Raw genomic sequence first — 57,671 nt, forward strand, 5'->3', positions numbered from 1 at the left:
TGTTAAACCATGCCATCAAGAATGATGTGGGCAAAATGAAGCTGTTTACCGATAAAATTGCCGCTTACGCTGCCGACACCAACCAGCCTGAGCTGCTGCAGGACATCCGTGTGATTGAATCGGCGGCAGGGCATATCCAGGAGATGATCGCCCGGGTGAAGGGCCAAACCCAGGAGCTGGAGCTGCGGCGGTCGCCGCTTGACCTTGGGGATGTGCTGTTGGAGCTGTCCCGACAGGTGAGTGTGGGTTTGCCTCCGTCCGTAGAGGCGCAGTGGGAGCTGGACGGTCCGCTTCCGCTGACAGCAGACCGGACGCAGCTTGTGGAGACCGTGCAGAATCTGGTGAACAATGCTCTGGAGGCGATGCCGCAGGGTGGGCAGCTGGCGGTTCGCGCCTATGCAACACCCAAGTGGGTAGTCGTGGAGGTGCGGGATACCGGATGCGGTATCAGCCGGGCGGAGCTGAAGCGGGTGCTGGAGCCCTTTTATACCACGAAAGCAGCCTCCAACCGGAATTTCGGTCTGGGTTTATCTTATTGTTATCATGTGATGAAGCTGCATAAGGGAAACCTGCACGTGGAAAGCCTCTATGGCAAGGGCACAACGGTAACCATTCATTTTCCCAAATAGTATTGCAGGTGCTGTAGAAGCCTAGAGGAGGAGGACCGCATGAAACACATCCGGTTATTGCTGGTGGAGGATGACGGGGATTGGCTGCGCGGACTGGAGGCGTATCTGTCACGGGAGCCGGACCTTCAGGTGGCGGCAGCGGTGTCTACCCGGGAGGCGGCGGAGCAGGCGGTAGGAGAGGTCCCGTTCGATGTGGCGCTGGTGGATATTATGCTGCACGGCGCTGCTGACGGCATCGAACTGGCCCAACTGATTTGCCAAACCACAACGGCCCGGGTGGTGATGCTCACCTCTCTTCAGGAGAAGGAGATGATATTCGGCGCGTACCGGGTGGGAGCCATCGATTATTTGGTGAAATCCGAGTTTACGGACATTCCCGCCGCCGTCCGGGCGGCTTTTGCCAAGGAATCGCCGATGAATGCCTATGTGGCCGGACAAATGCGGGAGGAGTTCAGGCGGCTGCGCCAGCTGGAGCAGGAATACCGGGTCAAGGAGCTGCGGGACAAAATTACCCCCTCGGAGCTCCAGGTGCTGAGGATGATCGATGCCGGCCATACGCAAACGGATATTGCCGACAAGTTGTACCTGTCTTTGCGGACCATCAAGGTCCATGTGGGCAATGTCCTGAAAAAGCTGGGCGGCAGCACCAGCAAGGAAGCAGCCCGCCAGGCCCGTGATTTGGGTTTGTTCGATGAGGAGAAACGGGGCTAGCGGCCTGTTGCCGTTTGGTTGGGGTGTACTCAAGGTTCCCATACAAATCTGCAGTTATTGCTGCAGATTCTTTTTGGCGTTCTCCGGCGGCGGTAGCGGGGGTACTAGAGAAAGTTAGTACTTATGGCGTCGGCATTTTTGCTGCAATATAGGGGTAAGACCTGGTCCTAAAACCAAACCATGAAAGGGGCTTACCCCCATGCAGGAGCTGTTCAAAAAACACTGGACGTCATTATTGGGTGCGCTGTTCGTCATCTTCTCCATTCTGTATCTGTTCAAGTACACATTGGATCAAGGCTGGATTACCAACTCCATGAAAACAGTAGCCGGGCTCCTGAGCGGAGTGGGGCTGGGCCTTGTGGGCTTCAAGCTTATTCTGAAGCAGCGTTTCCTGATTGGTGAAATCATCAGCGGCTTGGGCGGCGCCATCCTGTACGCTACCTTCGCTTTCTCCGGCATCTACTTTGCCCTTTGGGACTCCATTACCGTTTTTATCGCGATGCTGGCGTTAACCATTGGCTTAACCGTGCTGTCCTACCTGTTTGACCTGCGGATATTGATGAATCTGGCTCTCCTCGGCTCTCTGGCGGCGCCGTTGTTCCTTCGCCCCGAGCAGGATCAGACCTTCTCCTTGTTTCTGTATCTTCTGGTCCTGAACAGCGGCTATTTCTGGCTCAGTATCCGCAAGCATTGGTCGGAATTCCGGCTACTGGCCTTTGTGGGCACATGGCTGACGTATGCGGTGTATGTGCTCCATTTTGACCCCGCTATGGATACCCTGTGGAGTATGCCAGTGCGTTATGCCTCCGCTACCTTCTTCTTCTACGTGCTGGGTTTTCTCATCTCCTCCTGGAAGGTGAATGCCCGCTTCGACGGATTGAATCTTTACCTGGGCTTCGTAAATGCGGTGCTGTTCGGAAGCTGGTGTGTGGTGCTTTTGGGCGGCATTCTGGAGATGGCCTATCCTTTGGCGGTAATGGGGCTGGTTTACCTGCTGCTAGCTTGGACGGCATATGGCATTTCCGGCAGGCAGGCTACGTTTGCGGTAAGCTTCAAAGCCATAGGAGGTGTGCTGCTTCTGCTGCTGGCTTTTTCCGAAATGGGAAAGGGGCTGGCGATTAAGCCGCTGATCAGCGTTTATGTGTGGGGCGGGCTGGCAGTCCTTCTGATGGCCGGGGCCAAACGCTTCCGGATGGAAGGGCTGCAGCTGGTATCCATGGTGATCTGGGTTGGCGTCACCTCGTATTGGTTCAACACTACCTGGGAGGTGCCGCGGGGAGAATGGTTCGGCGTCTATCTTCCGTTCCTGAACGGGGCGGCCTTTGCCTGGATACTACTGGCAGCTCTGGGCTTCTGGTACTCCCTCTCCGTTTCCTTCGCCGCTCTGAAGGAAGACGGACGCAGATTCCTGTCCTGTCTCTTCGCGGTAGCCGGACACCTGATCGTCGGAGGTCTTCTAACCCTGCAAATCGGCAATATGTTCACGGAATATGATTTGGGCAGTTTTTGGATTCTGAATCTGACTCTGTCGGTGACCTGGGGAGTGTATGCTCTGCTCCTGTTCCTCTGGGGGGCATACAGCAACCAACGGTTGTTCCGGTACTTCGGCTCTGTTGTGCTGATCCTGGTTTCCGTCAAGGTGCTGTTCTTCGATCTGTCCGGTGGCGACAGTATCTACAAGGTGCTGATGCTGCTGATTATGGCTGTCATCTCCTTCACGATCTCCTACATCAATTACCGGTGGAAAACAGTGCCTGCTGCACCGTCCTCCTCCAGCGGACCGGAATATCCGGACGATGATCCGTTTCCTCTGGCAGCAGAAAGAAGAGCAGCCGGCAAGGACGCCGCAGTGGAGTAGCCGGAAGAGTCTGGTTACAGCGGATAATATGCAGCCGTATTCGCCATAAAGGCGGCAGGCTTATCTCGAAGCAGTTGTGTCACCACATCTGCTGCTGAGGGGAGCCTGTTTTTATGCGGATTATGATTCAGAATAAAAAGTGGACACCGACTATGAAATGAACAGATCGGATCAGCTAAAATAGGAAATCCCCTCACACCAACTTTCTATTTTTCCCTAGACATTTCACCTTTATGATGGCAGTATAGCGCCAAAAAGGAATGGGAGAATAGAGATGAAGCGGACAATCCAAGGCATTTTGTTTGATTCAGGCCGGGTTCTGAATGGACCCAGCACCGGGAACTGGTGGATACCGCCCCGGTTTTTTTCCATTGTGAACAAAAAAAGATACCGCTCCCTCGACAAAGCCCTCATCGCTAAAGCTTTCCAGGAAGCCAGCGCCTATCTGTCCCGACAAAACCGGGTCCGGGATATGGAGGAGGAATTTGACCTTTTCCTGGAGTTCTACTGGATTTTTTCACAGGCCTTGCCGGAGCTGGAGTTATCCGAGGAGTCCATTTGGTTATTAGCCACCGACATGGTGTACAACGGGAAGAAATACCGTTTTTTCGACGATGCGCTGGAACTGATCCCTTCACTCAGCAGAAGATACCGGCTGGCTGTGGTTTCCGATGCTTGGCCGTCCCTGGACCATGTTTTCCGTGAGGCGGGCTTGCGGCAATATTTTTCGTCCTTTGTCCTCTCCTCCGAAATTGGGGTAACCAAACCGGATGGACTCATATTTACCAGAGCGTTGGAGGCCCTTGCCCTGCAGCCGGATCAGGCGGTTCTGGTGGACGACAATCCGGCCAATTGTGAGGGGGCCCGCAAAATGGGGATCCCCAGCATCCTTTTGTGCCGGGACTGGCGCCTCTATTGGTACCACACCTTCAAAACCCGGGATTACCCGGTGGTGCGCAATTTACAGGGAGTGATGCGGTGCATCCAAGCATTTTGAAGATGGGGAGGGGAATCGGATGAAACCTGTGGTCCAGCTGCTTTATTTTGGCTATCACCAGGCCATGAGCTGCATCTTCCCAGTTGCCATATTCGGGACACTGGCGCTCACCCGCATCTGGGAGGTGCCGTTTCTGCACCGGTATGACGCCATTCTGCTGATCCTGCTTGCTGTACAGTACCTGATGTACAGCAGCGGGCTGGAGACCTGGGACGAGATCAAGGTGATCTGCCTGTTTCACGTCATCGGGCTGGCGCTGGAATTGTATAAGGTGCATATGGGGTCCTGGTCTTATCCGGAGCCAGGGGTCTCCAAGCTATTCGGTGTACCGCTGTATAGCGGGTTTATGTACGCCAGTGTGGCCAGCTTTATGTGCCAGGTGTGGCGGAGGCTGCGGATGGATATGACGGGCTGGCCCGGCGGGATGGCTTCGTTTGCTCTGGGCGGGGCCATCTACTTTAACTTTTTCACCCACCACTTTATTCCGGATTTCCGCTGGTGGCTGACGGCGCTGGTGTTTGTGGTTTTCCGCAAAACGTGGATTATCTACCGTGTGCGGGCCACTACGTACCGGATGCCGCTCAGTGTAGCCTTTGTAATTGTCGGTTTCTTCATCTGGGCTGCGGAGAATATCGCCACCTTCCTGGGCGCCTGGACATATCCGGACCAGCGGGAGGCCTGGCGGATGGTGGGCGTGAGCAAAATCAGCTCATGGTTTCTTTTGGTTATCATCAGCGTCATCATCGTGGCCCAATTGAAGCATGTGAAGGCGGCAAGAAGGGCGGAGCCGGGGTAAGCGTTGGGGTGTGGTGGGGGATTCCAAGGCTGGACGTAAACACTGTTATCTGCCTGGACCACAGTTTGGGGCAGTAGAGGCTCAGCCTCCGCTACACGGATCCTTCTGTCTGGATAAACAAACACAAAAGCCCTCCGCAAAATTGACGGAGGGCTTCGCGTGCAGCGGCAGCCAAGGTCGGAGTAATCCGGTCCCAGGCTGCTGTTGAGTTTGGTAAGGCGGGGCGCGTGTCCCGTGGTGGTTGCTGGTTTTGCGCGGGTGGGTGGGCGCGTAACGGAACTATCCGACGCTTAGAGGCTGATTTTGGCATAACTCCAACTTTAACGGAACTCAGTGACCGTTAGCCGCGGATTTGTTGTGTTTTGGGCACTTGGTGGCGGGCTAAGAGCGTCTCAGTTCCGTTAGCGCGTGCAAAGCATGGATTTTGGCTTGTAACGGTCGCTGAGTTCCGTTAGCGCATGGTGGCATCCTGGCACCGCAGCATCTTGGACGATAAGAGGCGTAACGGAACTATCCGACGCTTAGAGGCTGATTTTGGCATAACTCCAACTTTAACGGAACTCAGGGACCGTTAGCCGCGGATTTGTTGTGTTTTGGGCTGTTTATGGGCGGCTAAGAGCGTCTCAGTTCCGTTAGCGCGTGCAAAGCATGGATTTTGGCTTGTAACGGTCGCTGAGTTCCGTTAGCGCATCAGGGCATCCTGGTTTGCGGTATCTCGGATCGCGGCATCACGGATCGGTCTCTCGCATCGCAGTATCTAGGATCGGTCTCTAGCATCGCGCCATCCGAATCGCGGCATCTCGCACCGCAGCATCCTGGCACAGCAGCATCTCGTATCGCAGCATCTCGGACGGACCACCACAAAGCAAGTTAGCTCCCCAATCACAAATCCTTCCGGCTGAACGCCCGGCAGCCCAGCAGCAGCAGTACCGCCGCGTACCCTACGGTATAGAGCAGATACATGTTGGAGGGGATGCTGGGTAGGGAGAAGGGGCCGAGATCGGACAGGGCCATTCCTGCCCAATCGGCGCCGCCCAATACCTCGTAGAGGCTTCGTTTGTATACCGAATCCGTGGGCAGGAGCAGGCTGGTCACGAGAAAGAACTTTTGCACGGCGGGATGGGTGTCCCCGTAGATGGAGATGCCCTCCACCAAGCCAGTGAACAGGGCGAAGCCGTACAGCAGCGCGGCACAGATGCCGTTGCCCAGCATGGGCAGGTAAACGGAGCCCAGCATGGTCAGGGAAAGCAGCAGCAGCGGCATCCAGACGAACAGCCCCAGCCCCCGCACCAGATCACCCGCAAAAAGGGGGATTCCTGCCAGGCTGTGGACAGTCCACGCGACAGACATATACAGGATGGCGCTGTACACCGCGATCCAGACGGCATGGCCCAGCCACTTGGACAGGTACAGCCTCCAGCGGGATACGGGCCTGGCGGCTACCGCCAGCAGCAGCCCGCTCTCCTGCTCGCCGGTGACCGTTCCCATAGCAGAGAAAAGAACAAAGAAGGCGGCCAGGAACTGGGCGAAAAACAGCCCCATCACCATAAGCACCATGCCGTTCAGCAGCCGTTCGGCAGAGGAGCTTTGGCCCAGTCCCCCTGCACCGACCAATTCCCGCACACCGAAGGCGAAGAGGATCAGGAAGAGGGCGGTCAGAATAAGGGTCACCAGGAACACCCGCTTGCGGGTCAGCTCCTTGAAGGTAGCCGAAATGTATGCCGTCATGAGCGGTCACCTCCTTGCCGGGACTGGGCCATCCGCAGGAACCAGGCCTCCAGGCTGCCCTTTTCGGGGCCGGATTCATAAAGCGTCAATCCGCTCCGGATGAACAGGGAGCACAGATAACCGGCCTGCTCCCGGTCGGTGACCCGGGCGGTGAGCACCGCATCGCCGTCCGGGCCGGACTCCTCCAGCCGCAGCATGGAGGAAAGCGCCCCGCCTGCGCTTTCGTTCAGCTCCGCCCAGCTCTCCGGCAGCCAGCCGCCCAGCCGGAAGCGCCAATTGGCGGCGTTGCCGTCCTCGGCGCTGCCAAGCAGCTTGTGCAGCGGACCTGCAGCCAGCAGCTCGCCGCCGTACAGGAAAGCGGCTTCGTCGCACAGATCCTCCACATCCTCCAGCAGATGGGTGTTCAAAAATACAGTGACGCCCTTCTCCCGCAGCCGCTTCAGCAAGCTGCGGATCTCATAACGCCCGATAGGGTCAAGGGCGGAGGCGGGTTCGTCCAGAATCACCAGCTCAGGGTCCAAGAGCAGAGCCGATGCCAGCCCCAGACGCTGCTGCATCCCCTTGGAGAAGCCGCCAACCCTCCGGTCCGCTGCCTCTGCCAGCCCCACCAGCTCCAGTGTATCCCGCATCCAGCTGCGGAAAGCGGCGCCGCGTATCTCACGCGGCTGGAGTCCGCCCAGCTGGGCATGAAACCGCAGCACCTCCACGGGGGTCAGCCAATCCTGAAAGCGGAACAGCTCGGGCAGATACCCGAGCTTGCGCCGTGCCTCCGGCCGGCCCAGCGGATGGCCGAGTACGGTCCCTCCGCCGGAATCGGGGCGGTGCAGACCGGCCAGCATTTTGACGAAGGTGCTTTTGCCCGCACCGTTAGGACCCAGGAGGCCGAAGATGCTACCCTCCGGCACCTGCAGGGTAATGCCGCGGCAGCCGCCGCGGCCATTGTAGGTTTTGGTCAGTTCAGCCGTGTCAATCATCATGGCCGGACAAGCTCCTCCGCAGCCTTGCGGAAAGCGGCTTCCGTCGGGAAGTCCTGGGCAGTCCCACTCAACAGCCCCATCCGGTCCCCTTCGAGCCAGAACACATAACGGGTATTGCCGTCCGCAACCAGCAGGGCGTCATGACCGCCGAGCTTCATTGTAGTTGTGACGCCTTCATAGGCAGGTACCGGCAGGGTGGTTTGCCAATCCCCGATAGCAGCGAGCTTGGTCCGCAGGCTGTCCGGCAGCACGGGCAGGCCCAGGATGGCCTCCCGGACAGTGGCCGGATCAATGCCGCCTTCCACCGTCAGTACAGGTTTGCCGAATTGGAGCAGACGTACCGGCTTGCCCGACAGGATGCCCTCGGAAGCAATGCCATCCGGAACATGCAGCATGATGGCTTTGCCATCGGCTTGGGTGGGCAGGAGGGTTGGGCTGCCCAGACGGGCCAGCATCCGGTTGACGGCCTGCACATTCAGTGTGAAGGTAAGGGAGGATTCCGGCTGGTACTCCGGATCGCCAGCCTTCTCCAGCCGGATCAAGGAGCCGCCCAGCCGCTCATTGGCTTCCTTCCAGGATACAGTCCGGGAGGCTCCCCCGCCGGATTGTGTCAGGCTGCCGAATTGGGCCAGATTAAAGCTTTGGTCACCCTCCGGGGAGCCCCGCTCCAGCAGATTGGAGATGGCGGTCAGATCATCCGCCGAAATGCCCACACCTACCATATGCTGCACCCGGAAGGTCTGCATCATGGCTGCCAAAGCCCGGTCGCCGAGCGGTGTCGCAAACAGGCTCACCGCCACCACAGCGGCAGCTGCTCCCGCAGCCCATCTCCGCAGCCGGCGCCTGGCCGGCTTTTCTGCCCGCCAGGAGCTGTTCCCCCGGTAAGCCTGTTGCACACTCGGAACTTTCGCCGTTTCCGCGGCCGTTGCGCTTTGTACCGCTTCTACTCTCCATGCCTCCGTCTTTTTCATATCCGTTGCACCTTCCGTTTCATATTGGTTTTGAAGCTTCTCCCACCGGGCCTGAGCTTCCGCCTCCAGCGACAACAGGCCATTATCCCCGTACTTCCGCTTCAGCTTTTCGTCGATCTGTGCAGCCCGCTTTTCAAATTCAGCCAGTCTGTCTTCCCCGGGTCCATACTTCCGCTTCAACTGCTCATCCGTCCCGGCAGCCAATTGCTCAAACCGCTTCCACGCCTGGTCCGTATCAAACGCCGGCTCACCGCCGGTTCGTTTCCGTCCGTCCGCCATGCTCTTCCTCCTCCTGCCCGTATTTTTTCTTCAGCCGCTCCTCCGCACGCGCCAGCAGGGAGCCGACGATTTTCGGATTTATGTCCAGCCTGCGGGCAATCTCTTCGTAGCTGTAGCCTTCCTCCCGCAGCAGCAGGGCGGTCCGGTCCCGGTCCGAGAGCTTCTGCAGCACCCGGCGGACAACGTCCTTTTCCCACTCGCGGATCACCTCCGTCTCTCCCGAAGGAGCGGAGCCGTCCGACCAAACCGCCACACGTGCGGTTTCCTTGGCCAATAAGGTTCTGCCGGAGGCCTGCTGCCGCAGGTAATCGTAGCCCACCCGGGTCAGCACCCGGTGGAGCCAGGCACCGACGGACTCCAGCCGGTCGGGGGGATTGCGGTAGAGCCGCAGGAACACCTCCTGGGCCAAATCCTCGGCTGCCGCATAATCCCCGGTCAATGCATAGAGCTTCCGGGCCACGCCGGGATAATGCTCCCGGAACAGGCGCTGGAATAGCTCAGGTATCCGTGCGTCTTCCTTCATGGTGCCGCCGTCCCCCTTTCGTTATTAAGACGGATGCCGGGCCGGGTTTGTAGCAGGTCTCCAGAAAAATCCCGTTCCCTTTATTGTTGCAAAATTTTACAAATTATTCATTGACAAAATAAACCAAAAGATTTATTTTAAAGTAGATTCATCCTTATATTAAGGTAATATTACAGAATTTCTTACACAGGGTGGAGGAGATGTATTGAAGTCGGTTGCAGATCATTTGGCCCAGGCCCTTCGGCGCCTGGAGGTTACCCATGCATTCGGCATTATCGGCAAGTCCATTTGTCCCGCAGCATTGAAAATGGTGGATTACGGCATAGAATTTATTCCCGGGAGACATGAGGCCAGCTCCGGTTTTGCCGCAGCAGGTTATGCGCTGCAGACCGGCCGCCTGGGAGTGGCCTTCGGAACCTCCGGCCCGGGGGGAACCAATCTCCTCACCGCAGCCGCCCATGCCAAAGCCAACAATCTCCCCGTCCTGTTCATCACCGGACATCAATCCATTAAGGAGCTGGGTCTGCCCCAATGCCAGGACTCCACCTCCTATCTGGCCGATCTGGCGGATATGTTCCGGCCTGCTACCCTGTTCAGCAAGCTGGTGGAGCGGGCGGACCACTTCCCGACCCTGTTTAACCATGCCATTGCGGCTGCCCTGGAGGGCAAAGGCGGTCCCGCACATCTCTGCATTCCCTTCGATGTCCAGTCCGAGCGTCTGGAGGAGTTCCGGCTTGTGATTCCCCAGCGGGAGCCGTTGGTTAGTCTGGGCAACCGGGAACGGGCCATTGAGGCCATCAACCGGGCGGAACGTCCCGTGATTATTGCCGGCAAGGGCGTCAACCGCTCCGGCGCCCATGAGGAGCTGGTCCATTTTGCCGAAACCTTCAACATTCCGGTCGTCACCACCCCCGGCGGCAAAGGCGCCATCGCCTGGGACCATCCGTTGTACCACGGACCTGTGGGCGTAGGCGGCTGCACACATGGGGACGGGCTGCTCAATAGCAGCGACCTGTTCATCGTGATGGGCTCCCGGCTGAGCGATATGACCATCTGCAACCTGAAGCCCCAGAACCATCCGGCCACGCTAGTGCAATTTGATATAGACCCTACCTTCGTCGGCAAAATCCTCACCTCCCGGACCATCCCGGTAACCGGGGATCTGCGGCATAACCTGATGCAATGTCTGGAGGCGGCGGAAACAGCGATTTTGCCCAAGCGAGATACGGAGACCCATGTGAACTATTCGGATGCCCTGCCGGTGCTGCCGGGGTTATCTCTTGCTTCGGTGATGCAGCGGATGGTGGATTTGGTGCCGGAGCGGTCCACTCTGTATGTGGATGACGGAAGCCACGGCTTCAACGCGGTCAAATGGTACAAGGTCAAACGCCCGGGCAGCTTTGTGTTTGACTCCTATTTTGCGTGTATGGGCAACGCCATCGGCATGTCCATCGGCGCCCAATGCGCTGCCCCGGATGAAACGGTATTCTGCATTACGGGAGACGGCTGCTTTATGATGCTGGGAGCGGAGATCAATACCGCGGTGTGCAAGGAGCTTCCGGTGATTTTCATCGTGGTGAACAACAAGCAACTGGATATGGCCCTGAAGGGGATGGAAAAAACCACCGGCCGCATCGACGGAACGATTTTCGAGGTGCCGATGGATGCCAGCCAATTTGCCCGGTCCTTGGGTGCTGCCGCCTTCCGCTGCGAAACCATGGAGCAATTCGAGCAAGCGGTGCAGGAGGCCGTTTCCCTGAAGCGCGCAGCCGTGATCGAGCTTCTCACCGACCGTTCGGAAATCCCGCCTACCGCCCACCGGGTGCTGGTGATGAACTAATTTTTACAACCATTATACTTTCATTTTCCAAGGAGGAATTTGCATATGAAAGAAACATCCGAGATCGGTTTGGAGCATTTTCTTGATTTGTCCGGGGATTACGGAGCCAAGGCCCTTGCCCCCATCCAGGAGCATTTTCCGGAGCTGGCCCAGTATATTCTGGGGGTGGCGTACGGGGATATCTTCCAAACCAAGTCCATCAGTCCGGAATGGCGGGAGGTTTGCCTGATTTCCTCCCTGATCACCATGGGGCAATACGAGCAGCTGGGTGTGCATTATGCCATGGCTCTGAAGGTGGGTATGACCGTGGATGATATCAAGGGTATTCTGCTGCATCTGGTTCCCGCCATCGGCGAGCCCAAGGTCATCTCCGCCTTTAACGTGCTGCTGGCTACCTTGAAGGATTTGCAGAAGGCGTAATGCCGTTATAAAGTGAAACTCCGCCTCTTCCATAGTGGGAGGGCGGAGTTTTTTGCATTTTTTAGGGCGTGTTTGCAAACCCGCTTGAGGGCATCTTCTACTGTCTTTTCGTCCCTTGCATCGTTACTTCCGCTTGACGTACACCCGGTACGCCTTCGCGAAAGTGCCTTGCCTGGAACGAAAATTCAGCAAACTCTGCTCCCCTCGGAGTTTGCAAACACACCCTAGAAGCTGCTCTTCGTCGTCTTGAGGTTTAACGTATACCGGGGAGACAAGCTCCTTCGTTGGCTCATATTGTTCTGGACCAGCGCGAGAATCACCAAGGTGGCGCCCGCCAGCTCATAGGGGCTGATTCTGTATCCCTGGAAGCCCATCAGCACGAAGGTGGTAACGGGAACCAAGCTGATAAACAGAATGCCGTTTACGGGAGTAAGAGCCTTGAGTCCGGCGTTCCAGCTTACCAATGCCACCAGCCCGGGCAGGAGCACCATAAAGGACATTTCATATTTGATGGAGGCCAGCGTATTCCAATCCGGAACCTCGATCAGTTGGAGGGAGGACGCTGCTGCAACAATGACCATGGAGACGGCCGTTCCCAGCAGGCAGGTTAAGGTGGAGAACCGTAATGTGGACCATCCGCGGAAGCTGCTGCCTCCGAGCGAATAAAGCACCCATCCCACAACGCCGGTGAAAATCAGCAGCACGGGGAACACATGCCGGGAGGCCTCTGTGAAAAACGACAGGCTGCCGTTAGTAATCACTAACAATGCGCCGGTTAAGGCAATGCCTATACTGATCAGTGTTTTGGTATCGGGTTTCTTTTTGGTTTTGCCCCAGAGCAGGAGTATTGAGATCAACGGCATCAGCACCTCCATGATGGAGGCAGTAATGGTGCCGGCTTCCCCCATTAGATGCTGTCCGGAGAACACCAGGAAATTATACACCGTAAAGGCCATCGTCCCGCAAAAAAGCAGCTTTCCGCCTTTTCCCTCCAAACGGAAGGCGGCCTTCCCTTCTTTGAACAAAAGCAGCCCCGAGAGAATTACCGTGACCAGCAGGTAACGGATAAAGGCAAAATAGAAAGGATCTATGTACTGCAGCGCACGGTGTGCCACCGGAAACATGGCGCCCCATGACACGCTGGCTGTCAGGCAAAGCACGGAGCCCAACACCACTTTATTTTTGAACAACACCCTCATCTCCCATGCTGTGTAAAATCTTATTCATCATAAGGGAGGAGGAAGCCGGGAGTAAAATGATTGAAAATGGATGTTATCATCATTTATAATGATACTTATTCTAATTTGGAGAAGAACCGATGGAACTGAATGATCTGCGGATTTTTAAAACGGTTGCAGAATTGGGGAGTGTAAGCCAGGCTGCGGCGGAGCTAAGCTATGTCCAATCCAATGTCACGGCTAGAATTAAGCAGCTGGAGAAGGAGCTGCAGACGGAGCTGTTCTACCGGCATAAACGGGGCATGGTGCTCAATGCCGAGGGGAAACGGCTGATGGTGTATGCGGAGGACATATTGGGGAAAGCGGAAGAGATCAAACACGCCTTTGGGACGGACCGCCCAGCAGGCATCCTGAATATCGGGATAGTGGAAACGGTGATCAAGCTGCCGGGGATCTTATCCTCCTATCTAGAGAAGCATCCCCAAGTGGAGCTGTCCCTGACGGTGGGGGTGACGGAGCAGCTGGTTCAGGACGTGGCGGGGATGAAGCTGGACGGCGCTTTTGTGACCGGTCCGGTGAAGCATCCGTTGATCGAGTATCAGGAGGTGTTCCGGGAAGAGCTTATCCTTGTGGCTAAGAGCGATGTGTTTTCACTGGAGGATGTCACCAAAAAGCCGCTGCTGCTGTTCAATAAAGGCTGCGGGTACAGGGAACGGCTGGAACGCTGGCTGAAGGATGAGGGGGTGATCCCCCGGCAAATCATGCAGCTGGGCTCCTTCGAGACCATCATCGGCAGCATTGCCGCCGGAATCGGTATCACCATCGTGCCGCGCTCCTCTGTTCGCAGGCTGCTGGAAGAGGGGACTCTGCATGGGTTTGCCATTCCGAAGCCGTATAACGAGATTACCACCATCTTCATCCGGCGGAAGGATTCTTATTTATCCAACACGCTGCGTTCGTTTATGGAGGAATTGCAGAGCGCCGGGGTGTAAGCGATGCTCCTAATGGCGTATGCCGCCTCCTAAACCATCAATTTCCAATTAAATCCAGTGTTATCCTGCGAAAATGCATCTATTCTGCTGGAATTCCGCCTCTCCGTGCACCCTAAATGTAAAAGTGCAGCTATTTTCCGCGGTGGGGTACAGCTTGCACCCATCTCACGGAAATAACTGCACTTTTGCAGGATAAACCGTAAAAACGAAGGTTTGTTTGCCCAATAGATGCACTTTTGCATTTCGGGGGAGGTTTACGTTCCCACGAGGGCGTCCATTTCGGATGAGGCTGGGAGTAACGTTCCCACGGGGGCATCCCTATACCTAAAGGGCACTTCCACCATTCCTGGACATGCTCGATAGATTCGTTAGAGCTGCTGCCCGGCTTCCGAGTCTCAGTCTCCGGACTTCATTATCCGGCAGCCCCTCATTCCGGACTTCATTATCCGGCAGCCCCTCATTCCATACTCCGCTATCCGGTAGCCCCTCATTCCGTTGCCCCGTCGCCTTGGCCCTTGCCATAGAGCTGGCGCATGATGGCGCGCCCCGTCGGGGTTTGGGCCAGGCCGCCCTTGGCGGTCTCCCGGTGCCCGTCGGGCATGGCCGAACCCACCTCCAGCATCACTTGGACCACCTCATCGGAGGGGATGACGCTCCGGACCCCGGCTAACGCCATGTCGGCGGCGGCCAGTGCAGTGACCGCCCCGAAGCCGTTGCGCACGATGCAGGGGATCTCCACCAGGCCGCCTACAGGATCGCAGATGAGGCCCAGGGAATTCTTCAGCGCCAGGCCCACCGCGTGGATGGCCTGCTCCGGAGTGCCGCCCCGCAGCTCCGTCAGGGCCCCCGCCGCCATGCCGATGGCGGAGCCCACCTCCGCCTGACAGCCGCCTTCGGCGCCGGAGATGAAGGAGTTGTTGGCGATCACGAACCCGATGGCTCCGGAGGCGAACAGCGCATAGGTCATCGCTTCGTCATCGTAGCCGAACCGCTCCTGGGTGCTGACGAACACACCCGGGATAATCCCGCATGAACCTGCGGTGGGGGTGGCCACAATGCGGCCCATGGACGCATTCACCTCGGAGACCGCCAGAGCGTAGGCCATGGCCCGCCCTGCATCCCCGCCGAGATTGGAGGAGGCCCCCGGTCCGGCTCCATACTCCATCACCTTGCGGGCATCCCCGCCGGTCAGTCCGCTGCGGGAGCGGGTATCCTCCGTCAGTCCCCGCTCTACCGCTTCCTTCATGATGCCGTAATAATCCGCCATCTGGCGGAATACCGCCTCTTCCGCCATGCCGGATTCCGCGGCTTGCTCCCGCAGCATCATCCGCCCGATGGAGAGATGCTCCTCCGTACACAGCTTTGCCAATTGCTCCAAGGTTGAGAAGCGCATTCCATCACCCGTTCCCGTTTCGTAAATTGACCACACTGATCCTGCTTATATCCGCTAGCCCGGACAGCTGCTCCAGCACCTGGGGCTCTGCCGGCTCATCCATCTCCACAACCGTCAGTGCATCGCCGCTCCGCGATTTCCGGTTTACATTCATGTGCCCGATATTGATTCCCCGGTCACTGAGCAGCCGGGAGATATCCGCCACCATCCCCCGCTGGTCCCGGTGGAATACCAAGAGCGTGGGATAGTCCGCAGTAAACCGGACATCGAAGCCGTTCACCCGCGAAATTTCGATATTGCCGCCCCCGATGGATGCGCCTGTTACCGTATCCTCCCGGCCGTCGGCGCTTTGCACGCGGATGGACACTGTATTAGGATGCCCCGCCGGCAGCATAGCCGTCCGGAAACGAACCTCCATCCCGGCCTGCTCCGCCAAAGCCACTGCATCGCGGATGCGGGCATCATCCGTATCATAATCAAGCAGGCCGCCGATTAGCGCCAGGTCCGTGCCGTGGCCCTTGTAGGTGGCGGCGAAGGAGCCGTACAGCGTCAGCTCCGCCAGCTCCGGCGGGGCGCCATGGAGCCGCCTGGCCACACGCCCCAGCCGGGCAGCGCCTGCCGTATGCGAGCTGGAGGGACCCACCATGCTGGGCCCGATAATCGAAAACACATCTTTAAACCGCACGGTCCGTTCCCCATTTCCTGTCCATAACCAATGTGTTGAATCCAATCCTATTATACCGCGTACACAACATGTTCGTAAAAGGGCGGGAATCAGGCGGTTTGTGCAAAAAATCGGACCATCCGAAGCTTGTTTATTCGTGGAAACTGTCCTATATTTAGGCGGGGTGAGAGAATGTTTGCACATGAAAAACTGTTGATTGCAGGCGGGGACAGCCGCCAGCTGGAGGTGATCCGCCGGCTTGCCGGGACGGGTGCCGCCATATACATAGCCGGGTTTGATCAATGGGCCGGTACAGGCCTTGAACATATCCACCGGGTGCAGCTTTCGGAAGCGGTGTTCCGGGAATGCTCGGCGGTGATTCTGCCCGCCGTGGGAATCGGTGCTGCCGGTGAGGTGGACGCTCCTTATTCCTCGGAGGAGCTGACCGTCACAACCAATATGCTAGCCGCCATGCCGGCGGAGGGATTGGTGATTACAGGCAGTGTGAACGCTTATCTCCGGGAGGCCTGCAGCAAATACCGGCTCAGGTTGGCGGAGGTATATGCCAGAGATGACGTGGCCATCCTCAACTCCATTCCAACTGCCGAGGGAGCGGTTATGCTGGCCATCCAGCACACGGACATTACGCTACACGGGGCGTCGGTTATAGTGCTGGGGTTGGGGCGGGTTGGGATGACTCTGGCCCGGACCCTCAAGAATCTTGGCGCCACAGTCAGAGTGGGCATCCGGGAGCCGGAGCTTCAGGCCCGCGCCATCGAAATGGGGCTCCAGCCCTTCCATATGAACGGGCTGCCGGAAGAGGCGGCCAGCGCTGATATTCTGTTTAGTACAATTCCCGATATGGTGGTCACCGCCAGTGTGATCGCCAATATGTCCACTGCGTCCCTGATCGTGGATCTTGCCTCCAAACCGGGGGGGACGGACTTTCATGCCGCAGAGGCTGCCGGTGTCAAAGCCATTCATGCGCTGGGTTTGCCCGGCAAGGTAGCGCCCCGGACGGCCGGGCGGATTCTGGGAGATGCCATTGTCGAGATATTGAAGGAGGAGCTGCACAGCCCGCAGCGCCTGTAACACTTCATCGGCCAAGCCAATCAAGAGGAATGCTCTTGGTTGGCTTTTTTTCGCGGACAAAACGCATGCGTTAACCAAAAATTGGGGATGGTAGAGGGATAGCAGTGTATTTTTGGAGAATAGGTGGTTATTCGTATGGATTATCAAGAGGGGCTGAGCCGGGTGGGAGATGCCAACTCCAAAATTGTGGAGGCAAACGGCGAGGTTGCGGACGTTATTTTCAGTGTGTATATCTATCATTGGAACTGGTATTTGGCTATATTCCTGATCATCGCTCCTTGGGTGATATGGGCCATTTTCAGGAATCGGGAAAGCACCGCAAGATTATTGCTGGCGGCGCTGTTTATTATGATTTTCTCGGCGGTGCTGGATACCATCGGCATCGAAAACGGACTATGGGCTTATCCGGTGAAGGCGATTCCTTCCCCCACTCTGAGCTTTTCCTACCGATTATCCGTGCTGCCGGTGCTTGCCATGCTGCTGATCCAATATAAGCCCCATGTCAGTCCGATTCTGAAGTCGATTCTTTATGCGGGGGTCAGCGCTTATGTTGGTTTGCCCCTCATGTCTATGGTCGATCTGTACAAAAAGCTGAACTGGGCGTACACCTATTCCTTTTTTATTCTCATCACCATGTATTTGATCGCCTATTGGCTTACCCAGCTAAAAAGCTTTAAGCCCATATCGCCCGGACCCGATAAGGAAGAGCCCGAACTTCATCTGGTGCGCAGAAGGGAAAAGGCGCGTTAACTCCCGCCTAGCAGGCAAGGAAAGCGGCCAAAAATTATAAAAAAGAGCAGGTTATCGAAAAGATAGCCCGCTCCTTATATTAGGTGCCTCTGGTGCCATAATTGCATGATGTACTTAAGCTTGTAGCTCGGACAGCATTTTTAGCCGTGACATATTGAGTTCCTACCCGATTACCAACCATTAAACCGACGGAGTACATATCCTTCGCTGCTCAGATAAGCTGTGGTTCTGGAATAGGCCTTTGTCTTGTCATCGCCGGTTGTTGTGGCTTCCCGGGTATTGATGCTTGATCCGTTGACCCCTACATAGAACAGCACATGTGATCCGCTATTTACGTAGATATCATAGATCTGCCTGGCTGATGCGGCAATGGAATAGGTATAGGTAGAGCTTGCTAAATTTGTGGTGCTCAGCTTGGAGGTAAAGCCGGCTGCACTGCCCACGAAGCCCGAGCAGTCTAAGCCTGCGGTGCCGCTTTGGTAACCGGTGGTATCGGTGTTCACATTACCGGCAAATTTCCCTTTGCTCATGGCATCGGCGAAGCTTGTCCAGCTAGAGGAGGAATAGGTGGTCAGTCCATCGTTTCCTCCCCATGCATAAGGAATTCCTGTCTGAGTGGAGCCAGTAGCTGCACTTACAAGATAATCAGGCGTAGTGACCTTGGACGAATTGGGATTGACTTTGTTGGCTGCATTATAAGTCCAGGTAAGTGATGACATCGAATTGGCCTTGGTCTGAGTGGTATCCCGGGTGTTAGGCGCGTTAGAAGCCAAGGTGATGGCCTTAGCCTGAAGCTCCTCGGCAGCTTCATCCTTAAGAGCCTTTGCCTTAATCTGTGGAAGCTGAGACTTAAAGCTGGCAGAAGGGACAAAGGCCTTTTTGGTGATCTGCACCTGATCCTTCAAGCACAGGATTTGGTACAAATCTCCATTGGCAGTCAGCTCAATCATTTGGTTAGGTGTAAAATAATAGCTGCTGAGATCAATCGGTGCTACAGCCGTCAGGCTGTTTCCGGCATACTTCCGGACGGTATATTCACCCCTTACCTTGGGGGTATCAACCTGATCAAACAAATCCACATATAAGGTATTGTTTTGATCCGCATGAAGCACATTTACGCTGCCCAGCAGCTCGCTGGCGGAAACTTCAATATTGACGCCGTTCCGGGAGATTTGAGCGGTTTTAAGATCCTTTTTCATGGCTGCGGGGAGCTTGCTGCTCTCAGAAATGCCGGCTGTATCGGCAGCGGACAGAGCCTCACCCGGAATGCCAACCGGATAGCTGGTTTGGTTAGCAGACAGCCACACCTTGCCGGCGCTGTCTTTATACAGCTTTTCCATGGCATAACCATCCACACCTGCAGGGGCAGGCACCTCCTGAAGCAGATTGCCGTCCAAGGATGTGATAAAGATGCTTCCCTTATCCGTGTCCATCAAGTAGACCTTATCCTCCCCAACAGCCAAGCTTCGAATATAGTGGCTGTATGGGATGGCAATATCGAATGCGAAGGAGCCGTCTTTATATACATTAATCCGCTTATGCACATTGTCGGCAATGAGTATGGAGTGATCCGCATTGACCGTAAAGGCCTCCGGCCCCTCCTTGCCGCCTTCCTGAATGGAATAACCGAGTTCCCCGGGGCCGCTGCCTACATTCACGGTCAGAACAACGGTATCGCGGGACGAGATCAGATCTGCGGAGGCATCAGGAGCAACGGACGGTGCTGCAAAGGAGGTGGAAGGCAGCATAAGGATGGCGGCAATCAACAGGGCTGCGCGGCAGCTTGTCAGAAATCGTTTGTTGGCTTTAAACATGGTTTTCCTACCCTTCGTTTTGAAGTGAGAATAGTGACTTTGCACTTTTAGGATTTAAGCCAATACAGACTAAGACCGCTTCTCCTTTCTGTAAAAATAATGTAATTATGCAATACTATCCCATCGTATCATAGTGTAAAAATTTGGAAAGTGGGAAAAATCACAAGCATGGATTAAATGAAACGAAAAAAGGCCCCCGAGCAGCAACTCGGGGACCATTTTTTTATGAAATCAGCCTATGAAATGCAGAATTGAGGCTGACGCGTTTAGAGATTGCGTTCCAAAAGCGCGCCTAGTTGCTCAGCCAGTACCTGGTACGAGAAGGGCTTTTCATTCATGAACCACCACTCCACCACGCCCGCGTAAGCCGCCGCCGTAAACCGGACCAGAACCTCCTCCCGGATGCCTTCATTCTTCCCGCGGGTCACATCCAGCTCACAGCGGAATTCCTCAATGAGAAAATCCAGAAACCGGTTGCGGAAATAAGGGGCGCCTTTGCTGGCCAGCATCAACGAGAAGAAGGAATACTGCGCATCGAAATACTCGCAGAACACCAGAGTAGCCTCCGTCCATTCCAGCCGGCAGGAGGATTCGCACAGCTCCCGAAGCCGGTCCATATGCTCTCCGATCAGCTTGTCCAGAAGATCATATTTGTCCAGATAGTGCAGGTAAATGGTTCCGCGATTCACATTGGCCCTGTCGGAAATATCCTGGATGGTGATGTCATCCAGATGTTTTTCGCCCATCAGGGTAATCAAGGCGGTTTTGATGGCCTCCTGGGATTTGAGAATCCGTCTGTCCACTTTCGCCGATTTCACCATTTCAACGGCACCACACTTTCAATCATCATTTATTGCACAAATCCAAGCAGAATTGTTCATTATTGAACGGAAACGGCTGATTTAACCATTGCAATCGTTCCTGATGTTTTTATAATAATAAACATGTGTCCATTAATCAATGAGTATCCAATTATTCCTCAGCAAAATAAGGAGGCCATACCATGTGCAAAACCCATGTTTTATCTGTAGCCAGCGCCAAAGCGCCTTTCGAGAAAACAGTAATTGAACGCAGAGCCCTGCGGCCCCATGATGTCCTCATCGATATTCAATTCAGCGGCATCTGCCACTCGGATATACACAGCGCTCACGGGGAGTGGGGCGGAGGGATTTTCCCTATGGTGCCCGGCCATGAAATCGCCGGAGTTGTTTCGGCAGTGGGCCCGGAGGTGACGAAATTTGCTGTGGGGGACCGTGTAGGTGTGGGCTGTTTTGTGGATTCCTGCGGGGAATGTGAATACTGTCTCCAGGGGGAGGAGCAATACTGCACCAAAGGTGTGGTTTCCACCTATAATGCCCTGGACTATGACGGCAACCCCACCTATGGCGGCTACAGCCAGAAGATTGTGGTGACCGAAGGGTTTGTGGTGCGGATTCCAGACGCCCTCTCCCTGGATGCCGCCAGCCCGCTTTTGTGCGCAGGCATTACCACCTACTCCCCTCTCCGCCATTGGAAAGCGGGTCCCGGCAAAAAAGTCGCCATCGTGGGAGTGGGCGGTCTGGGCCATCTGGCCATCCAATTCGCCCATGCTATGGGCGCCGAGGTGACCGTGCTCAGCCGGTCCCGGGATAAGGAAGCGGAGGCCCGTTCCTTCGGCGCGGACCATTATTATGCCACCGGGGAGGAAGGCACCTTCGCGGCCTTGGCCAACCGCTTCGACCTGATCCTGAATACGGTATCGGCTAATCTGGATGTAGACGCCTACCTGTCCATGCTGCGAATTGACGGCACGCTGGTGAACGTCGGAGCGCCGGGCAAGCCGGACCAGTACCATGTATTTTCGCTGATTATGGGACGCAAGAGCCTGGCCGGTTCGCTGGTGGGCGGAATCCGTGAAACCCAGGAGATGCTGGATTTCGCCGCGGCGCATGGCATCGCCCCTCAAATCGAAGTTATCCGGGCCGATCAGGTGGATGAGGCTTATGAGCGGGTTCTTGCCAGCGATGTGCGGTACCGCTTCGTTATTGATATGGCTACCTTGTAAAAAAGAAGCACAAAAAACTCCTGCGTTTTACGCGCGGGAGTTTTTGTTATACGGCCGGTTGTTGCGGCGGAGGCTTCATGTAAGCTCCGTTCCTATCCCCATTTCTCTGGCCCTGCGGGCAAAATAAACCCCTGTGGCGATATCGAACACACCCATGCCCATGGGGCAGAAGAGGATCGGCTCTGCTCCTGCAAACTCCGCGAGGCTGCGGCGGCAGACCACATCGGCGAGGGTGCGGGTGCCGGAGCGGGTTAGTCCCTGCTCCAGATGAAGCCGTTCGATATCCGTATTCTCCCGGCAGACCTCCTCCCAATCATCGACGATGATAGCCTTCACCGACGCCAGCGCCTCGGAATGGTAATCCCGCAGGGACACATTCAGGAGAAGCTGACCTTCTGTGGGGGGAAGATGGATATACCGGTGATCGGAAACGGTGCAGGTCATGAAGATATCCGAACTCCGGTACACCTCCTCCCAGGATGCTGCTGCCTTGGTCTTTTCCAGGTAGTGGGCCGGCACGTCGGCCTCCGGCAGGTTCACCTCCCGGAGATCATAAATCCGCACTCTTCTAATCCGGTCCCCGTAAAGCGCCAAGGCCATTTCATAATGAAGCCTGCCTACAGGACCCCATCCTATAATTCCCAGATTAATCTGCTCCAGCGGCTGCTCCTCCAGGAAAGCGCGCATCATAAGCCCGCTGACGGAGGCGGTTCTGACGATGCTGGTCAAGGGCGAATTCAGAATGGCGGAGGGTACGCCAGTTTGCGCATCATTCAATACCATTACGCTGTGGGCACGGGGCAGGCCGTGGTTAATATTGTCCGGGAAGCTGGCAATCCACTTGATGCCGGCCGCTTGGACCGGCCCTCCAACGTAAGCGGGCATGGCAATAATCCGGTTCCGCGGATCTCCATACCGCAGATAGGGCTTGATCGGCTGGGCATAATCCCCCGTATCGGCAGTAAACACCGCAGCCTCCAGTGCATCCAGAAGAGCAGGCCAGTCAAGGCCCACAGCCCGGATATCCCGGTCATTCAGATACAGCATAACGTGTCCTCCTTCCGGCAAAATACCGGTCCTGCTTCAGCGGATAGTTCACTCCCCGGGCAGTCTGCCAAACTGGCTTTTGACCCAGGTGTCCGAATAGACGGTGTCCAGGTAACGCTCTCCCTTATCATGGATGATACCGGCACATACAGCCCCCGGCGGCAGCTGCGGCTCCATCCTTCTGACGGCTGCAAGGACACCCCCTGAGGAGGGACCGGCCAGAATGCCTTCCTTCTGCGCCAGCGCCCGGCAGCTCTCCACCATCTCCCAGTCGGAGACATGAATGATATGGTCCGCCAAATCCGGCCCGCAGAAGGGAGGCACAATTCCGGCGCCCAGCCCGGGGAACCGCCGCTTCTCCTGATTCCCGCCGAATATCGCGCTGCCCTCAGCGTCGACCGCAACAATCCTCGTGGCAAGCTTATGATCCCTGACATATTCGGCCAGCCCCCGGATGGTCCCGCAGGTGCTGACACTGCAGAACAGATAGTCCACCCGGTGAAGCTGCTCCGCGATTTCCTTCATGGTGGTATGGTAGTGGGCCAGGTAATTATTGATGTTGGCATATTGGTTCGGCCAATAGCTGCCCGGTATGGCCCCGAGCAGCTCCTCCACACGGTGCAGCCGGGCGGGCAGGAACTCGCCGGTAACCGGGTCAGGTTCGGACACGTAGCTGATTTGCGCACCAAGGGCCTGCATGATCTTGAGGTTGGCCTCCGTTGTTCTCGGATCGATGACGCTGATGAAGCGCAGCTCCAGACAGCGGCAAATCATCGCCAGGCTGATGGCCATGTTGCCCGAGCTGGACTCGATAATCACGCTTCCTCTGCCGATCCGGCCTTCCTTCCAGGCTTCCTGAAGCATCCGCAGGGCGGGACGGTCCTTGGCGCTGCCTCCCGGATTCAGAAGCTCCAGCTTACCGTAGACGGTGATTTCGCTCCCCGGAAACAGGCGGCTGAGCTTAACCAGAGGCGTATTACCGATGGTGGAAAGGAAACCTGTGCTAAACTCCTCCGGCTCCGGGGGGATAACAGCCGACCCGTAATACAGCTTCTTGTTCTTAACCTGAGTCCTCTGCGGCGGTTCATCCTGTCCGACTGCAGTCACCTCAATATCGTCCAGCAGGCGGTTTTGGATCATCAGGCCGATCTCCGGGATCGATTCCCGGATGTCTCTGCGGATAGCGGGAATGGCCTCGTCCAGCGGGGATTTGCTGCGGATGTGGACCCGAAGGGCATTTTCCCGCACATGGACCCGGACGATCGCATCCTGAACATGCCGGTACACAGCCTGCTCGATATCGTACAGGCTGATTTTCTCTCCGTGTTTCAGCTCCTTGCCCACCCTTTTGACAATGGACTGGAAGCTCTGCCTCTCCATGCCGTCCACCGTGATGGCCCGCAGGTCCCTGACCACATCGTAGGTGACAAAACGCAAGGCAGGCAGCTCCCGTCGGACGAAGGAGGTGACGGCAAGAATACGTTCATCTGCGCCCAGGGGCTCCAGCTCCAGGCCCAGCTCATCTGCCCCGATGCCCTCCGCATATATACCGTCTGCCAGAAGATATCTGCCGGCCTCATGGGAGTAATACGCCATCGTCCCCATTTCAATGGAGCCGTAGGTGTCGGTGATATGGCTCTCCTGAAGCCCGAACAGGCGGGCCATGTTCTGCTGCCACTGGGGGGTGGCGACTTCTCCCACCAGAATGATCCGGCGGATGCCGAAGGCGCGGGGGTCCGCAGCAGCATGGACGATATGGTCCAGGATGGATGGCATGGTATACAGCAAATCCGGCTGGAAGGAGAGCAGCTGCTCAATATGCTCCTCTACGGGCAGCTCGAAGGGAATGGCACGCCCCTCCAGCCCAAGCTGCTTGAATATGTCCAAGGCCGTGCTGGCTGCATGGCCTGTTCCCATATCGGCCAGAGCCTTGGTGCATCCACTTCCGGCGATCAGCTGGCCGAACAGCCTGGTTTTGATCTCCACATAGCTCTGGTCATCCTCTTCCGAATAAAAGATGGATTTCCGTGCGCCAGAGCTTGTACCTGAGGTCCGGTAGACGGCTAAGGCCGGGTCAGGGGCTTTGTTATAATAATGGGCCTCGAGAATCTCTGCGGACATGAGGGGAAGGTCCTGCAGGGAAACGTTTGGTTGATGGACTCCGGGCAGATTTTTGTACCAGGGGAAGACCTGGATTACCTCCTGCAGCTTCTCCTGCAATTTGTCTAGCGGTAGCATAGCCGCCTCCGTTCGCTGCCTGATGCAGCCTCGTTAGTTGAATGTCACCATAATTTATGATGATTTTCCCGGGTATGTTCTCGGATTGGGCCAATTGCCCAGGCAAAAGCCGTGCCGCTGCCGTACTGTATTGCGAGAGGTACAGGAGCGGAGGGGAAGCGATGAGGGGCATGGCGGTAAGCCGCATATCCAACAAACTGACGAAAACCCGGGTGCTGGTGAAACATCCGGAGCTGAACAAGCATATTCCGGCTACGCGGAGGATGGATAAATCCAGTTTGCAGGGGATGCTGGAGAAGTATGGCATGGTGTATATCAAACCCTGCTGCGGTTCTTTGGGTAAGGGGGTCATCCGGGTTGAACGGTTGTCCGCCGGTGGAAAAGCGGGAAGCAGCGAGAAGGAGAACCTGAGCGCTTTAGGGCAGAAGGGGAGCTACCGGTATCAGGCGGGCACCCGGGTGAGCAGCTTTACCGGCTATGACAAGCTGTACCATGCCCTGGCCGGTGAGACGTTGGGCAAGCCGTATCTCGTACAGAAGGGGATCAGGCTGCTTACGTATGAGAGCCGTCCCTTCGATATCCGGGTCATGGTGCAGAAGAGTCCCAAGGGAGGATGGGAGGCGACGGGAATCGCCGGGCGGGTGGCCCATCCCCGTAAGGTGGTGACCAATGGGAGCCAGGGAGGAACTATTTACCCGGTGGAGACGTTATTGGAGACTCACACCTCTTTGGCCAAACGGACAGATCTGATCGACTCCATGAACCGGTTGGGGGTGAAGGCGGCTGTACAGCTGAGCGGGACTTACCCCGGTCTCCGGGAAATCGGCGTGGATATCGCCCTGGATAAGGGCCTGCACCCATGGATTCTGGAGGTGAACACCTATCCGGATCCCTGCCCCTTCACCAAGCTCCCGGACGACCGTATGCTCCGCCGCATCGTCCGTTACGGCAAGGCGTACGGCCGGATTTATTGCCTGAAGTGCACCAAGGCCAAGCGGGGAATGGGGTAAGGAGGGTTTGAAGAGGCTCCTGCGTATGGTGCGCAGGGGCTTTTTGCTGTGACCGGGTAAAATGGCGCGGCGGCATGGATGACTATAGCTAATCTTTACCGCTGCGGGCGGGCAGAAGATAGTATGATGAGATACAGAAGCACCTACATTGGAAAAAAGAGGATTGAGTATGAATGCCACCATCCATTTAACCGACCGGGATACGAAATTTATCATCCATAATCTGTACCCTTTGTACCTGCATGATCTGTCCGAAATCTGGGGCTGGACGCCAAATGATTACGGAGTGTTTGAGGACGGCCCCACGCTGACCCTGCAGGAGCAGAATCAGGAATTTGCCGTCTGGTGGGAGCACCCCGGGGTACTCTATCCGTATCTGATCCGGGCGGACGGGATTCCGGTGGGGTTTGCCCTGGTGGCTGCTCCGCCGTATGCCCCTCCCGGCATTGAGTTTTACTTAAATGAATTTTTTGTGCTGCGTTCCTTTCGGGGCAAGGGCATTGCCAAATCCGCTGCCATGCAGGTGTTCGATGCCCACGCAGGGGCTTGGGAGCTGCAAACCAATCCCACCGAGGCCAATCAGCGGGCTCAGGCTTTTTGGAGAAAAACCCTGCAAAGCTATACCGCAGGCGCCTTCCGCACCCACGTCGGTGAAAGCGGGAAAGGCGGGGTAAAGTGGATTTTCCGCTTCCATAATGGGGGAGGAGCTTGATTCACTAGGTCGCTTGCTGTTTTGGGGCGTGAATATGAGGGGAGAAGATGCTGTCATGAGTCGGGATTATGAACAAGTTGCCGAGAAGTTTTGGAGCTTGCCGCAGAAGCCGGGGGAGGAGGCCAACCGGGACCGGCTGTTTCGGGACGACCAGATTCTGCATGCCCATTTGGAACGGGAGATCGAAAGCCGATTAGATGGGGTGACAACGGTGCTGGATGCAGGGGGAGGAACGGGGCGTTTCTCCGTGTGGCTGGCGCAGAAGGGGCTGCAGGTGACCCATCTGGATATTTCCTTGCCCATGCTGGAGAAGGCTCGGGAGCGGGCGGAGGACGCCGGGGTGGCCGGGCAGATTGAATTTGTGCATGGGCGGTTGACGGAGCTGGGTTCTTACCCGGAGGGTCAATTCGACCTGGTGATTTCGCTGGATGCGCCTATCTCATATACCTACCCCAAGCATGAGGAGGTTATCCGCGAGTTGATCCGCGTGTCCGCCAAGTCGGTGGTGTTCTGCGTCTCCAGCCGTCTGGGCGGGTATCCGGGCCGCTTCGGCCCTGCATCGAAGAAGCCTTTTCTGGTGGATGAGCAGGACCCGGATTCGGCTATGCGCTGGTATGTCCGGGAGTGGGCTCAGCGGGAGCAGTGGCAGCCGGATTTCGGAGGGGCGGATGTGCTGCTGGAGACGGGTTTGTTCGATGATCCGGATCAGGTATATGAGCAGATGGAGCGGGGAGGCACACCTTGGCCGGTGACGTATTCGTTCCGGCCGGAGGAGATGGAGGTGCTGTTTGCGGCCGCCGGGCTCCGGGAGGTGCGGCTGGCGGGACCGGGCGCGCTGGCCCGGACCTTGCCGGGGGAGGCGCTCCGCATGCTGATGGAGACGCCGGAGTACCGGGCGGCTTTCCTGGAGCGCTGCTACCGCTTCGACTCCGAGCCGTCGGTATGCGGTTTGGGCTATTGCAGCCTGGTGGCCTCCGCCTCCAAGGGGTGATAGCTGAAGGCCACCTCCGCGAAGTCTGCATGTAAGCGGCAAAAAATGTATGCTATTTCGTTTTTTGAAGGGGATTTCCCCGGAATAGCGACAAAAAATGTATGCTATTGCTGATTTTTCGAGGGATTATGGCTCAGTAGAGATGAATAGCAGACATTTTATGTATGCTATTTTACCGATTTCACCTTATTTTGGAGAATAGCATACATTTGCTGCCCGCTATCATTCCGAAGGGACGGTTGGTGCGTTTCTCGGCTGTTGCAGCCAGCCTACAGCAATGCCTCGGCAATCAGCTTGTCGAACCGGCGGATGTCCACGCCTTTTTGCAGCTTCACCTTGATGTGACCGGCCCGGGTCCACAGCTCCACCTCGGAGTTGAAGTCCAGCCGCCCGGCATTTTCCGTGGACCACATGTTGATGGAGGAGTAAGGCAGAGAGTAGATTTCGACCTTCTTGCCGGTTAAACCCTGGGCATCCCGGACAATCAGACGTTTGTTGGTAAACACAGCGCTGTCCCGAAGGGTTTTGTAAGCGGCGACGGGCACCTCTCCGTTCACCAGCAGCTCGTTCACATCAGCGGGGATGGGACATTCGGCGATCAGGGTCCATTGCAGAATGGTTGCGGATTCGGACATGTAAAGGCCTCCTAAATGAATGTTATTACCCAAACTATATACTCAAAACCGGTATCCGAGGACTGGCCATTTTGTGCTCCGTTCCCCTGAGGGAGAGTTCACCGGTCATGTAACTGGTATCTTTTACGGCGCAGAAGAGGAGCGGGTTTCAATTAGAGGAATAAAAAAAGGCCCGGGCCGCCTTCTCCAAGGCAACCCGGGTTCTTGGTGCTGCTTATGCATTCCGCCACCATCGGGTAGACGGCTGCGGCGTGTTTCCCAACAACACCGGCTCCCCGATCCGTGGGGTCACCATGGGAACTCCCTGCTTTTCCGCTGCGGCAACGGCACGTTCCACCGGTTCGGTCCAAGCATGCAGGGATAGGGTGAACGCCCCCCAGTGGATGGGCAGCATCAGCTTGCCGCCTACTTCCTGATGGGCCAAAACGGTCTGCTCCGGCAGCATGTGGATGGCTTCCCACCGTTCGTTGTATTGACCGCATTCCATCAGGGTCAGATCGAAGGGGCCGTACCGTTTGCCGATCTCCCGGAAATGAGGTCCATACCCGCTGTCTCCGCTGAAAAAGATCTTTTCCTGCTCTCCCTCCAGAACCCAGGAGCACCAGAGGGTGGCATTGCGGTCCGTCAGGCTTCTGCCGGAGAAGTGTCGGGAGGGGGTACAGCGCAGCTTCAAACCCTTCAGCTCCAACTCGTTCCACCAATCGGTCTCGGTGATTTTGGCGGCGGGCACACCCCAACGCTCCAGATGGGCGCCCACCCCAAGCGGTACATAAAAATGGCCAACCTTCCGGTGCAGCCTGCGGATGGTTCCATAATCCAGATGGTCATAGTGGTCATGGGACAGGAGCACGGCATCTATTGGGGGCAAGGCATTCACATCCACCGGCGGTACGGGGCTGTACCGTTTGCCGCCGACGAAGGGGACGGGGGAAGGCGCAGTGCCGAACATGGGATCAAGCAATAGAGTCAACCCGCTGATCTGCACCAGCAGGGAGGAGTGCCCCAGCCAAATGACCTTGGATTCCTTGGGATTCACCAGATCGGCAGGGTTCAGCTTCCCGGCAGTGATTCCCGGTTGGGGCCGGCTGTTGGGAATACCACGGATCATCTCCTTCACAGTAGACAGCATATCCCGGAAGCCGGTGCTCATGCTGGTAGGAATCAGATTCACAAATTTATTCTTCACATAATGGGCGGAGCCGCGGACTGTTTGCAGCCTGTCCCCTGCCGCCTTGGCCCCCAGCGGGGGATACAGCCGCAAAACCAGAAAAAATGCCAATAAGACCAAACCTGTACTAAACAAAATCGTCACCGTAGTATCCCTCATTTCATAAGTCGTCACCGAGCCGCAGACCCTGCAGCTCCACAAATTCCACCATGCTTTCCACACAGAATCCACACGATTATCCGCTATCCTAAAATCAGGAGGCTCTCCTGAACAGCTATTCTAAGCATACCTGAAACAGAAACACGGCTCAAGGAGGTCGGAATCCATGGAATGGTCAGGGCTATTAGGGCTTATCTGCCCTCTGATGATGGTGGGAATGATGATATGGATGATGCGGGGAAACCGGGGAAATGCGGGACATACAGGCGGAAGCTGCTGCAAGCCGGGTTCGCAGGCAGATGCTTCCGAAGGGGAAGGTTTGGCTGGAGCGGAAGATACGGCCGGAGCCGAAAAAATGGCATCCCGCACTAACCGCCGCCGCTGGATGATGCTGCTTTGCTGCCTGGCTCCAATGGCGGTGGCCGCACTGCTGCTTCTGGCGAGGCCCATCGGCATAGGAGGAGATGGGAGTTTGCTGTCCCTCCTGGTCATTCTGGCTTGTCCCTTGCTGCATCTTATCCTGATGCCGCTTATGCACCGGGGCAACAAACATTCGTCCCATTCGTGAAAAGAAACATAAAAACGCCCCTGCTGCCGCTGGCAGCTTTTGGGGCGTTTTTGCATCTTTTATGAATAAATATCCGGCTCCTGCTTCACCCATTTCGTGCCGTCAGTGCTGTCCAGACGGTACCATACCGCTCCGCTTGGATCGGTCTGAGAGACGTCTTTACCTGTTTCCGGGAAAATGTATTTTGTTCAGCGCGAATCAATACCGACCTTACCAGATCTGCATTTTGCAGCCTTTTGCGGGGGAGGGAATGGCTATATAATCATTATTGTAAGCGCTTTTCTTTGTGTTAAGCTTAAGAAGGTAAAGAACGGAGGATAAACAATGTCTCATCGGATAGAAGCGGACGTGGTGGTAGCGGGCGGAGGCCCGGCAGGCTTGTGTGCGGCGTTGGCTGCTGCCAGGATGGGAAGGAGCACCGTGCTGGTGGAGCGCTACGGATTTATCGGGGGTATGACCTCGGCGGCGCTGGTGTATCCATGGATGACCTTCCACACCCTGGAGGGCAAGCAGGTGATTGCGGGACTGGCTCAGGAGATCGTGGACCGGCTGCAGGAGCGTGGAGCCTCTCCCGGTCATATGCGGGACACCGTCGGGTTCACCAAAACCCTGACCCCATTCAGGCTGGAGGTGTTCCAGGTGCTGGCGCTGGATATGCTGGAGGAAGCGGGAGTGAAGGTGCTGCTCCACAGCTTCATTGACCGGGTGTCAGCGGAGAATGGCCGAATCAGCGCTTTGGGGTTGACCACCAAATCAGGACCTGTGGAGGTGGCGGGCAAGGTGTTTGTCGATGCCACTGGTGATGCGGATGTGGCCCACTTGGCCGGCGTGCCCTGCCTGAAGGGCCGGGACAGTGACGGCAAGGCTCAGCCCATGACGCTGAAATTCCGCATGCGCGGGGTGGACCTGGGCAAGGTCAAGGCCTACATGCTGGAGCATCCGGAGGAATTCTACAAGCGGACTCCGGTGGAGGAGCTTCCCGGCCTGCCCTTGACAGGCATCTGCGGCTTCTACCGCCATTGGAAGGAGGCGGGGCTGCCTATCAACCGGGATCAGGTGCTGTTTTTCGCCGGACCGGAGGCGGATGAGGTGCTGGTGAACACCACCCGGGTACAGGGGCTGGACGGCACGTTGGCGGAGGACCTGTCCCGGGCGGAAGCGGAGGGACGCCGTCAGGCGCTGATGGTGGCGGATTTTATGCGGCGGAGTCTGCCGGGCTTCGAGCAAGCCTCCATCAGCCAGATGGGCGCCCAGATCGGAGTCAGGGAAAGCCGCCGGATCCAGGGGGACTACGTGCTGGGCACGGAGGATGTGGTCAGCGGCCGCCGGTTCGAGGATGCCATTGCCCGGAGCGGCTATCCGGTGGACATTCACGATCCCACGGGCCAAGGGGTCAAAAGCGAATGGGTGAAGGGCGACGGCGCCTACGATATTCCATACCGCAGCCTGATTGCCCAAGACGCTGATAATCTGCTGGCCGCGGGACGTTGCATCTCCACCTCCCACGAAGCGCTGGGCACCACCCGGCTGACGCCAAGCTGCATGGCCACCGGGCAGGCGGCGGGAGTGGCCGCGGCGCTGGCTGCGGAGTGCGGCGTTTCTCCGCGGGACATATCCGTGGCGGAGCTGCAGCGGTTCCTGCGCCTTCAGGACGCCATTCTGGATTGATGCATGCGTGATGGCCGCAAATGTTATGCTGACCGCAAATGCATGATGGCTTTAAATGCATGATGGCCGCAAGGCGAAGAAGCTGCCCGCCCTAGGCCGGCAGCTTTTTTGGGCATGGTGTCCTCCTAACGGACACAGGATCCGTAATTGTTCCCCAAAACGGTGGGTTTTGATTTTCGCGGACACAGAAGCCGCTATTTGCCATAAATGAGGCGGTTTAGGTGTCTTCTAGATGAAATAGCGTACCGTGTGTCCGCGAAACCATCAGTAAAGCGTATTTCGGCCAAATAACGGCCTGTGTGTCCGGATAGCTGGTGGGGACAGGCGGTGACGCGGAGGAGAAAGGAGGTCTGACTGATGCGAACCAACCGGTTGTTTATTCCGCTGCGGCTGAAATTCATCCTCTTCTTCAGCCTGGTCATTACGGTGCCGCTGCTGCTGACGGGCATGCTCACCTACCGGCAGTACATGGACCAGGTGGAGCGGGACGCCAATCTGTACACCGGCCAGATCGCCGGCCAGATGGTCAACAGCATCGACCGGTATTACCGGGAGATGGAGCGGCTGACGGCGGCTCCCTATTATGACCCGTCGGCGATGGAAATTCTCCGGGGCCACAGCGGAGCCCGGTCCGGCAGCTTCGTTCCGTTTGAGGAGATCAACAAAATGAGCCTGCTCATCTCCTCCCTCGCCTCCGACCGGTCGGAGATCCAGAACATCCTGGTGTTTACGCCGGACGGGGTGCTGTTTACCAATACGGACAACGCGGTGCAGAAAACCTGGGAGCCGGAGGCTACACCCTGGATGACGGAGGTGGCGGCCGCCGACGGGGCCATTGTCGCCATTCCGCCCCACAGCGCCAAATACTACATTTCCGGCGAACGTACGGTGATCTCCCTGGCCCGGGTCATCCGCGATCCGCAGACCCACCGCCATCTGGGCATCATTAAGATCGACCTGACCCAGCGTGGCTTCGCCAGCGTCTTCGGCATTGAGGAGTACCGGCCGGGTACGGTGATCCTCATTTCGGATGCCACGGGCGGCAGCCTATATGCCTCCGGACAGTCCCCGGAAACGGCGGGTGCCCCCGACCGTCAGCTGTTTCTGACGGCAGAGCAAGCTTCTCCTTTGTCCGGTATGGTGGTGAAGGTGCTGGTGCCGGAGGCGGATTTGAAGAAAAACGCCCAATCCCTGGTTCGCTATACTCTCATCGTATCCGCTGCAGCCCTGGTACTGGCTTTCCTGCTATCAGGACTGCTCACCGCCAAGCTCACCAAGCCCATCCGCCATCTGTCGGCCGTCATGCGCAAGGTGCAGCGGGGGGAGCTCCGGGAGCGGGCCAAGGTGACCACAAGAGACGAGATCGGGCTCTTGACCGAGGGATTCAATACCATGGTGGCGGAGCTGGACAGACTGGTGCATCAGGTCTACGAAAGCGAACTGCGGGACAAGGAAGCCCAGCTCAGCGCCTTGGAGGCTCAGATCAATCCCCATTTTATTTACAATACCCTGGAATCCATTAACCTGAAGGCGCTTGAACAGGGCAGCATGGAGCTGTCGGAGGCGGTGGTCAGTCTGGGGCGGCTGCTCAGGTACAATGTGGACCGTTCGGAGCGGCTGGTTCGTCTTGAGGATGAGCTGCAGTTTGCCGAGGCTTATCTGCGTATCCAGTCCTTCCGGCTGGGAGACCAGCTCTCCATGGATATCCATTCCGACTTCAGTCTGGAGGCCTGTCTCCTGCCCAAGCTGATTCTTCAGCCTCTTGTGGAAAATGCCATCGAACACGGCATGCAGGAGAGGCCGCTTCATATTTGCATCCGGGCTTATTCCGTTGAGGAGGATTTGGTGGTGGAGGTGGCGGATGACGGCGCTGGTCTTCCCGTGGGGAAACAGGAGGAGCTGCGGGGGATGCTGAGGGAGCCCCGGACTCTGGAGCGGCGGGCGGGCTCCTTCGGCAGGCGGGTGAAGGGCTTCGCCCTGCGCAATGTCAACGAGCGGCTGCGGCTTCTCTACGGGCAGCCGTACGGATTGGATTTTAATGAAAATGAACAAGGCGGGGCATCCTTCCGGATCCGGATTCCCCTGCAATGGGAGGAGGGGCAGTATGCTCAGAATTCTGCTGGTGGAGGATGAGGCGAACCTGCGCAGCGGGTTTCGGCGGGTGCTGGAGAATGTGATCGGCGGTGTGAAGGTGGCGGGAGAGGCGGCCAACGGCAAGGAAGCCCTGGATTGGCTCAAGTGCAACCGGGCGGACGCAGTTCTGACGGATATCCGGATGGGGGAGATGGGCGGCATCGAGCTGCTCCGGCGTCTGGCGGCTCTGCATCCCGAATTGCCGGTGGTGATTATTAGCGGGTACAGCGATTTTGAGTATGCCCGGGAGGCCATTCGTTTCGGAGCGGTGGATTATCTGCTGAAGCCTGTGGAGACAGTAGAGCTGGCCCGGGTGGTGGAGCGCCTGCGCAAGCGGCTGGGAGGGGAGGCGGAGAGGGCTCCGGCCCGGGAGCAGGAGGAGCGGCAGGTGATCCGGCGGGTCAAGGAGATGATCACAGCACAGCTGGATCAGGATATTTCCCTGCAGCTATTGGCCGGACAGGTTCACCTGAACCACCGGTATCTCTCTGCCCTGTTCAAGTCGGAAACCGGGCAGAACCTGTCCGATTACGTCACGCAGATGCGGATCGAACGGGCCAAACAGCTCCTTAAGGGCACCCAAATGAGGGTGCAGGATATCGCACCTTTATCCGGTTATCCCAATGTGAAGTATTTCCTGGCCATCTTCAAACAGAGCGTCGGAGCAACCCCCTCGGAGTACCGGGAAAATCCCGATACAATTTGAACCTTTTCTGCATTCTGCGCCATTATGCCGGAATCACGGATTCCCTATAATGTGAATGTAAGCGCTTATAAAAAACAAGATAAAGGGGATTGGGACGATGACCCTGAAATGGAAATCCGCTTTTGCTGTTATGCCGGTTGTCCTTGCTTTGGCTGCATGCGGAGGCAATAACGCCACTCCGTCCACCTCAATGGCGCCGGGCACGGCCGCTCCGGGAGCAAGCACCGCCGCCACCCAGGCGCCCGCCAAAAACGTAAGCCTCAAGTTCAGCTTTTGGGGCAATGACACCCACAAGAAGATGTACGAGGACATCATCGCCAAGTACAAGGAAACTCATCCGCATGTGTCGGTGGAGATTGTGACCATTCCCTTTGCCGATTACCAGCAGAAGCTCTCCATTATGACCGCCTCCAAGTCGGCCCCGGATATTGCCTGGCTGGCGGAGCGGATGATTCCCCAATTCCTGGCCGGCGGACAGCTGGCGGATCTGGAGCCGCTCAAGAAGGACAGCGCCTACAAGTTCGAGGATGTGATCCCCAGCACGCTGAATCTGGTAACCAAGGACAGCAAGGTGTACGGCATTCCCTTTTCCACTCCGCCGATGATGATCTATTACAACAAGACCCTCTTTAAGGCCAAGAATCTGCCAACACCCACCGAGCTTTACAAGCAGGGCAAATGGACGTATGACGAGATGTTGAAGGCTGCCAAAGCCCTGACGGATTCCTCCAAGGGGGTGTATGGCGTCAACTTTGTCCGCAACGGCTGGCAGAACTGGCCGGATGCCCTGCAATCCCATTTTAATGCCTACGGCGCCTCCATTTTCAGCCCGGACGGGAATACCTTCACCCTGAACTCCAAGGAAGGGGAGCTGGCCCTGCAAAGCTACTCCGACATGATCTTCAAGGATAAGGTCCACCCCAAACCCGGCGACCAGACCACCTTCGATACAGGCAAAATCGCCATGCAGAAGGAGCTGTTCAGCTATATGGGCAAGGCCAAGGCGGTGAAGGATTTCGAATGGGACATCGCCCCGCTGCCCGCAGGCCCCAACGGTCCCGGCACCACTCTGGGCTATGCCGCTTATACCGTCATGAAGGATTCGCCCAACTACGCAGAAGCGGTGGAGCTGCTGAAATTTATGACCAACCCGGACAATATGAAGCTGACGTCACAATATTTTGTCCCCAGCCGCAAGTCCATCCTGGAGTCCGAGGAGTTCTTCAAGCAGGGCCCGTCAGCGGAGAGCGTGAAGCTGTCGGTGGTGGATCAGATGGCCAAGGCCAGCTCCCTGCCCTCCCATAAGAACTGGCAGCAGATCGACACCCGTATGCAGACCATATTGGATTATCTGTATACCCAAAGCTCGCCGGTGAAGGATGTGCTGTCCAGGGCGGAGAAGGAAGTGGGTCCCCTGCTGAAATAAACAGAGTGGGCCGCCCCGCCTGCACATCACCGGAGGGGCGGCCTGTCCGGAAGGAGTGGAAATATGGAATCCGTACAACCCAACACCGCCCTGCCGGGCCTAAAGCCCGTATCACTCGGCAGCAGAAGGAACAAGCTCCGCACCCGGGACAACTGGTATGGATACCTCTTTATATCGCCGATTGTGCTGGGTTTTGCCGCTTTTATGCTGGTGCCGATTATCTGGGCGCTGTACATGAGCTTTACCAATGAGTCGCTGATGGGTGGCTCGGCGTGGATCGGGCTGGACAATTATACCCGGGCATTCGGGGATGACCCGTTGTTCTGGACCTCGATGTTCAACACCCTGTATTTCTCGGCGGGGCTGATTCCGCTGAATCTGGCATTGGCGCTGGGGCTGGCCCTGCTGCTGAACCGGAAAATTCCCGGTATCGGCATTTTCCGTACGGCCATCTTTACCCCGGTTATTACCTCGGTTGTGGTCTGGGCCATCGTGTGGAAGTACATCTTCGCCACGGATGCCGGCCTGATCAACCAGCTGCTGAAGCTGGCGGGGGTAACGGGACCTGCGTGGCTGTATGATTTTGATTTGGCCATGCCGGTGGTGATTGTGGTCAGTGTGCTGAAGAATGTGGGGCTCAACATGGTGATCTTCCTGGCCGCCCTGCAGGACGTGCCCGCCATGTATTATGAGGCGGCCCGGATTGACGGGGCCAGCCGGATGCGGACCTTCCGGTCCATCACGCTGCCGATGATCTCCCCTTCGCTGTTTCTTGCTCTGGTGCTGACGCTGATCGGCTCACTGAAGGTGTTCGCCCAGATTCAGGTCATGACGGACGGCGGACCGGGCACCAGCACCCATGTCCTGGTCTATTACATCTATAAACAAGCCTTCAAGAACTTCGAGTTCGGCTATGCGTCCTCCATTGCCTTCATCCTCTTTTTCCTGGTGCTGGCCCTGACGCTGGTCCAATGGAATCTGCGCAAAAGGTGGGTGTACCATGAAGAATAACACGCTGTGCCGGCTTCCCGTATATGCGCTGCTAACGGCTGTGTCCGCTCTGGTCCTGTTTCCCTTCCTGTGGATGCTGACCACTGCCTTGAAGGATCCGACGAAGATCTTCCTGTTTCCGCCCCAATGGATTCCCCAGCCGGTGGCCTGGCGGAACTTCGCCGATGTCTTCACCGCACAGCCCAGCTTCCCGCTGTACTATTGGAACAGCCTGTATATCGCCGCTGTGGTCACAGCCGGCACCTGTCTGGTCTCCGCGCTGGGTGGCTACGCCTTCGCCAAGATCCCCTTCCGCTTCCGCAACGTGATCTTCCTGATGCTGTTAAGTGGCATGATGATCCCCACCGAGGTGACGGCCATTCCCATGTTCGTCTGGATGACTAAGCTGAATTTGGCCAACACCCATTTTCCGCTGATTTTCCCGCCGATGCTGGGACGCGAGGGGTTGTTCGGCGTATTCCTGCTGCGTCAGTTCTTCATTACGGTGCCGGGGGAATTGGATGAAGCGGCCAAAATCGACGGCTGCACCCCCTGGAAAACCTTCTGGCGGATCATGTTTCCTCTGGCAGGTCCGGCGTTGTCCACGCTGGCGATCTTTACCTTCCTGCACAGCTGGGACAATTACTTCGATCCCTTGATTTTTATCAGCACGGACCGCCTGTTCACCTTGCCCGTAGGGCTCAAGCTGTTCACCGATGCGGCGGGCACCCAATGGAATCTGCTGATGGCCGCCTCCGTTATGGCGACCTTGCCCCTGATGCTGGTGTTCTTCTTCGCTCAGAAGAAGTTTATTGAAGGTGTGGCCATGACCGGCTTGAAGTAGGGCTGCTGTTCTCCCGGTGCCGCGGTCGCTGATACTCCGAAATTATGGGAAAAGAAGTGTGGTTATCCCAGCTTATTTTTCTGTCCTGAGATTACCGCTCCCTGCATAAGCATGGTGGGGAGAGGAGTGGAAGGTATGGACAAGAAGGTGAAGCGGTATTACGATTTGAAGCAGAAGCAAAAGGAGCTGGAGCAGGAGCTGTCTGAGCTGCGTACCGAGATTCTGCAGCACAGCGAGACGCTGGATACCCAGGAATGGGACGCGGGCAGCTACCGGGTGAAGCTGGTGCTTCAGGAGCGCAAGGAATATGATGAGGAGAGGCTGTACCAGGCCTTGCCCGATCCCGAGGTATGGAGGCTGTTGTCCAAACCGGATGCGGCCAAAATTGCCGGGCTGGTGAAGCTGAAGGTCATTTCCGAGGAGAAGCTGAAGGATACGTATGATATCAAAAGCGTTCCGCTGTTATATGTGGAACGGAAATAAACCGGCGCCTGCCGGTTTTTTTCTTTCCGGAAAAGGAAGGGCGTTCAGTCTGTCAGGGTTATGTTCAATTATGGCACAAAAAGTGGATAGGTATGGCAGGAAACCTTCCCAAAATATTGTTCCTTATGGCAAAATGCGTGTATAGTAAGAAATGGCAGGACTTTAGTCTGGGTGAACAGGAAGGAGTAGACATGGAACCCAATTCATCCGAGCATAACGAGAGCTGTGACCGGAAAGTGGCAATACGCAAGTGGAATTCGACTTCTCTTTTTTATCACCATTCCGCGCCAGTATTTCTATTAAACCGGGAGGGGGAATTTATCCAGGCCAACTCCAAATTCCAGGAGATCTATGGTAGCCGGATTATAGGCGGACATTATCATAAGGTGATGCAGAAGGATGACATTCTCCGGGCAGATGAGATCTTCCAGCGGACGCTGAAGGGGGAAACGATAACGGTCGACGGCATAGAATATCCTTGCACACAGGGGATGCGGTACTATCAGGTAACCACCATGCCCTGGTCTGAAGAGGAGACCGTCAACGGAGTGTTCTGTATCGTTCAGGATGTCACCGAGCATAAAATGGCTGAGGAAGCCTTGCGGAGGAGTGAGGCGGCACTTCGGGTGTCTCTTCACATAGCCAAGCTGGGCAAATGGGAATGGGACGTGCACCACGGGTCCATCCATCTCTCCGACGAAATGTATGTGATACTCGGATTGGGGCAGGATAGCACAAAAGATGAGATTTTTTCCTGCTGGAAAAGAGTCCATCCAGAGGATCTTACCCAATTTAATGAGTCTGTGAAACATCTGCTGGCGGGGAATGCCACCACCTTCCGCTTCCGGTATTTGCATCCGGACAGGGCATTGCGGCATCTGGAGATGGTAGGGGAGCATCTCATAGACGAGCGGCTCCAGATGAGCCGGCTTATTGTTACCACCCGGGATGTGACGGAAACCGTGGAGAACGAGGAGAAGCTGCGCAAAAGCGAGGAGCTGTACAGGCTGATCTCGGAGAACTCCCAGGATTTCATTACGCTGGGCGATGGCGGTGGGGAAATCTACTATGTTTCGCCCGGTGTCCGGCATCTGTTGGGTTATGAGCCCGAGGAAATGATCGGGAAGCAGCGCTCTTATTATTATCATCCGGATCATACGAAGGATGCGGAGATGCCACCGGGCAAAGATATGCATATCGCCACTGTCCGCTGCCGCCATAAACACGGCCATTATGTGTGGATCGAGCTTTCCACCAAGCTTATTTACGATGAGAAAGGCAACGTGGCCAGGCAGTTAGGCATCGGCAGGGATATTACCGACCGGATGGCGGCTGAGGAGATTGTGCTCAAGTCGGAGAAGCTTACCCTTACCGGTCAGCTTGCGGCGGGAATTGCCCATGAAATCCGCAATCCACTGACGGCCATAAAAGGATTTTTGCAGCTGTTGGACGGGGGGTTCCCCCTGCGCAAGGATCATGTTGCGGTTATGAGCTCCGAGCTGATGCGCATTGAGAGTATACTGAACGAGCTGCTGCTTTTGGCCAAACCCCATGAACTGAAGTTTTACCTCCGGGATGTGAATCAAATCGTCCATCAGGTGGTGACGCTTATGGAGACGGAAGCGAATATGAAGAATGTCCTCCTGAGCTTTAGTCCCCGGGAAGGCAATATTCCGGTGGCATGCGACGAAAACCAGCTAAAGCAGGTTTTCATCAACTTCATTAAGAATGGTATGGAATCAATGCCGAGCGGGGGTAAGCTGTATGTGCACACAGAGATTAAGGATCAGAAAGCAATCATAACCTTCGAGGATTTCGGTACCGGTATACCTGAGGATGTGCTGGGACGGATCGGGCAGCCGTTTCTGACCACCAAGGAGAAGGGAACCGGGCTGGGACTTGCCGTCAGCTTCAGTATTATAGAAAATCATAATGGTACCGTTATGGTCAAAAGCGAGTTGGACAAAGGTACAATATTCACGGTACAGCTGCCTTTGACCAAATGAATATACATAGCAAAAAAGCCGTCACAGCCCATTAACGGGTGATGACGGCTTTTGATGTTTGCGGCGGTGAATCAGAAACCCGTGGTACCGGCTTATCTAAGGTTAACCCAGTTCGGCCAGATCCTGAATGGAGCTGGTGCCCATTGTGGCTTTGGGGTCCACCTGCTCCACAATATGCAGCACCGCATCGCCTTGGCGTTTGGGGATGGTGAGATACAGCTCGTTGGGCCTCGTGGCCGCATGTACCGGCTCCATGAAGCCGATGCCGGGGGTTCCGGCCAGCGCCTTCCGGATGGCATCGGGGCGTGTGGTCTTGATCCAAACAGCTTGGTAGCGTTGAAGAAGCCGGGTGGTTTTTTTGGTGACGGCCATTGCTACGGCATAGGTGACAACGGAATAGACGGCCTGATCCCATCCGAAAATAAATCCCGCCAGCCCCAGCAGGGCCAGATTTACCAGTGTGATCAGCTCGTCGGTGGACAGAGGCAGCCGCTTATTCATGTAACGGGCTGCCGTTTGGACACCGTCCATGGGCCCGGAATACGCCAGCACCAGACCGGCTCCGGCGCCCAAGAACAGACCGCCGGCCAGGGCTGCCAGTGGCGGGTCCTCCACCAGAGGCGGAAAGGGATGGAGCAGCAGGGTAATTCCGCTAAGAAGAAGGAAGCCGAAGGCGGTAAGGAAGAAGCGGCTCCGTTCCTTGGCGAAGCTGCTGTACACCACATAGGGCAGGTTGAGGATGAACAAAATAAGCCCCATTTTCATCTCGGTCATATGGGACAGGAGGCTTGATAAGCCGTGTATACCTCCGGGAATAATACGGTTTGGGGTAAGGAACATTTCGAGCCCAAAAGCGGCCAGACAGGCTCCGGCTCCTACCGGGATCAGCCGTTTCCAGCCGGTTAAGGCTCCAGAGGACGGAGCGGATAATGCGGGATTGCGGGATATATCGAGCTCAGCGCGATTCCTGGCTTTCCGTTTTCGGTTCAGAGGAAGCACAGCGCTTTTTCCCCCTCCTCTCTTAGCCGCGGGATATCATGGTCACATCCTGCGTTCCCATCGCGACTAGTGAATATTCTTTTTCTTGAAGCGTCCGCCCTTCACATCATGGATATTGCCTACGGCCAGGAAGGCCTTGGGATCGATTTCGTCTACAATGGACTTGAGCTTGGCTTCCTCAAGGCGGGTGATCACACAGAAGATAACCTTTTTCTCGTTGCCTGTGTATGCGCCTTCCCCGTTCAGATAGGTCACACCCCGGCCCAGACGGTCGATAATGGAAGAAGCAATCTCCTGGTTCCGCTCGCTGATGATCCAAACCGACTTGGATTCCTCGAAGCCCTCAATGGTCAAATCGATCATCTTGAATGCGATATAATAGGCAATGAGCGAATACATGGCGTTATTCCAGCCAAAAACGAAGCCTGCGCTGGCCAGAATGAACAAATTGAAGAACATAACGATTTCGCCTACGGACATAGGCAGTTTTTTGGTGAAGACGATGGCGACGATTTCGGTTCCGTCCAACGATCCGCCGGAACGGATAACCAGGCCTACGCCCGTGCCGAGAATAATTCCGCCGAAGACGGCAGCCAGAAGAGGATCAATGGTAAGCGGTTGAACGGGATGAAGGAGATTGGTGCCGATAGACATCACAGCTACCGAAAAAAGCGTGGATAAGGCGAAGGTTTTGCCGATTTGCTTATAACCCAGGAATAAAAAGGGGAGATTTAAGACGAACAGGAAAAGCCCCAGGTTCCAACCGCTCAGATGGGACGCGATAATGGAGATGCCTACGATGCCGCCATCAATAATATTGTTGGGGACCAGGAATATTTCCAGACCTACGGATACCAGGCTTGCGCCTACCAGCATCATAAACACGCGCCAGAGAAACTTTTGGGTGGACAAACGCGTATGGCTGGGCTGAGTGTAGACCTTTATTTCCTCCAAGGTCCGCACTTGTTCATTCATAAGCCATCACCTCTATGGTCAAGTATGTCATCCGTCCTGCGAAAAGGAACGAATTGTGACGAGTTCGTATATTCTTCATAATAATTGTATCCAAACGTATACAAAAAATCAAGGCGGTTGAGAAAAGTTGAACAAGCTGGAAATAGCCGCAAAGGCAAGCCCCATGGTATTCTATGGATGGTGAAGCTTGTCATAAGGTGGTGTCGGAATGGCGGAAAAAAAGATGGAGGCGGATCACCGCCTAAAAGGGCTGCTGCTGCTTTACGGACCCAAGTTATTGAAGCTTGCGGTTCCCGCGGCGGTTATTGCCTTGGTTTTCTGGGAAGGAAAAAAGGAGCTGGCCGGGATTGATATGGCTGTGGCCATTCATCTGGTGAACCGGATGCATGTGTGGCAGCTGGCGGCGCTGGCTTTTTTGGGTTTGGCTGCAGTGCTGATGATGAGCGGATATGATCTTCTGTTTGCCCGGGAGCAGGCGGCACGGGGCCAGCCTCTCCCGGCGGGGAGGGTGCTCCGGATCTCCTGGATTGCCAATACCTTCAATAATGTAATGGGATTCGCCGGGTTTACGGGGGCGGGACTCCGGTTGGTGCTGTATAAAAGAGCGGGAGCGTCTATGCAGGAGGTGGCCAGGTATCTGGTGTTTTTGTCCTTCGCCATGATAACGGGCCTCTCCGCCATGTGCTGGCTGTTCCTGGCCGGCGTCCTGCCTGGCGCTTATTTGTTTGCGGATTACGGCTGGCTGCGGCTGGCCGTATGGGGAATGGCCCTGTATTTACCGGTTTATCTGGCGCTGCTGCGGTTCCCCCGGGCTTTCCGCCGGTGGGTGAAGCCGGAGCACTTCCCCGGTATGCGTCTTGGGCTGATGGCGGCAGGGGCTTCCGCCATGGAATGGCTGTCTGCGGCGGGAATGCTGGTGGCCAGTGCGTCGGCAGCCGGGGTTCACATTCCACCTGCGCATCTACTGGGTATGTTCGCCATCGCCGCGGCAGCCGGTATCTTCAGCATGGCTCCAGGGGGGTTCGGGGCGATGGATATGGTGCTGCTCCTGGCCATGAGCGGGTATGGGGTCAATCCGGACAAGGCCATGGCGGCGCTGATTCTGTTCCGGATGTTCTATTATCTTCTGCCCTGGACCCTCGGACTGTTTCTTGCGGCACTGGAGTGGATGCCCAAGCGGGAAAAGCTGGCGGAGGCCGGCTCGGAGCTGTGGGAGAAATCCATGAGCGGCTGGCAGCGCTTCTGGTCCTGGCCGGGGCAAAACCGGCTGTTGGGGGATATGGGCATTTGGGCCTTGTCGGCGCTTGTGCTGCTGTCCGGCAGTGTGCTGCTGCTGTCGGCTGCTACTCCGGAGATTATCGGGCGGATGCGCAGCCTTCATCAATTTATCACCCCGCTGACCATGAAGCTGTCCCATCAAATCACGGTTGTGGTGGGTTTTATCCTGATTATGCTGTCCCGGGGGATTCATCTCAAGCTTAGACGGGCATACCGGCTGACGGTGTTCCTTCTGGGGCTTGGGGCATTCTTCTCTATTCTGAAGGGTCTGGATTTCGAGGAGGCCATTCTGCTTTCTTCGGTAGCGGTTCTGCTGTATATTTCCCGGGGGCGGTTTTACCGCAGCCATGCGGCGGTCCAGGGGAGAACCCTGGCCTTCTGGTTCGCCGTCACTCTATTGGTGGGGGCCTGTTATTATCTGGTGGGTGACTGGTCCCGCCCCATTCCTTATCATTGGCTGTCGCCCAAACACGGGCATGAAATTTTGGTTCTGCGCGAAAGAGAGCTGATCCGCAGCGGCATCGTGGGGTTGGCGGCGTCCTGGCTGTTTTTCTCCGTCTGGTTCTGGCTGCGGCCCAAAGGGCCGGCATTGGGAGGACCGGGAGAGGAGGAGCTGGAGCGGCTCCGGCTGCTGCTGGAGCGTTTCCCGGGAACGCCCTTGACCCATCTGGTATATCTGCGGGACAAAAGCTTCTTCTGGGGCGCCCAAGGCGAGGTGCTGTTTTATTACGCCCGCAGCAGGAGTACGCTGGTGGTGCTGGGGGATCCGGTAGGCAATCCCGGTAAGTTCCGGGAGGCGCTTCGGGAGTTCCGTGATTTTGCGGACGCTTGGGTGCTGACCCCCATTTTCTACCAGATATCGGACCGCTACATGCCTTTGTACCATCAAGCCGGTTTCCGCTTCTTCAAGCTGGGGGAGGAGGGGTTTGCAGATGTGCGGACCTTCCAATTAACGGGCAAAAGCAAGGCGGATCTGCGCACCGTGCGCAACCGGTTTGAGCGGGAGGGCTGCACCTTCGACATGGTGGAGGTCCCTTTGTCGGACGGGGTCATGGAGGAGCTGCGGGTTGTATCTGACAGCTGGCTGGGCAACCGTGCGGAGAAGGGCTTTTCCCTGGGCTGGTTCGATGAGGACTATATCCGGCGGAGCTCTGTGGCGGTGGTGCGTTCCGCGGAAGGGAAGGTGATGGCCTTCGCCACCTTCATGCCTTGTTATGACCGCGGCGTAACGGCCTCCATTGACCTGATGCGATTTGCTTCGGACGCTGGCAAAGGCGCCATGGACTACATGTTCCTGCGCTTGTTCGACTGGGCCCGTGAGGCGGGGTTCCAGCGCTTCAATCTGGGGATGGCGCCGTTGGCCAGCGTGGGGGACGAGCCCTACTCCCTGCGGGAGGAGCGTGTGGCCAATCTGGTTTATCTTCATGCCAATTATTTGTACAAGTTTAAGGGACTCCGGCGGTTTAAGGAAAAGTTCGATCCGGTGTGGGAAACACGTTATTTGGCCTATCCTCAAGGGGCGCCTCTGGTTAAGGTAATGCTGCATGCCGCCATGCTTGTGAACCGGAAGATACGGGTGAAGAAATAAAACTGCTCTAGGGCATGTTTGCAAACACACCTTAGGAGGGAGGCAGCGCAGGTGAGGGTCTGGGAAACGCTGTTTGTGCTGCTGCAGCTGCCGGTTTGGCTCCGCCTAGTTTGGCGGCGCCCGGTCTGGCGGGGGGCAGGTCCGTTAATTCCTGTGGTTTGGCTGGCGGTGGCTGCTGCTGTGTCGGTGCTTCATGTGATGCTGGAGGGGTGGCGCTGGCAGACGGTGCCCGCCTGGTTGATGTTTGTCTGGGGCTGCCGGCTTGCGGTGCTGCAGTGGCGGCGGCGGTTCCAGGCGCAGGCTGGCGCTTTCCGCAGGAGGCTCGGACCGGTGGGAGTCCTTCTGCGGATGGTTTGGGGAGTGGTGCTGCTGGTGCTGCTGGCCCTGCCCTGGCTGCTGCCGGTGCCTCGGCTGGAGCCGGTCACCGGTCCTTATCCCGTAGGCACCCGGCTGTACCGCTGGACGGATGCTTCCCGAGAGAGTCTGCCTGACCGGGCCGGGCTGGATAAGGGCCGCCATGTGGTGGTGCAGCTGTGGTATCCCTCCGCGGCCGAAGGGGGGAAGGGGGAGGCCCCTTATGTGCCTGGGCCGATGCTCCGACAGCTGAACCGGGCTCTGCGGGAGACGGCAGAGCTGCCCGGTTTTGTAACGGACTATCTGAAGCTTGCCCGGACGGATGTTAGGGAGGAAAGTCCGCTGGCCGCAGACGGCAAACGGTATCCGGTTGTGGTGTTTTATCATGGCTGGCCGGGCTTCGGCTTTACCTACCATTATCTGATGAGCGGGCTGGCCTCCAGAGGCTATGTGGTGGCCAGTATCGATATCGGTTGGGCGGAGCACCGTGGCCAGGCTCCCGACGAGCTGGATCTGCCGGCATGGGACCGCTGGATCGACGATATCTGGGCGCCCGACCAGCGTTTTGTGCTGGATCAGCTGGCGGAGCTGAACCGTGCCGACCCGGAGGGTGTCTGGACGGGACGGCTGGACCTGGAACGCGCGGCGGCGGCGGGCCACTCCTTCGGCGGGGATGCTGCGCTGGCCGCGTTGGGCCAAGATCGTCGCTTCCGGGCCGCGGTCAGCCTGGACGGCGCGTTTTATGGCCGGTCCGGTGTGGCCAAGTCCCCGGAGCAGCGGGTGCTGCGGCTGGCGACGGGGAGAACGGCGCAGCAGCCGGATCTGCCTCGGCCGGATGGAGTGCAGCTGCAGGCCGCGGGCGTGGCGGCGGAGCAATACGGCACGTGGGCGAAGGCGTTTGCGGAGCGGATGCAGCGGATTGAGGGCGGCCAACCGCCATTGGTGCTGCCGGGCAGCTCCCACTCCAGCTTTTCGGATGTGTATTTGTTCTCGCCTCTGCTGCGTCTCCGGGACCGGGGACCCGACCCGTACCGCATTCATGCGCAGACCGTGGAGGCGGTGGACCGGTTTTTGGCGGAGGCGTTCCGGTAAAAGGGCGAGGGAGAGGGAGGCGGAGGCGGCGGACGGGGGCAGGGGTCTGGCGGACGAGTGCAGGAATGTGGTGGACGAGGGCAGGGGTCTGGCGGACGAGTGCAGGAATGTGGGGACGAGGGCAACAGCTAAGGCTGGCTGAACACGAAATTTCGAGTATAAACCGGTGTTTTAGGCTCGGAAGGGCACATTATACTCGAAAAACCGAGTATAAACCGGTGTTTGGAGCTTAGAGGAGCACATTATATTCGAAAAACCGAGTATAACGCGGTGTTTGGGGCTCGGAGTAGCACATTATACTCGAAAACTCGAGTATAATTCTGCGTTTGGGGCTCGGAGGGGCACATTATACTCGAAATTTCGAGTTTAGCGCCTTCTCCTCCTTCTGCCACACTCCAATCACAATGCCGCCACCTTACGGCTCCTTTCTCGCCATCCCATCATATCTCGCCCATCCGCCCCCATCCCACTCCCATCCCACTCCCATCCCGCAGCCCGCGCCACCATACCCCCCATCCCGTCCCCGTTTGGCCGGTAGCTTCTCCCCCGCCCCTAAAGTAACGTAGCCTGCCGGGACATTATCCGGTATAATGAGGAATGTTGAGGATTTATCAGAATATGCTTCAAGAAGAGGGATGAAGGGGACAGGCTGCAGGTAAATGTAAGCGCTTAACGAGTCCACAAACCTGACATGAAACCAATAAAAAACCTTGCCATCCCCGATATGGAATTCTATAATGTAACATAATGTGACATGAACCTTAGGGGAATGTCGGTGAGCCCCTATGCGGGAATGTCCCGGCCGGAACACCCCTACAACATGTTGACGCAGGAGGTCCTCGGAATTGGAAGAGAAAAAAAGCTCCACACTGGAACAATTTGACCGCAATATGCGCATGAACGGCACCCGGGAGGAGGGGCTGGTCTGGTTTGATCCCAAGGCAACCCCTTTTCGGCTGGGCGGCTTTCCCTGGATCGGGCAGGACGGGGTGTACCGGCGGATGCCGCTTCATCCGGCTGAGCCCTTGCCCCAAGCTGTAGATTGGCTGGCGGACCATACCGCAGGCGGCCATATCCGCTTCCGGACGGATTCCCGTGAGCTTCACATCCGGGTGAAGCTGAAGGACCGGGCCAATATGTACCATATGGCGCCAACCGGCCAATGCGGCTTCGATTGCTATATCGGCGGACCGGGGGAGGAGAAATTCGCCGGCACAGCCACCCTCCGCCCGGAGGAACCTGAATATACAGCCCGGCTCACCTCCTTTAAGGAGCGGGAGCTGCGCAGCTATACCCTCTATTTTCCCCTGTACCAAGGGGTGCAGGAGGTGTTAATAGGCCTGGAGGAGGACGCGGAGCTGCTGGAGCCGCTGCCCTTTGCTGCAGAGCGCCCAGTGGTGCTTTACGGCACCTCCATCACCCAAGGGGGCTGCGCCTCCCGTCCCGGCATGGCCTATCCCAATATCCTCGGCCGCGGCATGAAGCGGGAAATGGTGAACCTGGGCTTTTCCGGCAGCGGCAAGGGAGAGCCGGAGGTAGCGCGGGTGATTGCATCCATCCCCGACCCGGCCTGTCTGGTATTGGATTATGAAGCCAATTGCGACGGGCTTGAACGGCTGCAGGTGACCATGCCCACTTTTATCCGCATTCTGCGGGAGGCGCACCCCGAGGTGCCGATTGTGGTAATAACCCGGATCAGACCGCCCAAGGCGGACTGGGACGCGGAGTTCCGGGAGGCTATGCTGGCACGGCGTACTTACCAGTTGGAGCTGGTGGAGACCCTGCAGCGGGAAGGCGACCGGTTCATCTCCGCCATTGACGGCTATGAGCTATTGGGAGAGCAATATGCGGAAAGCACAGTGGACGGCACGCATCCTACCGACCTGGGTTTTTCCCTGATAGCGGCGGCGCTCCTGCCGCAGCTGTCCCCGCTGCTCGGAACAATTTAAGGTAAGGCGCAGTTTTTTTGAATCAGGTAAAGCGGGAGGGGGAGAACAGGACAATGACATCGAGAGCAGTAAGGGCGCTTTGCTTTTTGGCGGCGGGGGCTGTGGTGCTGACGGGCTGCGAGGGGGCGGCTCCGGGAGAAGGAGCCCAGGCCGAAGCAGTCAAGGGGAAGTCCGTCTCCATTGTGGTAAACAACCTGGGAATGAACTTTCCGACAGGAACAGACGAGAATAACAATCCCTACCTCTCCTTTATCGAAAACCGCACCGGCCTGGATATCAATGTGATTGCCCCGCCGGAGGAGGTCTATGAGGAGAAGGTGAACCTGATTATGTCCTCGGGCAGCCTTCCCGATCTGGTCCACATCTATAGACCTCTCTGGTTTGACCATTATCTCCAGCAGGACGCCCTGACCCCCCTGGACGATTGGCTCGACAAGTACGGCGCTGATCTGAAGCGCCGGATCCCCAAGGAGGCATGGGACCGGGTCCGCTTTAACGGGAAAATCTATGCGATCCCCAGCCTCAACGAGGTGCGGGGCATCGAGCTGATGTACATCCGCAAGGACTGGCTGGATAAGGTGGGGCGCAAGGCTCCCGTTACACTGGATGAATATTACGACGTTATCAAGGCCTTCACCCTGGAGGACCCGGACGGCAATGGCAAGAATGACACCTACGGTCTGACCATGGGGGAAAATTTGATCCGCTCCGCCCCTTTCTTCGGCGCCTTCGGCACCCAATTGGACAGCTGGATTCTGAAGGACGGAGCCCTCCAATACGGCAGCGTGATGCCCGAGACCAAGGAGGCGTTGGCTTTTCTCGCCAAGCTGTACAAGGAAAAACTGCTGGACCCCGAATTTGTCCTGAACCGTAACACCAGCTTGGCCCAAAAAGTTGAGAACGGACAGGTTGGCCTCTATTCGGCCACCTGGTACGACACCCGGGGTGCCATCGCTAATAACAAGGCGAAGAATCCTCGAGCAGAGTGGATGCCGTTGGAGTACCCAACCGGTCCGCGGGGGCAGAAGGGTGTTTATGATAAGGACTTGATCCGGGGCTACAATGTCATTCCCAAAGGAGCCGCCAATCCCGAAGGTGCCCTCCGTTATCTGGAATTTTTGGCCGGCGATGAGGGTTATACCACATTAAAGCTGGGCTTCGAGAATCAGATCTGGAGCATGCAAAACGGCAAAATGGTCACGGACTTCGCCCAGCATGACAAGCATCTGTACCGGGGGATTTACCAGTCCATGGTGGACGTGCTGGACCCTGAGCTGAATAAGAAACGGCTGGATTCCCTGGGGGATTTCCACTTGTACGAAAATCTGAAGATGATCGAGCAGAATCTGATCACCAACGAATTCTACGGCTCCCCCACCCCTGCCATGAGCCGGCTTTCCGGCCAGCTGCCCAATTTGCAGGAGGCCTTTACCCGGATTATTATGGGCGTAGAGCCGCTTGATGCATTTGACCGGTACGTAGCGGAGTGGATGGCCAATGGCGGGGCTTTGATAACCGAAGAGGTCAACGCCTGGTACAAGGAGAAAAACGCCGCAGCCGGAAGGGTTCTCCCATGAGGGCCCTGTGGCGCTGGGTCCGCAGCCAGTTTTCCGGACATATTCAGGTGCGGCTGACAGGATATTTTCTCCTGATTCTGCTGCCCCTTGTTGTTATCAGCCTGTTTGCCGTGGAGCGTTCGCGGGATCTTCTGTACAATCAAGCTGTGGAGCGCTCCCAGCTGGCCCTGTCCTCCTCTATGGATTATATTGATCTGACGCTTCAAAATATTGAAGAGCTCTCCGCACTCATTGCCACCGACCCGGCTGTGGTGCAGCAGCTGAACAAAACGGGCAGGGAGCTGCCTCCTGAGTCCATTGTGGAGTTCTCCCGGATGCTCAAGCAATTGTCCAATATGAATGCCGTGAATCATATCGTATCCCAGATTACCATCTACCACCACGCGTCCCATATGATGATCTCCACCAATTTCGGCGGCAGGCGCCTGACCTCCGAGCCGATGCAGGAATGGATGGTTCAGACGGCGCGGGAAAAAGGTACGGCCATTCGTTACCTGCTCCCCGACGAGTCCGTATCCGGCACCACCTTCGGCAGCGTCATCAGCACGGACAGCATTTCGCTGGTCCGCTCTATGGACCTGTACAATGTGAACCGCCAGCCTAATATACTCATGATTACCCTCAACAAAAGCCGGCTGCTGAACGTCATCAAGTCCCAGCTCCCCTCCTCCCAGGCCAAAATTTATCTCCATACGGAGACGGGACGGGTGGTGGCGGGCACCGGCGAAACGGCAGCGGACGGGGGCTTGCCACCGATTTCCGGCAAGGAGATGGCGGTAACGGTGGATTCGGGCTATTCCAATTGGCATCTGACCCTGATGCAGCCCGAAGCCGAGCTGTACCGGGAGACGGACAAGCTGCGGATGTTCACCTACATTATCATCGCGGTCAGCGTGCTTTTGGCGGTGGGGATTTCCTGGGTGGTGTACAGCGGCATTGCTTCACCGGTGCATAAGCTGGCCAGCGGGATGAAGCAGCTGGCGGCAGGCAATCTCAACATCCGGCTGCACAACCGGCAGAAGGACGAGTTCGGCTATCTGACGGAATCCTTCAATCAGATGGTAGCTTACCAGAGGCATCTGATCCAGGACCATTATGAGCAGGAGCTGGAGCTTCTGAAGACGGAGCTGAAATTTCTCCAGTCCCAGATTAATCCGCATTTTTTGTACAACACACTGGATTCTATCTATTGGTCAGCCCAAAATTACGAAGCCACGGAAATCAGCGAGATGGTGCTGAATCTGTCGCGGTTTTTCCGGCTGAGCCTGAACAAGGGCCGGGAGGTTTTTACCCTCCAGGAAAATATGGAGCATCTTCATTATTATATCCGCATCCAGCAGATCCGTTTTCTGGACAATTTCCGGGTGGAATACCGGCTGCAGGAGGAAACCAAGGCCATTCCGGTGCTGAAGCTGCTGCTTCAGCCGCTGGTGGAGAACGCCATTCTCCACGGGATGGAGGACCGGGCCAGCGGCGGATTGCTGGTGATTTCCAGCTGGCTCGAAGGAGGGACCCGGCTCAATATCCGGGTGGAGGACAACGGCCCCGGGATCAACCCCGAGCGTCTGGCGTATATGCGGCATGAATTGGAGAAGGCGGGCAGGCTGGATTACCGGATCAAACGCGAGGAAGAGGTGCGTGATCTGTTCGGATTGCGCAACATCACCGCCCGGATGAAGCTGTATTACGGTAAGGAAGCGGAGCTGGTCATCGATAGTGTAGAAGGCCAAGGCACCCATGTGACGGTTTCGCTGCCTCTGGACCGCTGCGGAAGCGATCTGCAGCTGGTGACAGAGGAGTTGAATCCTGCGCGCGAGGGATTGACCGGAGGCTAATTCCGGCAGCGGTGTGTGATAGGTATGGCCGGTAATAGCCGACAAGGAGGACAAGGGTATGAATCTGTTGATTGTAGAGGATGAGCTAAGGCTGCGCAATTCCCTTGCCAATAATATTCCCTGGGAGGAGCATGGCATTGAGGTGGTGGGGCTTGCGGGCAACGGCCAGGAGGCACTGGCCATTGTAGAACGCAAGCGGCCGGATATTATGCTCCTGGATGTACAGATGCCGGGTATGGACGGACTGACGCTGGTCCGCACCCTGCGGCAGAAGCAGGAAACCCGGATTTTTATGAAATTTATTATCCTGAGCGGGCATGATAATTTCGGCTTTGCCCAAAGCGCAATGGCTCAGGGGGTATCCCGATACCTGCTGAAGCCGGCGGGGGAGAAGGAAATTCTGGACGCCGTACTGGTGGCGGGAGAGGAGCTCCGGCGTGAACTGGAGGAGTGGCAGAAGCAGGCAGCCCTTCAGGAGAAATGGCGGGAGCATCTGCCTCTGCTGCAGAACGGCTTTTTCCAGCGCTGGGCGGATGGCGGCTACAGCCCGCCGGAGCTCCTCCGCCGGGCCCGGGATTATAACATTGAGCTGTCCGCCGATGCCCGGCTGGCAGCCGCAGTGGTGGACCTGGACCCGCTTCCCGGGGACGGGGAAGGGGATGGCGCCGGGCGGGATGATGAGCCGCTCCTGGCCTTCTCCCTCCAGTGTATGGCCCGGGACATGCTGCCGGAGCCGGCCTGTTATGCCAGCGGGGATATGGAGGGGAAGCTGCTCCTTATCTTCCTGCTGCCGTCCCAGGAGGATGAACGAGAGGCCTTGCTGCGTGTGGGGGCCTCCTTGGTGAGATTGTTGTCCCACGCCAAGGAGGTGCTGAAGGCAACCTTCAGCGCAGGTGTTTGCGGACGCACCGGCAGCCTGGAGGAGCTGGGGCCTCTGGTGCTGGAGGCGCGGCGCGCCCTGCGGGAACGGATGGTATACGGCACTGATATCGTCATTCCATACCGGGAGCAGGGGCGTGCCAACAAGGCCATGGAGGCCCAGCCCAATCTGGAGAAAATGCTGGAGATCGCCCTGGAAACCGCCGATGAGGAAAAGGCCATGCAAGCCTTGACCGGGCTATGGGAGGCGGGATTGGGGCAAGCCGTGTCCGCTGAGGAGGTCCACGAGACGGTGCTGTATCTGAGCAGCCTGTTTGTCCGGATGATCCAGAAGCAGGGCTGGTCCGTACGGCAGGTGGTGGAGGGGGACATGGAGCAATTCCTGCATGTCCGCCTGCTGGGCACCCGGGAGGAAACCTGGGGCTGGCTTACCCGCACCGTGAAGAAAATTGCCGCCTTCGTCCGCAAGGAGCGCAGCACCACCAGCAATCAGGTGGTTAAGGCCATTCTGGCCATTGTCGACCAGGAAATCGACCGGGATATTACCCTGCACATGGTGGCGGACCGGATGTATGTCAATTCCTCTTACCTGAGCCGGCTGTTTAAGCAGGAGACGGGAGTCCCCTTTTCCACTTATGTGCTGGAGCGCAAGATGGAAAAGGCCAAATCCATCCTCCAGGAGGGGGGCAAGGTATATGACGCTGCCCGCTTGGTTGGCTATCGAGATGTCAGCTATTTTACCAAAGTCTTTCGAAAATATTGGGGAGTTACACCTGGAGAAATGAAATCATAACATGAGTTGTTAGCCTGAAGCGTTTTCTTTTGAAAACGCGGAGGGCTTTTTTCATTTTTCGGGTAAAATCCAACATCAAAGTACCAGAAATAGTAATGGTCCTCACCTACTCACAAGCCTCTGGAATCACTAAAATTTAAGTACAGACGAAACGAGACAAGAGGAGGGTGAGGCGCAATGGGTCGCGGCAATTCCAGAGGATTGGGACGTGAGCTTCGCCGGGAATGGGATTTGTATATGCTTCTGGTTCCGGGCATTCTCTGCATTCTGCTGTTCAGATACACGCCGATGTACGGGATTATCATCGCCTTTAAGGATTTCAACATTTTTGACGGAATGGCGGCCAGCCCGTGGGTGGGCTTGAAGCATTTCCACAAATTATTCACCTATCCGGACTTTTTGCAGGTCTTCAAAAACACCATCATCATCAGTTTTATGAAAATCGGTTTTCTTTTTCCGCTGCCGATCGTAGTGGCGATTCTCCTGAACGAACTGAAGAATATGATCTTCAAACGCACCATTCAAACCGTCATTTACCTGCCCCACTTTCTCTCCTGGGTTATTGTCAGCGGCTTGTTCATCGATATTCTGTCCTCCAACGGGGGCCTGGTGAACAAAGCGCTGGAGGCAATGGGATTTACCCCCATCTCCTTCTTCATGGACAATGATGTGTTCCGGGGTGTGCTGGTCACATCGGCAGGCTGGAAGGAAACCGGCTGGAGCACCATCGTGTATCTGGCGGCATTCTCCACCATCGATCCGCAGCTGTACGAAGCAGCCCGGATGGACGGGGCAGGCCGCCTGCGTCAGGTCTGGCATATTACGCTTCCGGGTATTGCGCCTACGATTCTCCTTATGTTCATTCTCCGCCTCGGCAGTATTCTGGAGGCCGGCACCGAGCAAATTCTGGTCATGTACAACCCCACCGTTTACAAAACCGCCGATGTGATCGGCTCCTACGTATACCGGATGGGCTTGGGCAATCAGGATTACAGCTTTACCACGGCAGTCGGGCTGTTCGAGTCCGCTATCGCCTTCGTTCTGGTGATTTCGGGCAATGCCTTGGCCCGGAAATATCTGGACAGGGGCATCTGGTGATGAGGACAAACACAGGCATCAAGAAAGGAGAACGGACCGATGGCTGACTTGAATCTCCAGGCAGGAGCACCGGAAACGACAGCCCTTCCCAACACGGCGGGATCGAAGCGGACCGGGCGCAATGGCATCCGGAGCAGCATTCCCGAAAAAATATTTACAGTATGCAATTATCTCTTCTTCGTTCTGATGGGCTTCACCACGCTGGTTCCGTTTGTGAACCTGATCGCCAAGTCCCTGAGCAGTGAACATGCCGTTATATCGGGAAGAGTAAACCTCATCCCCATCGATATCCAATTCGGCACCTACAAATACGTCATGCAAGACAGCATGTTCCTCAATTCGCTCAAAATTTCCGTTATTCTCACCCTGGTCGGCACCTTCCTGAGTTTGCTGGTGACCACCATTACCGCCTATCCCTTGTCCAAGCCCCACATAAGAGGGCGGAAGTGGCTTCTGCTGATGTTTATTTTCACCATGCTGTTCAGCGGTGGTTTGATCCCCATGTATCTCCTCATGCAGAACCTGCATCTGGTGAACAAGCTGCCGGTGCTGTTCTTGCCGGGTATGGTGAATGTGTTCAATATGCTGATCATCAAAAACTACTTTGAAGGTTTGCCCGACGGCCTGGAGGAATCCGCCAAGCTTGACGGCGCCGGCAACATCCGGGTCCTGGTATCCGTGGTGCTGCCTCTGTCGCTGCCGGTTCTGGCTACCATCGCCCTGTTTTTTGCCGTAGGGTACTGGAACGACTATTTCGCATCCATGATCTACATCACCAATCCGGAATTGAAGCCGCTGCAGCTGTATCTGAAGGAGCTATTGGTTGCATCCAGCGGGGACTTCCTGAAGGACAACATCGATGCAGCGCTGAACACCACACCCCAGTCCATCCAGGCGGCATCCATCCTGCTGGCCACCATCCCGATCCTGCTGGTTTATCCGTTCCTGCAGAAGTATTTCGTCAAGGGTGTGCTGGTAGGTTCCGTGAAGGGGTAGGCTGAAGAACCTGTCCGACGAAAGTAAAAGGTGAATCTATATTCATGTGAAGAGACTGGAAGGGATAGAAGTGACTTGAGGGCGAGTTTTTTGGCGGCTTTGAACCCTTCAAATTCATTCAATCAAGGCCGACAAAACGTGTTTGAGCATCCAAGGCACTTCTATCCCGGTAAGGAATGAAACGAATGAATATGGATTCACCAACACTATGATTTCGGGGTCCCTGCAAAAGTAACCGGAATAACATAAGGGAAGCCGGGGACAGCTCCTGTGCTTCACTTTGCGGGGAATGATTATATTCATCTTAGGGAGGTAAGTCCATGTTGAAAAAATCAGTTGTACTGGCAAGTGTAGTGGCATTATCGGTTCTTGGCACGGCCTGTGGCGGATCCTCGGATTCCGGCTCCACCGCTTCTACCGCTCCATCCGGAGGTGCTGCCGCATCCCCGGCGGCTACAGAGGGACCCAAATCTCCGTTGCGGATGCTCATGCAATACGGGCGTTTTGACCCTAACAAGGACTTTACCGCCGGCCTTATCAAGGAAAAAACCGGCTACGACGTCACCTACGACATGCTTCCCGCCGAGAACTATGATGAAAAGCTGAACCTGATGGTAGCCAACAAGGAAGAATTCGACGTGATGAAGCTGAGTGCTACCCAATTCTTCAAGCTGGCCACCTCCGGCGCCCTGGAGCCGTTGGATGATCTGGTGAATAAGTTCGGCCCCAACGTCAATCAGGCTATCAAGCCCCAATCCTGGACCAGCACCACCATCGACGGCAAAAAATTTGCCATTCCCGAAACCGGCTCCGGCGTTTCCGTAGGCGAAGAGCTGATCGTCCGCCAGGATTGGCTGGATGAGCTGGGCCTCAAAATGCCCACAACCCCGGATGAGCTGTATACCGTTCTGAAAACCATCAAGGAAAAGAAAAACATCGTTCCGCTGACGGGCAGCAAGGACTCCCTCTACGGTGACATTGCCGCCGCCTTCGGCGTTCCCTACGGCAGCACCTCGGATTGGGTACTGAAGGACGGCAAGCTGGTCCATAAGGCCGAGCTGCCGGAGATGAAGGAATTCCTGACTTACATGAACAAGCTGAATGCGGAAGGTTTGTTGGACCCCGAGCTGGCTATCAACACCGCCGCCAAGGCCATCGAAAAATTCACCAGCGGCAAAGCGGCCGTCTACAAGCTGGCCTGGTGGAATGCACCGAACACGATGACCGCCCTGACCAAGAACTTCCCCGAAGCCAAGGTATCCGTTATGCCTTTCCTTAAGGGTAAGGATGGTAAGGTATCCTTGAGCGTCACAAACGGCACAAGCTGGTATATTGCCATTCCCAAGTACTCCAAGCATAAAGAAGATGCCATGAAGCTGCTGAACGCCAAGCTGGAAAAAGAAACCTTCAAGAGCCTGGCTATCGGTATCCAAGGGACCCACCATGAGGTGAAGGACGGTAAATACTTCCCGATCCTGCCAAAATTCAATGACGACCTGACCAACGGCAGTGTGTTCATGACCGGTGTGGATGAAACCAACTATCCCATCTACTGGCAGGCGCGGGTGCGCAAGGACCCCGTTCTCCAGAAGTTCTATGAGGACTTCCAAAAGTACGCCGAAGGCAAGCTGGTTGAGGATCCCATGTCCTTTGCTCCGCCCATCGACGCCATCTCCAAGAACAAGCAAAAGCTCACCAAGCTTCTGGACGACAATGTCATCAAGTTTATCAGCGGCTCTGAGCCGGTTGCCAACTATGACAAGTTCCTGACCCAATGGAAAGCGGAAGGCGGAGCAGAAACCATCAAGGCCGCCAACG

At 56.6% G+C, this 57,671-nt stretch carries 47 protein-coding genes (2 of these 47 running past the window's edge); 32 read left to right on the forward strand and 15 right to left on the reverse strand.

The window, feature by feature from the left end; genetic code table 11:
• The 5 genes from ACI1P1_RS07155 to ACI1P1_RS07175 all read left to right on the forward strand — a co-directional run.
• Positions 1-629 carry the 3' portion of a sensor histidine kinase gene (locus ACI1P1_RS07155; RefSeq protein WP_416215678.1) on the forward strand. It extends 709 nt beyond the left edge of the window, so only the last 629 of its 1,338 coding nucleotides appear in the window; its start codon lies off the left edge, out of view; its stop codon occupies positions 627-629.
• Positions 630-668: 39 nt separating this feature from the next.
• Positions 669-1,340: a response regulator transcription factor gene (locus tag ACI1P1_RS07160; RefSeq protein WP_416215679.1), complete on the forward strand. Its 672-nt coding sequence runs from the start codon at positions 669-671 to the stop codon at positions 1,338-1,340.
• Between the two features lie 199 nt (positions 1,341-1,539).
• Entirely contained in the window at positions 1,540-3,198 is a 1,659-nt protein-coding gene (locus ACI1P1_RS07165) for a DUF2339 domain-containing protein (protein ID WP_416215680.1), read from the forward strand.
• A gap of 274 nt (positions 3,199-3,472) precedes the next feature.
• Entirely contained in the window at positions 3,473-4,195 is a 723-nt protein-coding gene (locus ACI1P1_RS07170) for an HAD-IA family hydrolase (protein WP_416215681.1), read from the forward strand.
• A gap of 19 nt (positions 4,196-4,214) precedes the next feature.
• The gene (locus ACI1P1_RS07175) at positions 4,215-4,991 is read left to right on the forward strand and encodes a DUF817 domain-containing protein (RefSeq protein ID WP_416215682.1); all 777 of its coding nucleotides are present in this window, start codon (positions 4,215-4,217) and stop codon (positions 4,989-4,991) included.
• A gap of 882 nt (positions 4,992-5,873) precedes the next feature.
• On the opposite strand, the gene ACI1P1_RS07180 is transcribed toward ACI1P1_RS07175, so the two are convergent.
• Genes ACI1P1_RS07180 through ACI1P1_RS07195 form a run of 4 tightly spaced genes read right to left on the reverse strand, consistent with a single transcriptional unit; the run spans position 5,874 to position 9,469 of the window.
• Entirely contained in the window at positions 5,874-6,719 is an 846-nt protein-coding gene (locus ACI1P1_RS07180; protein ID WP_416215683.1) for an ABC transporter permease subunit, read from the reverse strand.
• Positions 6,716-7,696: an ABC transporter ATP-binding protein gene (locus ACI1P1_RS07185; protein ID WP_416215684.1), complete on the reverse strand. Its 981-nt coding sequence runs from the start codon at positions 7,694-7,696 to the stop codon at positions 6,716-6,718. The genes ACI1P1_RS07180 and ACI1P1_RS07185 overlap by 4 nt, the downstream gene beginning before the upstream one ends.
• Complete coding sequence (locus tag ACI1P1_RS07190) at positions 7,693-8,946, reverse strand: hypothetical protein (protein ID WP_416215685.1); 1,254 nt, start codon at positions 8,944-8,946, stop codon at positions 7,693-7,695. The genes ACI1P1_RS07185 and ACI1P1_RS07190 overlap by 4 nt, the downstream gene beginning before the upstream one ends.
• On the reverse strand, positions 8,915-9,469 hold the full coding sequence (locus ACI1P1_RS07195; protein ID WP_416215686.1) for a sigma-70 family RNA polymerase sigma factor: 555 nt from the start codon (positions 9,467-9,469) through the stop codon (positions 8,915-8,917). Before ACI1P1_RS07195 ends, ACI1P1_RS07190 begins: the two co-directional genes overlap by 32 nt.
• A 205-nt stretch (positions 9,470-9,674) precedes the next feature.
• Between ACI1P1_RS07195 and ACI1P1_RS07200 the strand changes: the two genes are divergently transcribed.
• A complete protein-coding gene (locus tag ACI1P1_RS07200; RefSeq protein ID WP_416215687.1) occupies positions 9,675-11,309 on the forward strand; it encodes a thiamine pyrophosphate-binding protein in 1,635 nt (544 codons plus the stop codon).
• 45 nt (positions 11,310-11,354) lie between these two features.
• Entirely contained in the window at positions 11,355-11,729 is a 375-nt protein-coding gene (locus ACI1P1_RS07205) for a carboxymuconolactone decarboxylase family protein (protein ID WP_416215688.1), read from the forward strand.
• Between the two features lie 224 nt (positions 11,730-11,953).
• Here the strand turns inward: ACI1P1_RS07205 and ACI1P1_RS07210 are convergent, their stop codons facing one another.
• On the reverse strand, positions 11,954-12,928 hold the full coding sequence (locus tag ACI1P1_RS07210) for a DMT family transporter (protein WP_416215689.1): 975 nt from the start codon (positions 12,926-12,928) through the stop codon (positions 11,954-11,956).
• Between the two features lie 119 nt (positions 12,929-13,047).
• Between ACI1P1_RS07210 and ACI1P1_RS07215 the strand changes: the two genes are divergently transcribed.
• Positions 13,048-13,899 carry a LysR family transcriptional regulator gene (locus ACI1P1_RS07215; RefSeq protein WP_416215690.1) on the forward strand — a complete coding sequence of 284 codons (852 nt, stop codon included), beginning with the start codon at positions 13,048-13,050 and terminating at the stop codon, positions 13,897-13,899.
• Between the two features lie 487 nt (positions 13,900-14,386).
• Here the strand turns inward: ACI1P1_RS07215 and sdaAA are convergent, their stop codons facing one another.
• Positions 14,387-15,292, reverse strand: a complete 906-nt coding sequence (sdaAA, locus tag ACI1P1_RS07220) for an L-serine ammonia-lyase, iron-sulfur-dependent, subunit alpha (protein ID WP_416215691.1) — start codon at positions 15,290-15,292, stop codon at positions 14,387-14,389.
• Positions 15,293-15,296: 4 nt separating this feature from the next.
• Entirely contained in the window at positions 15,297-15,977 is a 681-nt protein-coding gene (gene sdaAB, locus ACI1P1_RS07225) for an L-serine ammonia-lyase, iron-sulfur-dependent subunit beta (protein WP_416215692.1), read from the reverse strand.
• A 171-nt stretch (positions 15,978-16,148) separates the two neighbouring features.
• On the opposite strand from sdaAB, the gene dpsA reads away from it, so the two are divergent.
• On the forward strand, positions 16,149-17,048 hold the full coding sequence (gene dpsA, locus ACI1P1_RS07230; RefSeq protein WP_416215693.1) for a dipicolinate synthase subunit DpsA: 900 nt from the start codon (positions 16,149-16,151) through the stop codon (positions 17,046-17,048).
• A 135-nt stretch (positions 17,049-17,183) separates the two neighbouring features.
• Entirely contained in the window at positions 17,184-17,798 is a 615-nt protein-coding gene (locus ACI1P1_RS07235) for a CBO0543 family protein (protein ID WP_416215694.1), read from the forward strand.
• 170 nt (positions 17,799-17,968) lie between these two features.
• On the opposite strand, the gene ACI1P1_RS07240 is transcribed toward ACI1P1_RS07235, so the two are convergent.
• Both ACI1P1_RS07240 and ACI1P1_RS07245 read right to left on the reverse strand, forming a co-directional pair.
• Complete coding sequence (locus ACI1P1_RS07240; RefSeq protein WP_416215695.1) at positions 17,969-19,612, reverse strand: NHL repeat-containing protein; 1,644 nt, start codon at positions 19,610-19,612, stop codon at positions 17,969-17,971.
• 266 nt (positions 19,613-19,878) lie between these two features.
• Complete coding sequence (locus ACI1P1_RS07245) at positions 19,879-20,433, reverse strand: TetR/AcrR family transcriptional regulator (protein WP_416215696.1); 555 nt, start codon at positions 20,431-20,433, stop codon at positions 19,879-19,881.
• 182 nt (positions 20,434-20,615) lie between these two features.
• On the opposite strand from ACI1P1_RS07245, the gene ACI1P1_RS07250 reads away from it, so the two are divergent.
• Positions 20,616-21,656 (forward strand): NAD(P)-dependent alcohol dehydrogenase, encoded by a 1,041-nt coding sequence (locus ACI1P1_RS07250; RefSeq protein ID WP_416215697.1) that lies wholly within the window; start codon positions 20,616-20,618, stop codon positions 21,654-21,656.
• Between the two features lie 75 nt (positions 21,657-21,731).
• Here ACI1P1_RS07250 and ACI1P1_RS07255 read toward each other — a convergent pair whose 3' ends face one another.
• Both ACI1P1_RS07255 and sbnA read right to left on the reverse strand, forming a co-directional pair.
• Positions 21,732-22,703 carry a 2,3-diaminopropionate biosynthesis protein SbnB gene (locus ACI1P1_RS07255; RefSeq protein WP_416215698.1) on the reverse strand — a complete coding sequence of 324 codons (972 nt, stop codon included), beginning with the start codon at positions 22,701-22,703 and terminating at the stop codon, positions 21,732-21,734.
• A gap of 48 nt (positions 22,704-22,751) precedes the next feature.
• Complete coding sequence (gene sbnA / locus ACI1P1_RS07260; protein ID WP_416215699.1) at positions 22,752-24,941, reverse strand: 2,3-diaminopropionate biosynthesis protein SbnA; 2,190 nt, start codon at positions 24,939-24,941, stop codon at positions 22,752-22,754.
• A gap of 161 nt (positions 24,942-25,102) precedes the next feature.
• On the opposite strand from sbnA, the gene ACI1P1_RS07265 reads away from it, so the two are divergent.
• From ACI1P1_RS07265 to ACI1P1_RS07275, 3 genes are all read left to right on the forward strand, one after another.
• On the forward strand, positions 25,103-25,951 hold the full coding sequence (locus ACI1P1_RS07265) for a YheC/YheD family protein (RefSeq protein WP_416215700.1): 849 nt from the start codon (positions 25,103-25,105) through the stop codon (positions 25,949-25,951).
• A gap of 169 nt (positions 25,952-26,120) precedes the next feature.
• The gene (locus ACI1P1_RS07270) at positions 26,121-26,663 is read left to right on the forward strand and encodes a GNAT family N-acetyltransferase (RefSeq protein ID WP_416215701.1); all 543 of its coding nucleotides are present in this window, start codon (positions 26,121-26,123) and stop codon (positions 26,661-26,663) included.
• A gap of 55 nt (positions 26,664-26,718) precedes the next feature.
• The gene (locus ACI1P1_RS07275) at positions 26,719-27,654 is read left to right on the forward strand and encodes a class I SAM-dependent methyltransferase (RefSeq protein WP_416215702.1); all 936 of its coding nucleotides are present in this window, start codon (positions 26,719-26,721) and stop codon (positions 27,652-27,654) included.
• A gap of 269 nt (positions 27,655-27,923) precedes the next feature.
• Here ACI1P1_RS07275 and ACI1P1_RS07280 read toward each other — a convergent pair whose 3' ends face one another.
• The gene (locus tag ACI1P1_RS07280) at positions 27,924-28,289 is read right to left on the reverse strand and encodes a PH domain-containing protein (RefSeq protein ID WP_416215703.1); all 366 of its coding nucleotides are present in this window, start codon (positions 28,287-28,289) and stop codon (positions 27,924-27,926) included.
• A 214-nt stretch (positions 28,290-28,503) separates the two neighbouring features.
• Positions 28,504-29,601: an MBL fold metallo-hydrolase gene (locus tag ACI1P1_RS07285; RefSeq protein WP_416215704.1), complete on the reverse strand. Its 1,098-nt coding sequence runs from the start codon at positions 29,599-29,601 to the stop codon at positions 28,504-28,506.
• Positions 29,602-29,782: 181 nt separating this feature from the next.
• Between ACI1P1_RS07285 and ACI1P1_RS07290 the strand changes: the two genes are divergently transcribed.
• The 9 genes from ACI1P1_RS07290 (at position 29,783) to ACI1P1_RS07330 (ending at position 40,440) form a co-directional block, all read left to right on the forward strand.
• Complete coding sequence (locus ACI1P1_RS07290; RefSeq protein WP_416215705.1) at positions 29,783-30,184, forward strand: hypothetical protein; 402 nt, start codon at positions 29,783-29,785, stop codon at positions 30,182-30,184.
• Positions 30,185-30,508: 324 nt separating this feature from the next.
• Positions 30,509-31,852, forward strand: coding sequence for an FAD-dependent oxidoreductase (locus tag ACI1P1_RS07295; RefSeq protein WP_416215706.1), 1,344 nt, complete (start codon positions 30,509-30,511; stop codon positions 31,850-31,852).
• 357 nt (positions 31,853-32,209) lie between these two features.
• A complete protein-coding gene (locus ACI1P1_RS07300) occupies positions 32,210-33,985 on the forward strand; it encodes a sensor histidine kinase (RefSeq protein WP_416215707.1) in 1,776 nt (591 codons plus the stop codon).
• A complete protein-coding gene (locus ACI1P1_RS07305) occupies positions 33,957-34,691 on the forward strand; it encodes a response regulator (protein WP_416215708.1) in 735 nt (244 codons plus the stop codon). The genes ACI1P1_RS07300 and ACI1P1_RS07305 overlap by 29 nt, the downstream gene beginning before the upstream one ends.
• Positions 34,692-34,788: 97 nt before the next feature.
• Complete coding sequence (locus tag ACI1P1_RS07310) at positions 34,789-36,117, forward strand: ABC transporter substrate-binding protein (protein WP_416215709.1); 1,329 nt, start codon at positions 34,789-34,791, stop codon at positions 36,115-36,117.
• A 63-nt stretch (positions 36,118-36,180) separates the two neighbouring features.
• Complete coding sequence (locus ACI1P1_RS07315; protein WP_416215710.1) at positions 36,181-37,128, forward strand: carbohydrate ABC transporter permease; 948 nt, start codon at positions 36,181-36,183, stop codon at positions 37,126-37,128.
• Positions 37,118-37,951 carry a carbohydrate ABC transporter permease gene (locus ACI1P1_RS07320; RefSeq protein WP_416215711.1) on the forward strand — a complete coding sequence of 278 codons (834 nt, stop codon included), beginning with the start codon at positions 37,118-37,120 and terminating at the stop codon, positions 37,949-37,951. Before ACI1P1_RS07315 ends, ACI1P1_RS07320 begins: the two co-directional genes overlap by 11 nt.
• 135 nt (positions 37,952-38,086) lie before the next feature.
• Positions 38,087-38,434 (forward strand): hypothetical protein, encoded by a 348-nt coding sequence (locus ACI1P1_RS07325; RefSeq protein ID WP_416215712.1) that lies wholly within the window; start codon positions 38,087-38,089, stop codon positions 38,432-38,434.
• 191 nt (positions 38,435-38,625) lie between these two features.
• Entirely contained in the window at positions 38,626-40,440 is a 1,815-nt protein-coding gene (locus ACI1P1_RS07330; RefSeq protein ID WP_416215713.1) for a PAS domain S-box protein, read from the forward strand.
• A gap of 102 nt (positions 40,441-40,542) precedes the next feature.
• Here ACI1P1_RS07330 and ACI1P1_RS07335 read toward each other — a convergent pair whose 3' ends face one another.
• Together ACI1P1_RS07335 and ACI1P1_RS07340 are read right to left on the reverse strand one after the other, a co-directional pair.
• On the reverse strand, positions 40,543-41,439 hold the full coding sequence (locus tag ACI1P1_RS07335; RefSeq protein ID WP_416215714.1) for a YitT family protein: 897 nt from the start codon (positions 41,437-41,439) through the stop codon (positions 40,543-40,545).
• 66 nt (positions 41,440-41,505) lie between these two features.
• Positions 41,506-42,318 carry a YitT family protein gene (locus tag ACI1P1_RS07340; protein ID WP_416215944.1) on the reverse strand — a complete coding sequence of 271 codons (813 nt, stop codon included), beginning with the start codon at positions 42,316-42,318 and terminating at the stop codon, positions 41,506-41,508.
• 304 nt (positions 42,319-42,622) lie between these two features.
• Here ACI1P1_RS07340 and mprF point away from each other — a divergent pair, with 304 nt between their 5' ends.
• The 9 genes from mprF to ACI1P1_RS07385 all read left to right on the forward strand — a co-directional run.
• Complete coding sequence (gene mprF, locus ACI1P1_RS07345; RefSeq protein ID WP_416215715.1) at positions 42,623-45,280, forward strand: bifunctional lysylphosphatidylglycerol flippase/synthetase MprF; 2,658 nt, start codon at positions 42,623-42,625, stop codon at positions 45,278-45,280.
• Between the two features lie 51 nt (positions 45,281-45,331).
• On the forward strand, positions 45,332-46,726 hold the full coding sequence (locus ACI1P1_RS07350) for an alpha/beta hydrolase family protein (RefSeq protein ID WP_416215716.1): 1,395 nt from the start codon (positions 45,332-45,334) through the stop codon (positions 46,724-46,726).
• 845 nt (positions 46,727-47,571) lie between these two features.
• Positions 47,572-48,675: an SGNH/GDSL hydrolase family protein gene (locus ACI1P1_RS07355; RefSeq protein ID WP_416215717.1), complete on the forward strand. Its 1,104-nt coding sequence runs from the start codon at positions 47,572-47,574 to the stop codon at positions 48,673-48,675.
• A gap of 53 nt (positions 48,676-48,728) precedes the next feature.
• Positions 48,729-50,252: an extracellular solute-binding protein gene (locus ACI1P1_RS07360; RefSeq protein WP_416215718.1), complete on the forward strand. Its 1,524-nt coding sequence runs from the start codon at positions 48,729-48,731 to the stop codon at positions 50,250-50,252.
• Complete coding sequence (locus ACI1P1_RS07365; RefSeq protein WP_416215719.1) at positions 50,249-52,087, forward strand: cache domain-containing sensor histidine kinase; 1,839 nt, start codon at positions 50,249-50,251, stop codon at positions 52,085-52,087. Before ACI1P1_RS07360 ends, ACI1P1_RS07365 begins: the two co-directional genes overlap by 4 nt.
• Before the next feature lie 58 nt (positions 52,088-52,145).
• A complete protein-coding gene (locus tag ACI1P1_RS07370; RefSeq protein ID WP_416215720.1) occupies positions 52,146-53,759 on the forward strand; it encodes a response regulator transcription factor in 1,614 nt (537 codons plus the stop codon).
• A gap of 177 nt (positions 53,760-53,936) precedes the next feature.
• Positions 53,937-54,857 carry an ABC transporter permease gene (locus ACI1P1_RS07375; RefSeq protein WP_416215721.1) on the forward strand — a complete coding sequence of 307 codons (921 nt, stop codon included), beginning with the start codon at positions 53,937-53,939 and terminating at the stop codon, positions 54,855-54,857.
• 39 nt (positions 54,858-54,896) lie between these two features.
• Positions 54,897-55,853 (forward strand): carbohydrate ABC transporter permease, encoded by a 957-nt coding sequence (locus tag ACI1P1_RS07380; RefSeq protein ID WP_416215722.1) that lies wholly within the window; start codon positions 54,897-54,899, stop codon positions 55,851-55,853.
• A 320-nt stretch (positions 55,854-56,173) separates the two neighbouring features.
• Positions 56,174-57,671, forward strand: partial view of an extracellular solute-binding protein gene (locus tag ACI1P1_RS07385; RefSeq protein ID WP_416215723.1) — the 5' portion only. 23 nt of this gene lie beyond the right edge of the window; the window shows 1,498 of its 1,521 coding nt (coding positions 1-1,498); the start codon lies at positions 56,174-56,176; its stop codon lies off the right edge, out of view.

This window comes from Paenibacillus mesotrionivorans (genome assembly GCF_046098205.1).
Classification (GTDB): domain Bacteria; phylum Bacillota; class Bacilli; order Paenibacillales; family NBRC-103111; genus Paenibacillus_AR; species Paenibacillus_AR mesotrionivorans.

Bases quoted from the DNA above. Each gene is read 5' to 3' on its own strand.
- ACI1P1_RS07160 (WP_416215679.1), top strand. From the start codon at position 669: ATGAAACACATCCGGTTATTGCTGGTGGAGGATGACGGGGATTGGCTG.
- ACI1P1_RS07165 (WP_416215680.1), top strand. From the start codon at position 1,540: ATGCAGGAGCTGTTCAAAAAACACTGGACGTCATTATTGGGTGCGCTG.
- ACI1P1_RS07170 (WP_416215681.1), top strand. From the start codon at position 3,473: ATGAAGCGGACAATCCAAGGCATTTTGTTTGATTCAGGCCGGGTTCTG.
- ACI1P1_RS07175 (WP_416215682.1), top strand. From the start codon at position 4,215: ATGAAACCTGTGGTCCAGCTGCTTTATTTTGGCTATCACCAGGCCATG.
- ACI1P1_RS07180 (WP_416215683.1), bottom strand. From the start codon at position 6,719: ATGACGGCATACATTTCGGCTACCTTCAAGGAGCTGACCCGCAAGCGG.
- ACI1P1_RS07185 (WP_416215684.1), bottom strand. From the start codon at position 7,696: ATGATGATTGACACGGCTGAACTGACCAAAACCTACAATGGCCGCGGC.
- ACI1P1_RS07190 (WP_416215685.1), bottom strand. From the start codon at position 8,946: ATGGCGGACGGACGGAAACGAACCGGCGGTGAGCCGGCGTTTGATACG.
- ACI1P1_RS07195 (WP_416215686.1), bottom strand. From the start codon at position 9,469: ATGAAGGAAGACGCACGGATACCTGAGCTATTCCAGCGCCTGTTCCGG.
- ACI1P1_RS07205 (WP_416215688.1), top strand. From the start codon at position 11,355: ATGAAAGAAACATCCGAGATCGGTTTGGAGCATTTTCTTGATTTGTCC.
- ACI1P1_RS07210 (WP_416215689.1), bottom strand. From the start codon at position 12,928: ATGAGGGTGTTGTTCAAAAATAAAGTGGTGTTGGGCTCCGTGCTTTGC.
- ACI1P1_RS07215 (WP_416215690.1), top strand. From the start codon at position 13,048: ATGGAACTGAATGATCTGCGGATTTTTAAAACGGTTGCAGAATTGGGG.
- sdaAA (WP_416215691.1), bottom strand. From the start codon at position 15,292: ATGCGCTTCTCAACCTTGGAGCAATTGGCAAAGCTGTGTACGGAGGAG.
- dpsA (WP_416215693.1), top strand. From the start codon at position 16,149: ATGTTTGCACATGAAAAACTGTTGATTGCAGGCGGGGACAGCCGCCAG.
- ACI1P1_RS07235 (WP_416215694.1), top strand. From the start codon at position 17,184: ATGGATTATCAAGAGGGGCTGAGCCGGGTGGGAGATGCCAACTCCAAA.
- ACI1P1_RS07240 (WP_416215695.1), bottom strand. From the start codon at position 19,612: ATGTTTAAAGCCAACAAACGATTTCTGACAAGCTGCCGCGCAGCCCTG.
- ACI1P1_RS07245 (WP_416215696.1), bottom strand. From the start codon at position 20,433: ATGGTGAAATCGGCGAAAGTGGACAGACGGATTCTCAAATCCCAGGAG.
- ACI1P1_RS07250 (WP_416215697.1), top strand. From the start codon at position 20,616: ATGTGCAAAACCCATGTTTTATCTGTAGCCAGCGCCAAAGCGCCTTTC.
- ACI1P1_RS07255 (WP_416215698.1), bottom strand. From the start codon at position 22,703: ATGCTGTATCTGAATGACCGGGATATCCGGGCTGTGGGCCTTGACTGG.
- sbnA (WP_416215699.1), bottom strand. From the start codon at position 24,941: ATGCTACCGCTAGACAAATTGCAGGAGAAGCTGCAGGAGGTAATCCAG.
- ACI1P1_RS07265 (WP_416215700.1), top strand. From the start codon at position 25,103: ATGAGGGGCATGGCGGTAAGCCGCATATCCAACAAACTGACGAAAACC.
- ACI1P1_RS07270 (WP_416215701.1), top strand. From the start codon at position 26,121: ATGAATGCCACCATCCATTTAACCGACCGGGATACGAAATTTATCATC.
- ACI1P1_RS07275 (WP_416215702.1), top strand. From the start codon at position 26,719: ATGAGTCGGGATTATGAACAAGTTGCCGAGAAGTTTTGGAGCTTGCCG.
- ACI1P1_RS07280 (WP_416215703.1), bottom strand. From the start codon at position 28,289: ATGTCCGAATCCGCAACCATTCTGCAATGGACCCTGATCGCCGAATGT.
- ACI1P1_RS07290 (WP_416215705.1), top strand. From the start codon at position 29,783: ATGGAATGGTCAGGGCTATTAGGGCTTATCTGCCCTCTGATGATGGTG.
- ACI1P1_RS07295 (WP_416215706.1), top strand. From the start codon at position 30,509: ATGTCTCATCGGATAGAAGCGGACGTGGTGGTAGCGGGCGGAGGCCCG.
- ACI1P1_RS07300 (WP_416215707.1), top strand. From the start codon at position 32,210: ATGCGAACCAACCGGTTGTTTATTCCGCTGCGGCTGAAATTCATCCTC.
- ACI1P1_RS07305 (WP_416215708.1), top strand. From the start codon at position 33,957: ATGCTCAGAATTCTGCTGGTGGAGGATGAGGCGAACCTGCGCAGCGGG.
- ACI1P1_RS07310 (WP_416215709.1), top strand. From the start codon at position 34,789: ATGACCCTGAAATGGAAATCCGCTTTTGCTGTTATGCCGGTTGTCCTT.
- ACI1P1_RS07315 (WP_416215710.1), top strand. From the start codon at position 36,181: ATGGAATCCGTACAACCCAACACCGCCCTGCCGGGCCTAAAGCCCGTA.
- ACI1P1_RS07320 (WP_416215711.1), top strand. From the start codon at position 37,118: ATGAAGAATAACACGCTGTGCCGGCTTCCCGTATATGCGCTGCTAACG.
- ACI1P1_RS07325 (WP_416215712.1), top strand. From the start codon at position 38,087: ATGGACAAGAAGGTGAAGCGGTATTACGATTTGAAGCAGAAGCAAAAG.
- ACI1P1_RS07330 (WP_416215713.1), top strand. From the start codon at position 38,626: ATGGAACCCAATTCATCCGAGCATAACGAGAGCTGTGACCGGAAAGTG.
- ACI1P1_RS07340 (WP_416215944.1), bottom strand. From the start codon at position 42,318: ATGATGCTGGTAGGCGCAAGCCTGGTATCCGTAGGTCTGGAAATATTC.
- mprF (WP_416215715.1), top strand. From the start codon at position 42,623: ATGGCGGAAAAAAAGATGGAGGCGGATCACCGCCTAAAAGGGCTGCTG.
- ACI1P1_RS07360 (WP_416215718.1), top strand. From the start codon at position 48,729: ATGACATCGAGAGCAGTAAGGGCGCTTTGCTTTTTGGCGGCGGGGGCT.
- ACI1P1_RS07365 (WP_416215719.1), top strand. From the start codon at position 50,249: ATGAGGGCCCTGTGGCGCTGGGTCCGCAGCCAGTTTTCCGGACATATT.
- ACI1P1_RS07370 (WP_416215720.1), top strand. From the start codon at position 52,146: ATGAATCTGTTGATTGTAGAGGATGAGCTAAGGCTGCGCAATTCCCTT.
- ACI1P1_RS07375 (WP_416215721.1), top strand. From the start codon at position 53,937: ATGGGTCGCGGCAATTCCAGAGGATTGGGACGTGAGCTTCGCCGGGAA.
- ACI1P1_RS07380 (WP_416215722.1), top strand. From the start codon at position 54,897: ATGGCTGACTTGAATCTCCAGGCAGGAGCACCGGAAACGACAGCCCTT.